Genomic DNA, 57,671 nt, shown 5'->3' with positions numbered 1-57,671 from the left:
GAATTTGGTAATCCAACCAAGTCCTGCTTCAATTGGAGAGGTGGTATCGTCAATATCATTTCCGTACAAACAGAAGCCCATTTCCAGACGTAAGGTGTCCCGTGCTGCTAGTCCAATTGGTTTGATACCAAATGAAGCTCCTGCCTCAAAAACTTTATCCCAAACATGTTTAATATGCTCATTTTTAACATATATTTCAATTCCTCCACTTCCTGTGTAGCCAGTTGCGGAGATAATTACGTCTTGAACTCCTGCAAATTCTCCAATAACGAAGTGATAATATTTAATGTCCCCAAGATTCACAGGTGTAAGTTTTTGCATTGCTTCTATGGCTTTTGGCCCTTGAATTGCTAATAAAGAATACTGGTCAGAAGCATTTTCCATATCCACACCCCAAGTATTGTGTTTACTAATCCAGTCCCAATCTTTTTCGATATTTGAAGCATTAACGACCAGTAAATAATGTTCGTCAGCTATTTTGTAAACAATTAAATCATCTACAATTCCGCCTTCGTTGTTTGGTAAGCAACTGTACTGAGCACGTCCGTCAAATAACGTTGAAGCATCGTTTGAGGTTACTTTTTGAATTAAATCTAAAGCGTGTTTTCCTTTTAGGAAAAATTCTCCCATGTGGCTTACATCAAACACTCCAACACCATTACGAACGGTTTCGTGTTCGATATTTACCCCCTCATACTGAACAGGCATGTTATACCCAGCAAAGGGAACCATCTTAGCTCCTAAAGCAATGTGTACATCGGTTAAAGTTGTACTTTTCATTTTATATTTTTATTAAATTATCGAATAGAATATTTCTTTTCACTCGTTTCATAGCGTTTTCTACACTCGTGGTAAATCTCGATTGCTTCATCTAAATTTCCCCAACCATTGACAGCTACTTTCTTTTTTTCTAAATCTTTGTACACTTGAAAGAAATGTTCAATTTCCATTATCAAGTGTGGATTAACATCTTCTAAGGTGTTTAATTTACTCCAAACTGGATCAGAAACTGGTACACAAATCATTTTTTCATCAGGCCCTTTTTCATCTGCCATATGGAAGACTCCCAATGGTTTAACTTCCATAACACAACCAGGGAAAGTTGGTTCAGAAACCAAAACCAACACATCCAAAGGGTCAGAGTCTAATGCTAAGGTTTCAGGTACAAAACCGTAGTCGGCTGGATACATCATGGAAGAGAAAATCATACGATCATAACGTATTTTTTTCAAATCAAAATCATATTCATATTTGTTTCTACTTCCTTTTGGAATTTCGATTAACACATCGAATGATAGTTTTTCTTGTTTAGACATTTTTTTATTTTATATGTTAATAATTGTTTTCGTTTACTCGGGCGAATTGCAGTTGCATCTCCCCCACCCCAACACCAAGGAGAGGAAATAATTCCAATTACAACTAAAATTGATGTTAATTGAGATTATGCCCTCTCCTCAGAAAGGTTATTCAGAACTTTTTACCCGCAAAAATATATATTTTTTTTAGATTATTTTAAGAATTTACCCTTAAATATTATTTTCTTATTACTTCTACCCATTTGCCTTCAGTTCGAGTATTGTAACGATTGTCGTACATTCCTTCCGCATAGGTTCCAGGTAAATAGTATTTTCCTGCGTAAGAAGCGTTTAACTTCAATTGAATTACTTTTACTTCCTGACCTCGCAATGCAAAATAGAAATTAGCTCTGTCGTCTCTAAAATCAACATAATCAAGATTATTTTGTTCAGTTCCTCCATAGTCCGTAAATCGAGTATTGACAATTTCCCATCCGGATGGAATTAATTGTGTTAAGGCTATATTATTTACATAATCTTGCGTCAAATTTCTAACTTCAATAATTGCTGTAAATTCGGTACTTTGTTGCAATTGGCTAATATCGGTGTTTTGACCTTTAGTTCGGAATGTAGTTGAAATTGCTAATCCGTTTTGCATAGCTAATTCCTCCCCAACAGGGAGTACACCACTGGTAATCAATTTAGCATACAAAGTTTGTTTTGAATTATTTTTTACCTGAACGGTTTGTTTTTCACCTTTGACTGGTAAAGTGATTGATGCCATAGGTTCGTCAGATTTTATATTTTCGGTTTTCCCGTTAAGCACATATGCTGCTGAAAAATCAGAACCACTTTTGTTCACAGCCACGTATTTTGCCATTGCATACAACGAATAGGCGGTGGTTTGCGTACTCAACCAATCTGTCGAAGACAATTTTTCTGCGATTTGGAAAGCCCATTCTGCAGCCTCCTGTTTTTTACCGATAAGTAAGGCTGTTTCTAATGCCATCGCTTTATTGCGAAGTTCCGAACCATAGTAGTAATAGTCTCCATCATTGTCTGTACTCATCGTTTGGAACAGATTTTCAGCCGTTTTCTTCTGTCCCGCTACAGCGTACGCAGAAGCTAACATACGTTTAGTTTTGACTGAAATTTCTTTCATTTCACGTAAACGATTCATTGCACCTATATTTGGATTTCCCGCCAAAGCCAACGTATATAAGCGATATGCTTGGGCAAAATCATTACTATAACGTGGTTCGTGTTTCCATTGACGTACTGCATTGTTTTGGTAAGTCAACCATTTATTTTTACTTCCTGAAGGAAGCACGTATCCTCGTTTTTCAGCCTCAATAAAAAATTGCCCAATATAGGATGTTGCCCAATCATCGGCGTAGTTGCTACCTTTCCAGTACGAAAATCCTCCGTTAGTAAGTTGGTTTTCGTGTAGTTTACTAATTGCAGCAGTTACATTTCGCTTAGTTTCTTCGATTTTTTCAGATGTAAGATTCATAAAATCAGTTAAGAATAACTGAGGAAATGCTCCTGAAGTAATCTGTTCGGCACATCCGTGTGGATAGGAAATCAAATAGTTCAATCGCTGGTGCAAATTAATTCCAGGGAAACTCGAAATTTCCAATACAGCATTGGCTTTATCACCAAACGCCTTCATTGAGAAATTAGCTGTTTTTCCTTCGCTAATCACTTCCTTACTGATGTGATATGTCATTGGATTTGGATTATAAACATCCATTTCCACTTCATAAACTGCTTTTTCGTTACCAGATGAAGCTGTAATCTTAACCCTTCCTATGCCCATAGCTGCTGTGGTTTCTAATTCGAAATAAGCCATTTTTTCAGCTGGTTTTTCAAAGTATAAGGATTGTGAACGATCACTAACCACTTTGAACTGTTCATTAGTTTCAACGGATATAGACACATTTTTGATGTTATTTTCCATTGTAAATACAGTTACAGGTAAGGTAATACGCTCTCCTGGAACGGCTTTGCGAGGCAGTGAACCTAATAACATTAGTGGACTGCGAACTGGTACTTCTTTTTTCTCAGCAAAACCATACGCATTTTTCTCCACATTCGATGCTACAATCATCACACGTGCTGATCCTATGTAATTAGGAATTTGAATATCGTGTGTATTTGTTCCTCCTTTTTTGAGTTTAAAAGGTCCTTTTACGATTACAAAAGGCTTGAATCGGTTAGCTTTCTGAGCTTCAGCTCCTCCTAAATCTTCGTCTCCACCAATACTAAACGCTTGATTAATAGTGCCTCCATAAGCACCAATCACATCGTTATAAACATCCCAAGTTTTCACTCCTAAAGCGGTTTTTGAAAAGAAAGTTTTCCACGGATTTGGGGTTGAGAACCTTGTTAAATTTAATAAACCATCTTCTACAATCATCAAAGAATAAGTCATTGGTTTTCCTGATTTTTCACTTACTTTGATAATCGTTTTTTGTTCTGGACGCAATACTTCAGGCATTTTTATCTCAGGTGTAAGTTGTGTCTCTTTATCAATCACTGAGATTGGTAAAATTCCGTACAGGCGTATAGGCGAATCATTTACAGTGTTAGCATGAGGTTGGAGCAAAGTTACGTAAACATAGACATTTGGCCCCATTTTATCAGTAATAGAAATATCATAGGTTGTTTCGTTTTTGTCCGTTTCTACCCAATATGTTTCCAAAACGTTGCTTCCGTTTTCAACAGAAATCAAGGCTCTTCCTCCCTCATCTGAAGGGAACGAAATAGTAGCTTTTTCGCCAACATTATATTCTTTTTTATTACTTCCTAATGTAAGCATTACAGCCTCATCGCCACTTACATTACGTGATTTTCCACTCCATGAATCCCAATCAAAATAAACAGAAGTTCCAGACTTATGTCCACTGTCTTCATTAGAAAGTAAGACGAAATATCTGCCCCAATCCGAGTCAGGAATTTCTATGTCAAAAGAAGCTTTTCCACTGGCATCAGTCGTTAGTCTAGTAGTTGCATACAGTGAATTACTGCTTGAACTGTTGTAAGTTGAAATATTTTGATTAGAAGCATCCCACCACCAATTCCAACCTACTTTGTAAATAGCAACCGATACGTGTTTGTTACGTAATGGCTGACCTTGTTCAGAGACTACAATTGTTTCGAATGTATGTTTTTTTTCGGTACCATAATATCCGTATTTGTTCACCTCTGGTAAGCCCAATCCAACATAATTGTTGTATGGCGAAAAAGACGCTGTACTAACATCTGTACTGAAATCACCACCACTTTCACTAGCTTGTGTCAATAGATTGACACGCAACATTCCAGGAGCTTCCAAATTCTCCGTTTTAAAGAAGAAACTAGTATTCCCTGTTTCATCAGTTTTTCCTTCGTACACATCAATTTCTTGATTTTCAAACTGGTATGCTTCGTTGTTAAATATATATTCTTCATATCCTTTGAAAAGAGTTTCCATCGGATAGAATTTTGCTTTCATACTCACTTGGGTATTTCCTGCAGGTGTTCCATGTAACCATGATACACGTAAATGAGCGTTGGAACCTCGTGCTGAAATTTGTTGTCCATGCAAACTGTTTTCTATTTTTAATCGGTTAGGTTTAATTGTCTCAATCTTAATTTGTTTGGTATAGCGAGAAGCTCCTGCTGCAATATTTACGCTCCAATTCCCAGTTGGAGCATCTTGTGAGGTGCTTAAACCAAACATGTAGTGATTCGATTCATTGCTATTTTGCATACGTTCAGCAACTACTTTTCCATAAGGGTCTGTAAATGTTAATTTTACAGGTAATTTCTCAGGGTTTTTCTGAGCAAAATCGTTAAGTACAAATCCAACGTAAATACTATCTCCCGGACGCCAAACACCACGCTCTGTATAAACAAATCCATTCAATCCCTTTTGCAAACGCATTCCATCTACATCGTATTTACTAACTGACTGAGGAATAGCATCATCCATTTTAATGTAGGTTGTGCTATTGTCCTTCTTAATAGCTGCAAAGAACGCTCGTGATGACAAATCAAAGTTGGCAATTCCCTTTTTATCGGTTTTCGCTTCATTGATCTTTTGCTGTTGATAATCAAATACTTCTACCAAAGCTCCAGCTACAGGTTCAGTAGTCAAAATGTTATTAACTACGATGGTGTAATTATTATTTTGTCCTTTTTTAGCGATTACTCCCAGATCGGAAGCTAAGATGTTGGTTGTTTTACTTCTATATGTGTAATATGATTCTTCACAAGGATCGTCACTACCTTCCCAATAGTAATAGTCATCATCATAGAAATTATCTTTTTCAAGAGGTTCATCTTCAAAAGAATAATCCAAAGGTTCATCATCTTTGCCACAGCCATAAAGAGCGTAATTCTTTTTCATTCCCAATTCAACACGATAGATGGCTCCTGGTTCAGGCATGATGATTGATGACAAGTCTACAGCATAGGTGTTCCACTCCTTCAGTGGATATAATGCACTTTCAGTCAATTCAATAACTTTTCGAGCTACAGGTTTTCCTACTCTGTAAATGGAATTGCTTGACTGTAAAGAGTTTTCTTGTAGAAATTGAAGTACATTATTTTCGTAGATACGATAGACTGTTACGTGAACTGCTCGTAGATTGATTGCTTGAAAGTTAACTTTCAAATTTTCAGAACTTGGTAAAATTGTACCATTTTTAATAAAACGCAAATCAGGTTTCTGTTGTAAAAAAGAAATATTAGTGGTGTAGTCTGTTCGTAAACGTTTATTATAAACACTTTTAATACCTTGAAAAACAGATAACTTGTAATCGCCTTCAGCAGGAGCGTCTAAAAATACTTTCAGTACATTCCCATTGGTGCTGTATTTTTGTTCCGTTCCTAAAACACTTGAAACCAATCCATTAAAATTTTGGTTTCTTTCCAAAGGTTCTGAAAAATTCACCGAAAACGATTTGTTGGTTTTATCGTCAACAACTATTGATAGTACTTTAAAATTTCCCTTTTCAGGAATCAAATAATCAAAAGGTTCTTTGTTTTCTTCGGCTACTTGGTCGTTACGCCACGACACTACCAAGCGTTGTTCTTTATCCGTACGTGGGATACTGTCAAAAATAATTGGATAACGATTTTCACTCGTCTGTGGTGATACTTTAACTGAAATGCTTTTGTCTCCTACTTTTGCAGTTACTAATTTCTGCACCTCTTCATATGCAAGTGCATCATTGGTAAGCAATTCGGCATTTAAGAAACATAAGTTTTCGTTGTAAGACTGCAAATCTCCTTGTTTAATTTTATATGCCTGTTGAAAAGTTTTAACAGTAAAGTTAAATACTTCTAAATCAGATGATACGTCAAATAATTTTTTCAACTGAAACGAAATTTTGTATTCAGTGTCCTGACTCAGACGTTCTTCTGGGACAAATTCAATGTGTCGGTTATTCAATGCCACAACCTTTCCTTTCACTCTTGGAGAAATATCAAAAAGTTTTAGATTATCAATTTTGTCCAACTTTTCCTGAGAGATAGCCTCATTCAGCGTTACTTTGAAATGGGATTCGGCAGAGACTAATCCATTAGAAAACCCTGTAATGTAATCCTTGTAAATCAATGGATTACTGTTAAAATTTGCACCATCCTTTTTACATCCCAAGGCTGTAAAGAAGATGAATAAGATGATAAAACTATTTTTCATAATGATTATTTTTAAAGGAGCCGTAAAGGTACGAGAAAATATCAAAATCTCAAAGAAAAGTGTTACAAAAAGTTGTATCTTTGCCACCAAAGTTTTATCCTACCCATGTATACAAAAACCGATGCTATTGTTATTTCCTCTATGAAATATACTGACAGTAGTTTGATTGTCAAATGTTTTACAAAGGAATATGGTATGCGTAGTTATCTGCTACAAGGTGTATTATCATCTAAGAAAACAACTTTAAAGATGGCTCTTTTTCAACCTTTTACACAATTGGAGCTGATAGCCTTAAACAAAGATTCTGGAACATTGGGACGCATTAAAGAAGCTAAATTAAAGCGCTTTTACCGTTCGTTACACACCAATGTTTTGAAAAGTTCAGTGGTGATGTTGCTTTCGGAAATAAGTGCTATTGTTTGCAATGTGGAACACAAGGAACCTGAATTTTATCGATTTTTAGAAGAAAAACTTCATTTTTTTGATGAAAATGAATTTTCGGCAAATTTCCATCTAAAATTTTTAGTTGATATGACGTACTATTTAGGTTTTTATCCTAACACTTTCGATGATAATCATCAGTTTTTCAATGTTGAGGAGGGTATTTTTACTACTATTGACCAGAGTAAGTACAGCATTTCGGGCGAAGCTTTAGCTTTGTTCAAACGTATCATTCAAACTTCGTATACCGATTTAGAAAGTGTAAAAACCAATAGAATTATTCGTAATAGTTTGTTAAACAGTTTGTTGAAATATTACGAGTGGCATTTTCCAAATTTTAAAAGAAATAAATCTTTGGAAGTTCTGCAAACGCTATTTTGATCTAACTTTAGGAAGTGCATTCCAAGATAAAATCATCTCTCTCTTTTAGTCAAGATGCTGAAGAGGAACATTTATAGTATTTAAAACAAAAAATCAATAAAAAATATTGTGGTATAAATAAATTAATTGTTATTTTTGCGGGTTTAAAGAAATAACTTAACTAATTATTATGGCATTACAGACATCTATTGATTCACTTGGTGTTGCAAGTGAAACTGCTCTTGTTGAGGAAAAAACGCTTTCCGTTATGGATTTAATTGTTAATGGTGGTACCTCAAGTATTATCATCATTGCTGTACTATTTGCTATGCTTACAGTGGCTTTGTTCATTTATTTTGAACGATTATTTGCCATCAATGCAGCTTCCAAGGTAGATAGGAATTTTATGATGAAAATTAGAGATAGCATTTTAGCAGGGAAGTTAGATGCGGCACGAATGTTTTGTTTGCAGTCAAACTCACCGGTATCTCGCTTGATTGAAAAGGGGATTTCTCGCATTGGTAAGCCTCTTGATGACATCAACAAAGCCATTGAAAATGCAGGAACATTAGAGGTATATAAATTAGAGAAAAATACTGCTATTTTGGCTACTATTGCGGGAGCAGGTCCTATGATTGGATTTTTAGGAACAGTTGTTGGTATGATTTTATCGTTCCATGAGATGGCATCCGCAGGAGGTCAGGCTGAAATGGGGTCATTAGCAAGTGGTATCTACACGGCTATGGCAACTACAGTAGCTGGACTTATAGTGGGAATTATTGCTTATATTGGCTATAACCACTTGGTGGTTCGTACTGACAAAGTGGTTCACCAAATGGAAGCAAACGTGGTAGAGTTTTTAGATTTGTTGAACGAACCTCTATAACATTTTAACATTCGTAAAACAATGAAAATCAGAGGTAGAAACAAGGTAAGTGCAGAATTTAGCATGTCCTCAATGACCGATATTGTGTTTTTGCTGTTAGTGTTTTTTATGATTACGGCTAACAGTCCTAATGCGCTGGATTTGCTATTGCCCAAAGCCAAAGGAAAATCAACAAATACGCAGAATGTTTCTGTGAGTATCAATAAGAAATTAGATTATTTTATTGATAGGAAACCTGTTGCGGTTGAAAATTTAGAAACAGAATTGAGAAATGCTCTTAAAGATGTAGAAAAGCCTACAATCATTTTGAGAGTAGAAGAAAGCGTACCGATAGAGAACGCCGTGACAGTAATGGACATCGCTAACCAAAATCAATATAAGGTTATTTTGGCTGTACGCCCGAAGTAAAGGAAATATGAGTATAGTAGATACAAAACACAAACGTAAATCATTAGTTATCACCATATTTATTATGGCGATTACGGTTTTTTTGTTGTTTTTTACAGGTCTGAAATATTTAGACCCTCCGCCTGAAAATGGGGTAGATGTCATTTTTGGTGTAGATTTGATGGGAAGTGGACAGCGTACACCGCCACCCAGTGCTTCTCGATCTGAGTCCACGCGTGTTGAACAACCTTCACAGCCTCAAGAAACTAAAATCGAAGAGGTAAAAGAAAACTTATTAGCTCAAGAGAATACTGATGAAGAGGTTGTCGCTACTACAAACGAACCTAAGAAAGAAGAAAAGAAAAAAGACGAACCTAAAAAGGAGAAACCTAAAGAGAATCCAAAACCAACTGCATCTGAAACTCCAAAAGAAACCCCTAAGCCTTCAAAAGAAGCTACGGATGCACTGTCAAGTATTCTGGGGGCAGCCAATGCTGGTGGTAATGCTACATCAGGGCAGGGTGACGATAAGGTTGGAGGATACAAAGGTGATCCGAATGGTGATCCATACGCAAACTCTTACTACGGAGCAGGAGGCTCTGGAACTAGCGGTAAGGGTTGGGGGCTTAAAGGTCGTAGCATTCAAGCTGAAGGAAAAGAGATACAAAACTGCAATGAAGAAGGCGTAGTCGTTGTACAAATCGAAGTTGACCAAAATGGGAATGTTGTGAAAGCTACCCCAGGAGCTCGTGGAACAACCAGTAGAGAACCTTGTTTGCTTGAAGCAGCTCGGAAAACAGCTTTCAAGCACAAATGGAATGCCGACAGCAATGCTCCTGCTCGTCAAGTTGGATTTATTGTCGTTAATTTTAAGTTAGGAGAATAACCTTGGACTATCAACAAACACTCAATTGGATGTTCAGTAGACTACCGATGTTTCAACAACAAGGACGTAGCGCTTTGAACCATAAACTTGATAACATTCAAAAATTAGTTACCGAATTAGGACATCCTCAAACGAAATTTAAGACCATACATGTCGCAGGAACCAACGGAAAAGGCTCTTCAAGCCATATGTTGGCATCTGTCCTACAAGAGGCAGGTTATAAAGTGGGGTTATATACTTCTCCTCATTTACGTGATTTTCGGGAGCGAATAAAAATTAATGGCTTTGAAATTCCACAGGAAGAGGTAGTTGAGTTCATTGCTAATTACCGATCTTTTTTCGAAGCTAACAATCTCTCTTTTTTTGAAATGACCGTGGGACTTGCCTTTGATTATTTTGCTAAACAGCAAGTGGATATAGCTGTGATTGAGGTTGGTTTGGGAGGACGTTTTGATTCTACCAATATTATAATTCCTGAAGTGTCATTGATTACAAACATTTCAAAAGATCATACGGATATATTAGGTAATACACTTCCTAAAATAGCTTCTGAAAAGGCTGGAATTATTAAAAGAAATACACCCGTGGTTATCAGCGAATATGATGAGCAAACGGCAGATGTCTTCATTCAAAAAGCAAAAGAAGAAAACGCTCCAATTGTTTTCGCTAATGAAATAAAAACTCATTTAACCACCGATTTGAAAGGGTTTTATCAAAAGAAAAATATTAAAGGGGTTATTGCCGTTTTAGATTTTTTACGCAACCATTTTTGGGATATTTCAGAAGAAAACATCGCTATTGGACTCAAAAGCGTTGTGAAAAATACCAATTTAAAAGGTCGTTGGCAAACACTTGGTGAAAATCCTAAAATTATCTGTGACACAGGGCATAATGAGGCAGGGTTATCCTATGTTCTTGACCAAATTGCAAAGGAAACTTATAAAAACTTACATATTGTTTTAGGGTTTGTAAAAGAAAAAGATGTAGAAACTGTATTGAAAATGTTTCCAAAAACAGCTCATTATTATTTTTGTAAGCCAAATATCCCAAGAGGGTTGGATGTACATCTTTTAAAGGAATTGGCGAACAAAAATAATTTAAAAGGAGATACTTACTCTTCGGTAGAATTGGCACTCACTTTTGCAAAAAAGAATGCTACCCCCGAAGATTTTATTTTCGTAGGAGGCAGTACGTTTGTTGTTGCTGAGGTTGTTTAGTTGGCATCCATTATTTTCGGGTGAACGCCAATAGTAGTAATAATATTTGATTTTTGAGTCTCAGGAAAAACCTAGTACTTAGGCGATATCCTTCGATGAAGGCTTGTTTTATTTCAGTGATAACAAATTGCAGTTTTTCAAATACAATAAATTTCCAGTGATTGTATCTGAATGAAATCCAGATGTTTAACGCTACAAAGAGCAATGCTCCTATAATAGTTATGTACGGATTTAAACTAAAATGAAAATACTGATACAATCCGAATCCGGTAAAACTTCCGTAAAGAATGATGTAATGGATGATATAAATCGACAATGTATTTTGTCCGATACTGCGGATTTTTTCAGACATAATCACATTTCGTAATGCCATGAACACTGTAAATACTAATAAAACATTTCCTAAACGATTGAATATCTCGTTTTTGGCAAGTAATAATGCTAAATCGCTGTTTGTTAGTTGATTCACCCATAAAAGGAATGGAGAAAAGATAAAGGATAGCACCAACCCGAAAAAAGATGTGAAAACAATTGCGTAGCTATAAACATATTTATTATTACGAAAGATACTAAACAAGACGCCCATAAACGCACCAAAGGAAGCGTAACCAAACCAAGGGAAAATCGTAAACACCGATCCGTTCGCTTTTGTGAAATAATTTGCTAGTGCTATCGGTAGAAAATCGTAGTTCATCGCTGAATAGATAGGTGCAAAGACAAAAGAAATTAGTGTGAAACCTAACAAAATTGATGGCATTACGTAAATTTTCTTTCGATAGGAAAACAAATAAATTGAAATTAGAAATAGTAGAGATAACCCAATGCAATGCAATACGTCAATCATATAGGTGTTTGGATATATTTTTCCGTAAACCAATAGACTTCTAATATGTGTTCTGAGTAGATATGCGGTGATAATCAATACAATACCTCTGCGGATTCCTTTAATAACACGTGAGTGATTCCATCCTATTTTTTCGTCTGTTTTTTCTTTAGCTAAGAGGAACATGAAAATAAAACCTGATACGGTGAAAAATACAGGAGCTGTTAATCCTCTAAAAAACAACCATGTAGAATAAAAAATATTTTCTGAGTTTCGAAATTCATTTGCTAACAAGCCATCAACAAAGTGACCTTGTAACATCATGCAAATGGCAAAAGCTCTCATGACATCAATAAAGTACAGTCGGAATACAGGATTTTTCATTTAAGAAATATGTTTTTCATAAAACGGGTGCAAAGCTACAAAAAAATATGAATGATAAACGGTTTTATTTACAAGAAAAAAGGTTGCTATTGAATATAGACAACCTTTTCCATATAAAGAGATGATTAATGATTTCCTTCTGAGAGTTTGTACTCTCAAAGAGATAATTTGTGGTACAAATGTACATATCTATTTTCTTCTAACCAAATTTGTGCCACATGAAATTTTAACATTTTCTGTTCAAAAAAAGCAATTTATGCATGAACGGTCAAAAAATGAACCTGAACTGTTTATTTTTTAAGAAAATATTAACATTATTATCTTAAAAAAATTCAAACAAGCACTCTTTTTTACTGATATAGCATATATTTTTTCACAGAAAAGATGCCATTGAACCTGAACAGTATCATCTTACTATCAGAAATAATTATTTTGAATCGGTTTCTGTCAGTATTGAACCTTATTTTTCTGAAAACATCGTTGCGGGAACATGTTGATCTTCATTTTTTCTTCCCAAAGGAAGTTATTCCATCGTAGCAATTACCAAATCACAGCTAAAATTAAAAAGTACATTTACACTCCAAGGTAAACGGGAACAACTCATTATGAAAATCAATGAAAAGGGTTCTTTTAGAATAAAATAATTTTCAACGCTTTAAAAACTTGTTTTTTTTCAAAATATAAAATACCTTTGTAGAACTAATACATTGGATTTTATGCTTGTAAAAATATACGGAAGTGCTGTTTTTGGAGTAGAAGCAACCACTATTACCATTGAAGTGAATATAGACAAAGGTGTGGGGTACCATTTGGTTGGTTTGCCCGATAATGCCATCAAAGAAAGTAACTACCGTATTGCTGCTGCACTTCAAAATATAGGCTACAAAATTCCAGGAAAGAAAATCACTATAAATATGGCTCCTGCTGATATGCGTAAAGAAGGTTCAGCGTATGATATGAGTTTTGCCATCGGGATTTTGGCAGCTAACGGACAGGTGGAAAGCGATCGCCTTTCGGAGTATATAATTATGGGTGAGTTATCCTTAGACGGGAGTTTACAGCCTATCAAAGGAGCTTTGCCGATAGCCATTCAAGCTAGAAAAGAGAAATTCAAGGGATTCATCCTACCAGTTCAAAATGCGAAGGAAGCCGCTATTGTCAATGATTTGGACGTCTATGGAGTGGAAAATATCAAAGATGTTATTGACTTTTTTAACGGAGAAAAGGAACTTGAAAAAACGGTTGTTAATACTCGTGAGGAATTCTATAAACAGATAGATTCACCGGAGTTCGATTTTGCGGATGTTAAAGGGCAGGAATCAATCAAACGTTGTATGGAAATTGCAGCAGCAGGAGGGCATAATATCATTCTGATAGGGCCTCCAGGATCTGGGAAAACGATGTTAGCAAAGCGTTTACCAAGTATTTTGCCACCAATGACTTTGCACGAAGCTTTGGAAACGACAAAAATACATAGCATTGTGGGGCGGGTTAAAGACAGTGGTTTGATGTATCACCGTCCGTTCCGTAGTCCTCATCATACCATTTCTGATGTGGCGTTAGTCGGTGGAGGGTCATATCCCCAACCCGGTGAAATTTCATTGGCTCACAATGGAGTTTTATTTTTAGATGAGTTGCCCGAGTTTAAGCGTACCGTCTTGGAAGTGATGCGACAGCCTCTGGAAGACCGTGAAGTAACCATTTCAAGAGCTAAATTTACCATAACCTATCCTGCATCTTTTATGTTGGTGGCAAGTATGAATCCAAGTCCCAGTGGTTATTTCAACGATCCCAATGCTCCAATGACCTCAACACCTGCCGAAATGCAACGCTATTTGAGTAAAATTTCAGGACCTTTGTTAGACCGAATTGATATACACATCGAGGTAAACCCTGTGCCGTTTGAAAAATTGTCATCAGAACATAAGTCAGAAAGTAGTAATACTATTCGAGAGCGTGTCATTGCAGCGAGAAATATACAAACTGCTCGATTTAGAGAGTATGAAAACATACACTACAACGCTCAAATGAATACCAAACAGATACGAAAATTCTGCAAATTAGATGAAACTTCACTTTCGATGTTGAAAGATGCAATGAGTCGCTTGAATCTTTCGGCTCGTGCATATGACCGTATTTTGAAAGTAGCACGGACTATAGCCGATTTAGACCAAAGTGAAACTATCAATCAAAACCATATTGGGGAAGCAATCCAATACCGAAGTTTAGATCGTGAAGGTTGGTTGGGATAGTGTTTTGGAAATAAATTACGCTCTTTTGTTGCTGATTATTCCATAAAAAGATTAGTAACTGATTTACATGTATTTTGTTTTGAAAGGAAGAAAAGAATAATAAAAATGTAAGAGATTAAAAATCAATATAAATTACTCTATCTAAGGACAGTTTCTCCAATAAAGAGGTATGTTCAAGTAACTTTAGTTTGGCTTTGATAAAGAGATAGAAAGGATTCGGATTAATAAGGTTAAAATTAATATCATAAAAATGAATAAAGAAAGATTAATTGGACGACTTCCTAAAGTGGGGATTCGTCCAGTGATTGACGGGCGAGAGCAAGGTGTCCGTGAATCATTGGAAGTTCAGTGTATGAAAATGGCTCAAGCAGCAGCCGATTTAATTAGTAAATCTCTGCGATTCCCGAATGGAGAACAGGTGGAGTGTGTTATTGCTGACACAACCATTGGAGGTGTGGCGGAAGCAGCACATTGTGCCGACAAATTCCAACGTGAGGGAGTAGGTGTTTCATTGACCGTTACGCCTTGCTGGTGTTATGGAACTGAAGTCATGGACACTGATCCATTAATTCCAAAGGCGGTTTGGGGTTTTAATGGAACAGAACGTCCAGGAGCTGTCTATTTGGCTGCAGCCTTGGCAGGATACACTCAAAAAGGACTTCCTGCATTTGGAATCTACGGAAGTGAGGTGCAAGATGCTGATGACACCAGTATCCCTGCTGATGTACAAGCGAAAATCTTACGTTTTGTAAAATCAGGTTTGGCCGTAGCTTACATGAAAGGAAAATCATATCTGTCATTAGGTTATTCATCAATGGGAATAGCAGGGTCAATGGTTGATATTCATTTCTTACAAGATTATCTTGGTGTACGCACCGAGTTCGTAGATATGTCTGAAATCCAACGTCGTATCAAAGAAGAAATCTACGACAAAGATGAATATAAAAAAGCTATAGCATGGACTCGTAAACATTGCAAAGAGGGTAAAAATTGGAATAATGCACATAATATTGTCGATGAAAAACAAAAAGATTATGAGTGGGAAACTGTTGTGAAAATGACAATTATTATTCGTGATTTAATGATTGGTAACCCAAAATTACGCGAGTTAGGTTTTGGAGAAGAATCGAATGGGCGTAATGCCTTAATTTCAGGTTTCCAAGGACAACGCCAATGGACTGATTTTATGCCTAATGGCGACTTCCCTGAGGCAATTCTGAATTCATCTTTTGATTGGAACGGCATCCGCCAAGCGTTTGTTGTGGCAACGGAAAATGATTGTTTAAACGGTGTAAGTATGTTATTTGGGCATTTACTTACAGGAACAGCCCAGATTTTCTCAGATGTGAGAACCTATTGGAGTCCGGAAGCCGTAAAACGTATCACAGGAAAAACTCTTGAAGGCAGAGCTAAGAATGGAATTATTCATCTTATCAATTCAGGATCAACTACTTTGGATGCTACTGGACAAATGAAAGACAGCGAAGGCAACCATTTGCTAAAGCCCTATTGGGAAGTTACAGAGCAAGATGTTCAGGCTTGTTTAGACAATACGCTTTGGCCACAAGCTATTCGTGAGTATTTCCGTGGAGGAGGATTCTCGTCTCAGTTTAAAACTGTCGGAGAAATGCCTGTAACAATGTCGCGAATCAATTTAGTGAAAGGTGTTGGGCCTGTGTTGCAAATTGCAGAAGGTTGGACGGTTGAAATTCCTGAGGATATACACAAAACATTAGATGAACGTACCAATCCAACATGGCCAACGACTTGGTTTGTACCGAGATTAGATCCTTCAAAAGATAACTTTAAGGATGTATATTCGGTAATGTCATACTGGGGTGCTAATCATGGAGCTATCAGTTATGGGCATATAGGTGCAGATTTAATTACTTTAGCATCAATGCTTCGCATACCTGTGATGATGCATAATGTGGAGGATAAAGACATCTTCCGACCATCAGCTTGGGCAGCTTTTGGAATGGATAAAGAAGGTTCTGATTACCGAGCTTGTGATACCTATGGAGCTTTGTACGGAATCAAAAAATAATTGATTGATTTTTAATAAAAAAGGCTGTCTGAATGAATTTTCAACAGCCTTTTTGATTTTTTCAGGTTTACTTTTGAATATACGATATTTTAATATTTTTCAAAAATATTGATAATCATGTATTTGTATAACATGCTTCAAATTTCGTTAAGGCTGTAGCTTCGATATACTTTCTTTTCTTACGAGAAGATTCGAAACATCTTCAAAAAAAAGTTAAAAAAGCATGTTTTTTTATATATTTTTCTTATCTTTGTAGCTGATGATATTTTATAAATAAACACAACCAAAACTATTCTTTGCAATGAAAAAAGAAAAAATTGTTCCTTCACATTACGTAGTACCATTCATTATCATTACCAGTCTTTTTGCTTTATGGGGGTTCGCTAACGATATTACCAATCCGATGGTAGCAGCGTTTAAAACTGTAATGGAAATTCCCAATAGAGAAGCTGCTTTGGTTCAATTTGCCTTCTACGGAGGGTATGGAACGATGGCGATTCCTGCAGCTATTTTTGCAAGTAGGTTCAGCTATAAAAAAGGTATATTATTAGGGCTGATTTTGTATACCGTAGGAGCGTTATTGTTTTATCCCGCTGCAAAATATGAGCAATTTAATTATTTTTTAATTTCGCTTTATATACTAACTTTTGGCTTAGCTTTTTTAGAAACCACAGCAAATCCGTACATTCTTTCGATGGGGAGCGAAACCACGGCTACGCGTCGCCTAAATTTAGCTCAAGCATTCAACCCTGTTGGGTCACTATTAGGAATGTTTGTTGCTTCGAATTTTGTTCTTTCTCATTTAGAATCAGATAAAAGAGACGTTGCGGGAAATATAGTTTTCGAGACGCTTTCTGCTTCTGAAAAAGCAATCATACGAACTCAGGATTTAGGAGTTATCAGTAAACCATATATTATATTAGGCTTTGTAGTATTGCTATTCTTTATTATCATCGCCTTATCGAAAATGCCTAAAACGCAGAATGACAATAGATTAGATGTAATGGGGTCGTTTAAGCGATTGTCAAAAAATGTGGCGTATTGCGAAGGTGTGATTGCGCAAGGTTTCTATGTTGCTGTTCAAATTATGTGTTGGACGTTCATCATTCAATATGCTGAAAGCATTGGAATTAACAAATCCACGGCACAGAATTACAACATATTAGCTATGGTGATTTTTCTGTCAAGCCGTTTTGTAACCACTTTTTTGATGAAATATGTTAAACCAAGTGTATTGCTTACAATCTTTGCTATCGGAGGGATGTTGACCACATCTATGGTCATTTTTGTTGGAGGAATGTTCGGACTCTATTGCTTGATTTTAACCTCTGGATTTATGTCATTGATGTTTCCTACTATCTATGGAATTGCTTTGGAGAACACCGGAAAAGACGCAACAATGGGAGCCGCTGGTTTAGTAATGGCGATTGTAGGAGGTGCTTTGATGCCTCCTTTACAAGGAGCGATTATTGATTTAGGAAATGTAGGATCGTTACCAGCAATAAACTTTTCGTTCATATTGCCATTTGTCTGCTTTGTAGTGATTGCTATATATGGCTACCGTGTGTATAAAAAGTTAGCAAAATCTTAAAAAAAATGAAACTATTTATATTGTTGATTTTCAGTTTTTTGAAATAGTTTTTATACTGAAAAATGAAAAAATAACTAAAAATCAGCTATTTATTAAATATTTTATTGTACCTTAGTAGCGAGTTTACGTAAAAATTGTGAAAATAGTAACATAAATCATTAGCTTATGTCAGAACTTAACAATGAACAACTGCCAGATGTAACGAAAACACCTCATAGTACTAATCAAGAGGTTAATGTCACTCACAACAGTGATGCAACGCAACATATATTAAATGAAATCAACCGAGAGAATGCCGAAGATGCCGAGGATTTAGACAATAAGAAGCGGCATGAGATTCCCATGCTCCATTATGAGGCAATGTCGTTAGATGCTCTAAAACAAGAGTTTAAAAAATTGCTTCATACTGAAAAGGTACAGGCAATTAAAAAACATGTCGATGCTATCAAAAATGAATTTGATAAAAAATATGAGGAGTTACTGGAGGAGAAGAAAGAGGAATACGTTGCTGACGGAGGCGAGGAATACGATTTTAAATATGAACATCCGCTACATCGGGAGTTTTATACTCTCATCAACGAATATCGCGACAAGAGAAATCAGTATTATAAGGATTTAGAGGTTGTTCATCAGGAAAATCTAATAAAACGTCGTGAAATTATTGAAGAAATAAAGAACCTAATCAACGTAGAAGAGAATATCAACACTACTTTCAAGCATTTTCAACAACTTCAAGATCGTTGGCGTAAGGCAGGGGCTGTTTCTCATTCCGAGTACAATGATTTGTGGAATAATTATTATCATCATGTTGAGAATTTCTATGATTTTATAGATTTAAGCCGTGATTTGCGTGATATTGATTTTAAACGTAATTTAGAAGAAAAGCAGAAAATTGTAGAAAAGGCGGAAGCTTTAGCTGAAAGTGATGTGGATCCAATAAAAGCTTTTCATGAGCTACAGTTGTTACATAAAGTGTGGAAAGAGGATATTGGCCCTGTGGCTCGTGAATACCGAGAGGAAATTTGGCATCGATTTAGTAATGCCACCAAAGCTGTTCATGAAAAAAGGCAGTACTATTTCGACAATTTAGACAAAATGTATGAGGCTAATGCCGTCAAGAAAAACGAAATAATAGAGAAACTCAAAACTGTTGCAGAACGTAAAATTACCACCCACGGAGCTTGGCAAAAAGGTATTAAAGAGGTTGAGAATTTGCGAGAGCAATTCTTAAACACAGGTAGAGTCCCTAACACGCTTACCGAGGAAATATGGCATAAGTTCAAGGAGGTAGTTCGTGAATTTAACCGTAAGAAAAATAGTTACTATAAAAATCTCAAAAAAGAACAACAAGAAAACCTTGAGAAAAAATTAGCCTTATTGGAAATAGCAAAAAACAACAAAGACAGTCAAGATTGGGAAGCCGTAACGCCAGTTATGAAGAAAATCCAAGAGGATTGGAAAGCTATAGGTAACGTTCCGAAAAAGAATACGGATAAAATTTGGAAAGAATTTCGAAAAGCATGTAACGACTATTTTGATCAATATCATAAAGCTGTAAGAAACAATCAAAACAAAGAGTTTGAAGCTTTAGAAAAGAAAAAAGAGTTCTTGGATAAGATAAAAGAATACCAACTGGGAGATAATCGAGAAAAAGAACTTGAAACTTTACAAGGTTTTGTGGAGCAATGGGATAGCTTTGGGAAAGTGCCACACGCTAAAAAAGGTATTGATTTGAAGTTCCATAAAATCATTGATTCCTTCTACAAAAAGTTAGATTTCGACAAACAAGAGATTGAGTTGATTAAATACAATAACAAATTAGAACGTTTAGCAAACGATGATAATGAGGATTTATTAACCAATGAAATGATGTTTGTCCGTCGAAAAATTGACGAAATCAAGGCTGAAGTGCTTCAATTAGAGAATAATCTTCAATTTTTCAGTAATGTAGATGATAAAAATCCGTTGGTTCGTGATGTAATCAGAAACATTAATCACCAAAAGGAAACTCTTGAAACATGGAAAGCAAAATTGCGAGAACTCAGAACTTTGCAAAATGCACAATCTAAAGAAGAGGAATCAACAGAAGAATAGATAGTTGTTTTCATGATGTTAAGATTGAAAAGAGGCAACTAAAATAGTGTGCCTCTTTTCTAATTATATTCACTATTGACTGTTTTACGTTTTTTTTATTTAATGGATTGAAATATGTTAAAAATTGTTTTTGCAACCAATAACCTCAATAAACTCAACGAAATTCAAGCTTTGATGCCTGATAGTATACAGGTTTTAAGTTTAAAAGATATCAATTTTGATGATGATATCGAAGAAACCGAAAGCACCATCGAAGGAAATGCAGTATTAAAAGCTCAATATATCAAAAAGCACTATGGATATGACGTTTTTGCAGATGATTCAGGGTTAGAAGTGGTTACATTAGACAATCAACCAGGTGTTTTTTCAGCTCGATACGCTGGAAACCATAGGAGTGACACTGATAATATAGCTCTTTTGTTGAAAAATATGCAAGGACAAACTAACCGAAAAGCAAGGTTTAAAACGGTGATAGCCTTGTGTATAGGAACTGAAGTACACACTTTTATTGGCATTGCCGAAGGAGAAATTACCCAAATACCAAAGGGGACGAATGGTTTCGGTTATGACCCTATTTTTAAACCAGAAGGCTATGATCAGACTTTTGCAGAGTTATCAGCTTCTGAAAAGAATGGTATTAGTCACCGAGGAAAAGCGGTTAAACAGTTAGTAGAGTTTTTGTCTTTTGGAAATAAGAAAAGTTAGAACATTCACTTTTTTTTGTGTTTTTGACAAAAATCGTATGATATTCTCACTTTAATCCTAATGAATTGGTGAAATTTCTTCTAAAATGAATACAATCAAGATATTTAGAGTATTTATAACCATTCTCATTTGTTAAGTGAATTTAAGAGTAATTTTCGGTAGTCTAACAAAAAGGCTAAAACAATCAAAGACAAAACATAAAATGTCAATATTCAATATATTTTCGAAAAGACAAAAAGATGATTTACCTCTCAATAAAGTGAAATTTGTGGTGTTCGATACTGAAACTACGGGGTTTAATTTCGCAACGGATAGAATTTTATCTATTGGAGCAATCACGATTTTGGATAATCAAATGTACGTGAAAGAAAGTTTCGAAATTTTTCTGCAACAAGAAAAATCAAACCCCGAAAGTATTCCTATTCATGGAATTATCAAGGAGCATAAGTACAACAAAGTTCCAGAAAAAATGGCTGTCACCATTTTTTCAGACTATGCTAAAGATGCCGTTTTAGTAGGACACCATGTAGGATATGACATTAAAATGATTAATACAGCTCTCGAACGACATCAACTACCAACTCTCAAAAATGAGTTTATCGACACAAACTATCTATTTAAAAAGACCAAAGTAATCAATTATCTTCTTAAAAATGATAAAAATTATAGCTTGGATGAAGTTTGTCAAGAGTTGAACATAACCACTCACGATCGACATAACGCAGCTGGTGATGCTTTCCTAACAGCGATTGCTTTCTTAAAAATACTTCATAAACTCGCTGAATCAAAGAAAATTACAACTCTAAGCAGATTATTAAAATTGTAAAATTTTCTTAGTTTGTCGATTTACGCATTGTTTGACATACGAAAAATCATTACATTTGTCACTTGTATGGAACTTAAAAAACGATAGCTTCCTTATTTAATTCAATAAGATTTAAAGCTTTTTAAGCATATGGGGAATGAAAGAGAGGTCTCAATTATCTTCGTATATAAATGTTTTTTCAGGTAAAAAGTGTATGTATATAGCGGGAAAAGAGATTTGAAAATCAGAAATAATAGGTATTCCCATACGTATTTAGGGTTATGCGACGAATAAAAAAAATAGCGGTTATTGGTTCAGGAGTGATGGGTAGTAGCATTGCATGTCATTTCGCGAATATTGGTGTAAAAGTTTTGCTATTGGACATTGTACCAACACAACTCAACCATATAGAACAAAAAAAAGGATTTTCATTGTCCGACAAAGTGGTGAGAAACCGAATAACGAGTGAAAATCTGGAAAAAATTCTAAAATCAAATCCTTCCCCCATATATCATCCACAGTTTGCTAAACGTATAGAAATCGGAAATTTAGCTGATGATTTACCTAAAATAGCTGATGTTGATTGGATTATTGAGGCTGTGACCGAGAATTTGGAAATCAAAAAATCAGTCTTTGAAAAACTGGAGCAATATCGAAAACAGGGAACACTCATTACTTCAAATACTTCAGGATTGCCTGTCCATTTTTTAAGTGAGGGGCGTAGTGAGGATTTTCGTAAACATTTCGCAATTACGCATTTTTTCAATCCACCTCGCTACTTACAGTTGTTAGAAATCATCCCAAGCGCTGATTGTCAGTCGGATGTGGTTGATTTTTTGTTTTTTTATTCTGATAAATTTTTAGGAAAGACGCCTGTTTTAGCTAAAAATACACCTGCGTTCATAGGTAATAGAATCGGTATTTTTGTTATGATGCATACTTTGCATCAGATCAAATGGTTAAATTTAAAAATTTCGGAAATTGATGCTTTGACGGGAACTATTATTGGACGTCCGAAATCAGCAACTTTTCGAACAGCTGATGTTGTAGGGTTAGATACCTTGGTACATGTAGCAAAAGGAGTTGAAAAGAACTCCACAGACAATCAAGATAAACACCTATTTCAAATTCCTGATTATGTGTTGAACATGTTAAAAAACAATTGGTTAGGAGCTAAATCAGGACAAGGGTTCTACAAAAAAATAGATAAAGAAATTTTTGAGTTGGATTTACGTGCTATGGAGTATGTTCCTTGTCAGCAAGTTGTATTTCCGTTGTTGAATGAAGTTAAAAAAGAGGAGCTGAAAGACCGTTTTTTACTCCTAATTCAGGGGGATGATAATGTGTCGTTGTTCTATAAACGGACTTTTGCGGCATTGTTTGCCTACATCCAAAATCGTATTCCAGAGATTTCAGATACGCTTTATCAGATTGATGATGCTGTTAGAGCAGGTTTTGGTTGGCAAATAGCACCTTTTGAAATTTGGGATGCTATTGGACTTGCCAAAGGAATTGAGTTGATGCAATCAATGGGTTATGAAACAGCCGATTGGATTCAGGATATGTTGCGTAACAATCAGCTATCATTCTACAAGCTAACTAAGGAGGCAACATATTTTTACGATATAAAAACAAAGAAATATCGAAAAAAAGTAGGACAAGAAGGATTTATCATCCTTGATAATTTTCGTTCGGAAACCCTTTGGAAAAATGATGAAGCGAGTATCATTAATTTGGGTGATGGTATTTTGAATTTAGAATTTCATTCTAAAATGAATACCATTGGTGGAGGAATTTTGGAGGGAATCCATCGAGCGATTGATTTTGCTGAAGAGAAATTCCAAGGAATAGTTATTGGAAATCAAGCAGAAAACTTTTCCGTAGGAGCGAATATTGCGATGATCTATGCAATGGCTACAGCAAAAGAATACGAAAAATTGAACCAAACAATAGCCTATTTCCAAAATACAATGATGCGACTCCGTTATTCGTCAATTCCTACGGTAGCTGCAATCCATGGGATGACCTTAGGGGGAGGTTGTGAGTTGAGTCTACATACCGATAAGGTGGTTGTTGCTGCAGAAACCTACATTGGTTTGGTAGAGTTTGGAATAGGGTTAATTCCAGGTGGAGGAGGTTCTAAAGAATTGACAGTCAGGGCTTCAGATGGTTTACGAAAAGGAGATGTGATATTGAATCGTTTGCAGGATTATTTTCAGACTATCGCAATGGCAAAAGTTTCAAAATCAGCTTATGAGGCCTTTGATTGGGATATTTTGCAAAAAGGGAAGGATATAGTAGTGGTTAATCGTTTACGACTTATTGCCGAAGCTAAAAAACATGCTCTGTTACTTGCTGAAGCAGGATACACTCGTCCTATTGAACGTGACGATATTAAAGTGTTTGGAAGACAATCATTGGGAGCTTTCCTGGTAGGTACGGATTCGATGCGAGAAGGAAAATATATAACCGATTATGACAAAAGAATAGCCGATAAATTGGCATATGTAATGTCAGGAGGTGATCTTTCCGAACCTACTCTCGTTTCGGAACAATATTTGTTAGATTTGGAACGTGAAGCATTTTTGTCTCTGTGTACTGAACCACAAACATTAGAACGAATAGCAAAAATTTTAAAATAAAAGATATGATTTACGAAATATGTGCAAGTTCCTTTGAATCAGCAAGGAACGCTCAATTGGCAGGAGCAAATCGCATTGAATTGTGTAGTGAATTAGGAGTAGGAGGAGTTACTCCAAGTTATGGGCTTATTAAAAAAGTTATGGACGAACTTTCTATCGAAAATTGTGTGTTAATTCGTCCAAGAAGTGGAAATTTTACCTATACAGATGAGGAATTTGATGTGATGCTCCGTGATATTACTTTTTGTAGAGAATTGGGCTGTAAAGGTGTGGTTACAGGAGTTTTAAATACAGACAACACCATAGATAAAGAGCGTACACAACAATTGATTGAGGCGGCGGGAGATATTGATTTCATCTATCACCGAGCTTTTGACTGCGTTCCTAATCCAGAAGAAGCCTTACATCTATTAAAAACTTTGGGAGTAAAACGGATTTTAACTTCAGGAGGAAAAAAATCAGCAGTGGAAGGGTTGGACATACTTAAAAAACTTAATCAACAGGCTGAAGGAAAGATTACCATTATGCCAGGAGGAGGAATTAATCCACAAACAATTTTAAAGATTAAAGAAGCAGGATTTAACGAAGTACATTTTTCAGGCACCGTTTTTGAGAAGTCAGCTAACGAAATGCCTTTTTCTTTCAATACGGCAAGTTTTTTAGATGAATCGGTGCGTCCAATTTCAGGAATCGAACAGATAAAAACTATTATGAACGCCTTGAAGTAAACTTCTGTGTTTATTTTTCTGAAAGTTTTACACAATTACAAGTAAAACCTTATATTTTTTACTTTTAAATAATTTATTTTCAGTTATTTATTTGAAAGGAAATTCTTCAACTAAAATTATTTGAAAATGAGAAAAATTTTGATGCTCCTTTGTTCTGTATCCCTGATGGTGAGCTGTAAAACTTCTTTTGAAGTTGGTAGCAAAAAAGAAAAGAAATGGCGATTGGTTTGGGAAGATGATTTTGAAAGAGATGATATTTTTTCCACAGGCGTTTGGTCAAAAATTCCGCGTGGTAAATCTGATTGGAATAACACAATGAGTTTGGACGAATCACTTTTTGAAATAAAAAATGGAAATCTGATACTCATTGGGAAGAAAAACGACATCGCTCCAGATGATTCTTCTAAATTTGTAACAGGAGGTGTTTTTACCAAAAACGGGAAATATTTTGAATACGGAAAGGTAGAAATTCGTTGTAAACTTGAAGCTACACAAGGCTCTTGGCCAGCAATTTGGATGCTTCCAAAGGTAGGAAAATGGCCTTATGGTGGTGAAATTGATATTTTGGAACGATTGAATTTTGATAATTTTGTATATCAAACCGTACATACGCAATACACACAAACGAATAAAGAAAATCCTAAACATTACACTACTTTTCCCATAAAACCAGACGATTACAACACTTATGCAGTAGAAATTCAGCCTAACGAATTGCGTTTTTACGTCAATGACCAATTTACGTTTTCATATCCCCGTATTGAAGGAAATCCAGAACAATTTCCTTTCGGAAAACCTTTTTATTTGTTGATTGATATGCAGTTAGGAGGCTCTTGGGTCGGAGATGTCCCTGATTTTGAAAAACCAATCCGTATGTATGTTGATTGGGTTAGATATTATCAAAAATAATTTGTATAAGGTGAAAATTGAAAATTTTAGGAATGATTTTTGTACTTCTCACGAAATTGGAGAAGAATTTTATTTGAAAATATGTACATAATACTCATTTTATTTATAGTTGTTTATCTTTTATTGGCACGTTATGCTAATCAAGCTCTGAAAACGCTGAAAATTTCTCAAAAGGGTAGGTATGTTTTTGGAGCGATTTCTGTTTTGGTTATTGTAAATGTAGTTTTGCAGTGGCTCTTTCGTACCAAAGCCGTATGGACTATCTTTCAGCAGTACTCAATGGGGGCGTTAATTACTTGGTTTATCATACTTGTTGTGTCATCTTTTATTTTATTTTTGGAAGATATACAACGGATTGGTGTTGCGATATTTCGGTATAAATCAGCGGGTGATAAATCAATTCCATCAAGAAGGAAATTTGTCAGTTTGTTGGCGTTGGGAGTGGCTTCAGTTCCTTTTTTATCAGTGGTTTACGGAGTTACAAAAGGAAAATATAATTACAAAATTTGGAAATACACACTTTATTTTGACGATTTGCCAGAGGCTTTTGATGGGTATCGGATAACTCAAATATCTGACATTCACGCAGGAAGTCTTGATAACAAATCGAAAATACAATACGGAATAGATTTGATTAACCAACAACAGAGTGATGCCATTATGATTACAGGTGATATTGTAAATAATTTGGCTAGTGAGTTGCTTCCTTGGAAAGATATTTTGAAGCAATTAAAGGCTAAAGATGGTGTCTTTTCTGTTTTAGGAAATCACGATTATGGAGATTATTCCTCTTGGGAAACTCCCGAAGCAAAGGCAAAAAACCTTGAAGATTTAAAAGAAATACAACGTGAAATGGGATTCGATTTGATTTTGAACGACCATCGTTATATTGAAAAAAATGGAGAAAGGATTGCCATTTTGGGAGTTGAAAATTGGGGGTACGGACGATTTTCAAAGTATGGCGATTTGGAAAAAGCAATGCAAAACGTTTCAGATGAAGATTTTAAGATTCTTTTAAGTCACGACCCAACGCATTGGGAGTACGAAGTGTTACCTGAAGACAAAAATATTCAATTAACACTCAGCGGACATACGCACGGAATGCAAGTAGGTATTGAAATAGAGGGACTTGTGAAATGGAGTCCTTCAAAATGGACTTACAAATATTGGGCAGGAATGTATGAGGAGGCAGGAAAAAAACTGAATGTTAATCGTGGATTTGGTTATCACGCATTTCCAGGACGTGTAGGAATTTGGCCAGAAATTACCGTAATTGAATTGAGGAAAAAACAATAAATGTTAAACAAAAATAGTTTTTACTTAAGTTATCTTTGTAAAATTAATAATCCTTCACTGAGTTTTGCTTATTATTTTAATACATTATGCGTAAACTTTATATACTTATTTTTATCTTGTCTTTTGTACAACTTTTCGCTCAGAATAAAGATATATTTCAAGGACGTATTGTGATGAATGATTCCATTCCTGTATCTGATGTTCATGTGCAAAATCTTCATAATGAAAAGTTTACAACGACTGATAAGGAAGGTTATTTTACCATATCTGCATCGGAAAGTAATGCTTTGCAATTCACCCATGTAAGTTTACAGACTACACATCGTCTGCTGAAAGCGACGGATTTCGGTACAGTTGTAGTTATCAAAATGCGTACTCTCATTCACGAATTGGAAGGTGTTGAGGTTCAGAAAGCTCCTGATATTACTGCTCAAAGCTTAGGTATTTTGCAACATACTCCGACTCAACGTACTTATAATGAAAAACAACTTTACACCAGTAGAGCAGGAGGATTTGGTTTTATTGCCTTACTTAACAAAATTTCGGGTCGAACCAAGATGTTGCGTAAGGTACTGATGAATGAACAAAATTTAAAAGTAGCAAACTATATCATTGATAATATGAGTGAATTTCTCAAAAAAGAACTTAATTTAGATGAAGAAGAAATACGTTATTTAGCGTATTATTTAATGGAAAATCCAGAATATCATCGAGTAACGCAAAATAAAGAATCGAAGACTTTACAATTTATGTTGATAGATTCATGGCTACAAATACAACAAGAAGCGAACAATGAAAGTGAATAATTTTTTTTTGTGGTTGTGTTTTTGTGTTAGCTTACCTTTAATAGCTCAAAATGATCTTGTTATCAAAGGTAAAGTTATTCATAATAACCAACCTTTACCGGGGGTGCATATCCAAAATGTCGATAAGAAAAAATTTGTAACTACGGATACTGAAGGATTATTTTTAATTCATGGAGAAGTAGGGAACGTACTTAAATTTACCCATGTGGGTAAAAAAGACTTATATCGAAGTGTTAATAAGGAAGATTTAGAAAACGAGTTACTTATTATAGAACTGAAAGAGCAAGTTGTTGAATTAGAAGGGGTTGAAGTTAAAGAAACAACTGTTACAGCAAAAGATTTTTTAGGATATACGCCCAAAAAACGAACTTTAGAAGAGAAACGTAGCTATGCTAATAACAATTTTTGGGCAGGTTCAGGATTCCCTCCCATTAATATTTTAGCTATATTGAATGCCATTTCAGGGAAAAGAAAATATTACAAACAAGCTTTAAAAAATGAGACAAATTTAGCTGTGGCTAACTACATTATTGATAATATGAATAGGTTTTTGAAAAAAGACCTTGGCTTAGATGACGAAAAAATAAGTGTATTGGCATATTACGTAATGGAAAATACTGATATTCATAATCTTGTAAAATCAAAAAATGACAAACAATTAGAGTTTATGTTGACGGACATTTGGGTTACAGATTTATCTGAAAAGTTAAAAAATAAAGGAAAATAGTCTGTTCCTCTTCTTCGAGTTGAATGTAGCATATGTAAAAAATCTATCAGTTTTTATCCCTACTGTTCGATTTTTACTGTTTGAGATGCTTCGGAACAACTTTGAAGTATAAAAATACGACTTCCCTCTGCCCCAAACAAGGTACAACCCTCCTATTTTTAGAATTAGGGCAAAATTTTACCTTGTAAACATACTTTTTAATCTTATTTCTTGTTAAATTAACTAAAAATTAGATACTCCCAAATCTAATATAGTCTATTTAGATTTTTGTTTGCCTTGCCAAATTCAACTTATTTGATTTCCTTACCTCCGACCGTCTGTGTGTACCCACGATTTAAAGTCTGTAATCCTTTAAAAACGAAGATAAATTCTGCAAAAAAAACTACTTTTCTTCAAAAATAGCCTGTAAGCCACAAATTTTTGTGTCATCGCAATCGAACTTTTTATACAAAATCCAATTTTTGGCATTTTACCGAGTTTCAAGTTTGTCTGAAAAACACAAATATTCATATGTTATATCACAATAATCATTCGAGATATTTGTACAAAAGTGTCTAAAAAAGAAAAGAAGCTATCCGAAAAGTCGGACAGCCTCTCTCTTTTTTATATCTCCATACCCTCTTAGAACGAATATCGCATTGAGAAGTTCCAAGTTCGACCGAAACCAAAGCGAACTCGGTTTTTTACATCAATTCCTTTATAAACTTGACTATGTTCAGTTGCGTGAACGCTATCGCTTGACTCGGTAATATAAGTTGCATCAAATATATTATCAACATTGAATCTAAAATTCATAACATGACTTTTAAATAATGGCAACCTGTACGAAACTCCAAAATCAACCAAATTATAACTAGGCAAACGGAGAGCTCCTTTTTCTGCCAAACTTCTATCCGTAAAGGCATATATATCAATATTGGAATACAAACGATCCACATATCGCCAATCCAGATTAACTATAATCCTATCAATAGGGGTAACTTCTGCTCCGAGTACGAATGTAGTTTGAGCTGTTCCTCCAATTTTTGATTTGTCCAACAATAGAGAAGTTCTATCAGATATTGAATTTGTCAAAATGTAAGGCTGACTGTCTTCAGTTCGAAAAGTTTTTGCATCTGCATTTCCATTATAGAACCAATCACCAACTGATAACATGCCACGTACTTTCAGATATTCATTCACAATATAGGAAGCTTCTAACTCAATTCCTTGATGAACCTCACTCAAATTAGAAATATCCGCAAAATAAGACGTCTGATTTATATCAACATCTCTTAGGTTCACGCGTCGTAGGAATCGATCTGTCCAAGTAGTTCGGTAAAAATTTGCTTTAGCATTAAAAAAATCAGTTTTGTAGCCATATCCTAATTCAATACCCAAAACTTTTTCATTCACATTGTCTGGACTTGCATAGTTCAAATCACCTCGATATACTGCATCAAAAATAGGTTGTCGGCTGTAGAAGCCTATGTTTACAAACACGTTATGACGTTCGTCAATATTTTTGTTGATTCCTGCCTTTCCATTGAATCCCAACATTCTTTCGTAATCGGTAGTTCGTGGCATCTCGATAGTTGTTCCAGGAACATGTGTACCTTCCTTCATAAAGTTATCTACGCGTTGATACCCTTTTTCAGAAATGGAACCTTGGACGAACATACAAATATCATCCTCTGCATACTCAAATTGCCCGAAAACTCCTAACCAATAGACTCTACCTATGTTGTTGTATATGATTGAATTCTGTACCGGATCAATACTATTAAAAACATTGTAAATACTTGAATTATTTACGACTGCAGAGACGTTATTCTCACCTATATTTTTGTTTGAATTATCACGAATACTCTTTGCTCCTAAGAAATTCTCAACAATTCCATAGTGATATCCCTGATAGTATCTACCATCAAACCCAACATCCAAGGTAACTGTATCCCAAATTTTTTGTTTATAATTGGTTAAAATTCCAAACCAATCGTGTGAATTTACCCTTGCATAACGAAGCAACACATCATCTGGAGATGTAGCCTCTTGATTGTTTCGAACAATTCTATCAAAGTCGTATAATCCTGTCTCTAAATCTCGGAATGAATTGATTTTCAATCCTCTACTTGCCCCATAATCGCTTGTTCCATAACCACGACCAAAAGAAGCATAAGCAGTAGTATTGACCTCGGCTCTATCTGTTGCTTTCCAATCCCAATTTAAGCTGAACACAGGCTTGTGGAAAACATTTTTCCGGATACTAAATTCCTTACCATCCAAATATCCCCAATCTGCATTGTATCTTCGATTTGGTTTTCCATTTGTACTATATTTCAAGGCATCTGCAATGGAAACTAATGACGAACTCTGATCATGTTGTAAAGGCGATCCTGTAAGCATTAATTGGAATTCGTGTTTTTCTACTGGGTTATACCCCAATGCTAAAAAATAATTGTATCCCTTAAATTGTGTCCCATCTACATATTTAGAGCCTCCTACATTTCCAAAAAGGAAAGAAGATGAAAATCCTTTTTCGTTTTTTCCTGTATTGTACGTCACCGAAGTTTTGTACTCACCTCCATTTGCTACATAGGCATTGACCATTCCTCCCTGCTTCATGAAAGCAGAACGCATCACAATGTTAACGGTTCCTCCCACTGAAGGTATGGCTAATTTGGATGCACCAAGACCTCGTTGTACTTGCATAGCCGTGGTTACGTCGGACAATCCTGTCCAGTTACTCCAATACACACGCCCATTCTCCATGTCATTGACAGGCATTCCATTAATCATTACCGCGATGTTTTCGTTAGAGAAACCTCGAATATTAACACTTGAATCTCCATAACCTCCCTCTCTTACTGTATACGTTGATGGAACTCGCCGAAGAAGCTCCGGAAAATCACGGTTTCCTAAACGGCGTTTGATTTCAATTCTATCAATAGTAGTCGCTGCAGTTGGAGTTTTCCTTTCTTCAGCAATATCAAACATATTATAGTGTGCAGAAACCATAACCCCAGCTAAGGTCTGTCCTTTCTCGTCCCATTGTAGTGCTACCTTTACCTTTCCTCTTTTATTAGTCAAAATTCGATACGAAGATCTTCTGGAAATATACCCCATATAAGAGATCACCAATTCTCCTGACTTTGAAGAAACTGGTAAAATAAACTCTCCTTTGATATCTGTCGCTGTACCTACAAGTTTACCTCGCACAATCACGTTAGCTCCCACCAACGGCTTCTTAGTCTTAGCATCGACTACTTCCCCTCTCACTTCGTATTGCCCATAAGCAACAACTCCCAACAGTAAACATACTATTGTCAACGTCCATTTCTTTATCATATTTATACTCTCTAAAAATTCAAATTTGCCATCCGAACACTACAAAGATAGCTTTTTAATCGAAATATGCAAATGACTTTTGTCCATCAATAGAAAAAAAACAAAGCCTTTGTATTTTATAACAAAATGTTTTTCTGAACGTTTTTGTTAATAAAGGACACCTTTATCTTTTAAATAACAATTTCTAATATCATTTATTTGTTAAACAAAAAGAAAACATGTGATTCTTTCAATCTGTTTTATTTTTATTTTTTTCACTTCATTTCGTTATTTTTTTTCAACAATGAACTGTTAATAACTGAAAAGATAACATTTTGAGCTACTTTTATTACTTTTTACCCCACTTATACCAACACACTTTTTTATTTTATGGAGTATGTACCTCTTCAATAAAATCAACTCGAAACTAAACGGAATTGCAACACAGTTTATAAAAGATTTCTTTTGCAAACTAAATTATAATTGCAAAAACTATTTTTTCTTTCTGTTCAAAACACGATACTCTTCATAGCAATTGCTAATTGCATCCAAAATTTGTAGGTCATTGGCTGACATAATAAACTCATTAGAGTAATTACACGAACGTATAATATTCTCTAATTCAGCTCTATCAACTTGTAGTAATTCGAGTAAAGTTTCTCGATCGTAACGTTGCGAAAGTGCATCACTCAACTTGTTATCATCCTTCAATTTCTGTAACTTCCTAACTTCTTGACCTTTAGAACTAAACAACCTATACAGCATATCAGCAGGATTCATCACAGAACTCAATATACGACCAACCATACTTGCATTGGCTCTACTCTCATATCCAATCTCCAATCCTGAAATACTATACCTTTTATTCTCATTAACAGGCGCATTTTTAGCATCAATATCTAAATAACCTGTTAATTTATAAGGAGTTATAACCACTTCTTCCAAAGCGTACGCCAACTCAGTCATCCCTATTTTAGTATCAGGAAAGCGAATCATATCATTGGTTACCAAAACTTTAATAGATTTATACCCTAAAAAAGATAAATACAAGGTATCGTTAACAGCTGCCTTTATAGAAAAATCACCCTGCTCATTGGTAGTAGTACCTTTAACGTTATTCAAATTCAACACATGTACGTTAGCAATCCCTTTGTTATCTTGAACGCTATACACAGTTCCTTTTACTTCGGTGGATTGAGCTGATAACATCCCTGTAAACAAGGTTATCATTACAAATAAAACTTTTTTCATACGTTTTTTTAATTCAACAAATATATCCTTTTTGGTCATACTAATTATCTGACGGATAAAGATAGTAAACTAAAATAAATTACTATTCAAAAATATTGTTTTTTGTATTTATTTAACATTTATTGCATATCCCATCGTTTTATTCAATTTGTTATATAGGATTAATAAACATTAACCAAATGTACTTGTTTTTAGACAAGATATATAAGTAAATCAAAAGGTTGATTCGCTATTCAAAAAAAAGAAACTTCGACTACATCGCTTTTAAAACGAATATAGTCGAAGCCTAATAAAACAACATAATCAATCTCTCTATGAAAACATATCTTTCACTTTTTCAAAAAACGATTTATCCGTTTTTTCTACTTTTGGTGTGAAATTTTCATTATCTCGCATTTCTCTAAAAAATTCTTTTTGTTTTTCAGTCAAATTTTTAGGTGTCCAAACATTCACGTGAATAATCAAATCACCTGTCCCATAACCATTTAGACTGGGAACCCCTTTGCCTTTCAATCGCAATATCTTTCCAGATTGCACTCCTTCATCCAGCTTAAATCGCACTTTTCCTGTGACCGTTTCAATTTCCTTTGAAGCTCCTAAAACAGCTTCTGGGAAGCTGATATATAGGTCGTAATGTAAGTTTTCACCTTCTCGTTTGAGGGTCTCATGTTCTTGTTCTTCAATCAGTACTAATAAATCCCCTGCAATACTATTTTTCCCCATCGCTTCATTTCCTTTGCCACTGACTTTAAGCTGAACACCATCCATTACACCTGCAGGAATTTTCACACTAATAGTTTCTTCAAATATTTTAAGCCCTTGACTATCAGATTCAGGAGGTCGATTTTCAATAATCTGACCACTTCCTTGACATGACGAACATGGTGCTGAGGTTTGCATCATTCCAAGCATGGTTTGCATTTGGCGAACTACTTGACCTGAACCATTACAAGAGGGACAAGTTTTATAGGTAACTCCCTCAGCCTTCACTTTTCTTTTAACTTTAATTTTTTTCTCAGCTCCCTTAACGATATCTTCTAAGGTAACTTTCAAACGAACTCGCAAGTTTTCACCTCGCAAACGCGTTTGACTTCCACCTCCAAATCCACCAAAACCAGAAAATCCAGAAAAATGACCTCCGAAAATATCCCCGAAATGGCTGAAAATATCCTCCATTGAGGAATGATATCCACCTCCTGCTCCTTCAAAAGCAGCGTGTCCAAAACGGTCGTACTGAGCTCTTTTGGTATCATCACTCAACACTTCATATGCCTCCGCTGCTAACTTGAATTTCTCTTCTGCATCCTTGTCTCCAGGATTTTTATCCGGATGATACTTCAAGGCTTGTTTGCGGTATGCTTTCTTTATTTCAGCGGCATTTGCCGTTTTTTCAACTTCTAATATTTCGTAGTAATCTTTTTTCATTTAATGATAAGTTATTGTCCTACAACTACTTTCGGGTATCTTATAATTTTATCTCCCAATTTATATCCTTTTTCAACCACATCAATAATTTTCCCTTTCATATCTTCGGTCAAAGCTGGAATTTGCGTAATGGCATCGTGAATTTCGCTATCAAAAACATCATTAGGAGCAACCTCTACCTTTTCTAAACCTTTTGATTTTAAGGTGTTTATAAATTTATTATAAATAAGCTCCACTCCTTTCAACATGTTTTTATCCTCTGATTTTGAAATTTCAACCAACGCCCTGTCAAAATCATCAATCACAGGCAACATCGATGACAAAATGTCTTGTCCTGCGGTTTTGAATAACTCAACACGCTCTCGAGTTGTACGTTTTTTATAATTCTCAAACTCAGCAAATAAACGCAAAAATTTATCTTTTTCCTTTGCTAACTCTTCTTCAATGGAACTTTTATCTTCTATATTCTCTATTGCTTCATTCGTAATACCTTCATTTTTAACTTCTTCGTTTGATAAAGGCTCTTCTTGAACGTGTTTTTCTGTACTCATTATCTATTCATTTAATTTTACTACTCCATCATATATAAAAAAGTATGCCAATGACGTCCTATATGTCAATTTGGCATTGTGATATAAAAATTTGATTTTTCTATAACTAAGCTTATCGCAAACTTATAAAAGAAAACGCTTTACTTCCCTACACGGATGAAATAATTTGTACAACATCACCCTAAAAATGAAGCTCTTCCAATCTCTTCTGTAGCTACTAAACTAGTTCAAACAAGCAACATAATTCCCTTCTGTAAAATCCACAGAAATATGCTCTTGCAAACTGGTGGATAGGGAAATACCCTTAAAATCCGCCTTAATAGGGAAATTTTTATGATTACGATTGACCAAAACAGCGGTAGTAAGTCGTTTTAGCGGAACTTCTAAAAAATGTTTAACTCCGTAAATCAAAGTCAGACCAGAGTTCAGTACATCATCGACCAGTACTACCGATTTATTTTTATAATCCTCTGAATCTATAGACGTTGAAATTCCTTCCAAAGGATTTCGTTTATTCATTTTCACTTTGCAAAGCGCTACTTTCAACGAACATATTTCTGAAAGATAAGCGTTTAATTTCTCAGCAAACAGATATCCATTACCTTCAATTCCTGCTAAAATGATTTCCGATTCATTTAAGTGTTTTTCGTAAATTTGATATGCAATACGCCGAATTTTGTTTTCTATATCTTGGTGACTTAGGATTATTGTCATGGTTATATTATTTCTCATTTAGTGGTTGAAACATAATCTTATAATGCAACTTTTTGACTTACAATGGATTCAAAACATAAAATCAATTTACTGATACTGAGCATTCTCGTAAACTGAAAATTCTGAAATTATCTATCCATTTGCTTAAATAATGATGAAAAATCCTCATTAGTAGCTTCAAAAGGCTCTTTGTCCTTAAGAAATATACGAGCAGTTAATGTCCCTTTTAAAATAAATCTATTACTTTCGAAAAGAATACTGCTACCTTCACGCAACCCAACCACAGGAGTATCATTAAGCTTATGAAATTCTTTAATCCGTGTTTCCCGAGTTTCACCCTTGTGTTTACTGTCGGGATCAGGATCAAGATAATGTGGATTCAAATTAAAAGGTACTACTCCCAAAGTATCAAAACTTGGGGGATAAATTATAGGCATATCATTGGTTGTTTGCATCGTTAGTCCTGCAATATTACTACCGGCACTGGTACCAAAGTAGGGTATTCCGCTTTCAATAACCTCTCTTAGCGTTCCCATCAAATCAAACTGATAAAGCCGAGTAACTAATAGGAAAGTGTTGCCTCCGCCTGTGAAAATGGCTTTAGCTTGATGAATTGCTTCTTTGGGATTTTCAAAAGTATGCAATCCCACAATTTTCTTACCTATACTCTCAAATCCTTTTTGAGCAATTTGCGTATATTCATCATATGACACACCACTAGGCTGTGCGTAGGGTACAAACAAAATTTCATCAACATTTGCAAAAAAAACGGCTAACTCTTCCTGCAAATATGACAAGTAGGTACCTCCATAAATAGTTGATGTACTGGCTAATAATATTTTTTTCATAGAATCATTTGAGAAAAACAACGTCGCAAGGTAGCAATAAATCCGGAAATATCAAAATCACACTTGAGAATCATAAAACGCCTTGTAGAATCCATTTTGTTGCAACAAGGATTCGTGCGTACCACTTTCTACCAATTCTCCTTCATTGAGCATAAAAATTTTATCTGCATTTTTAGCCACCGATACTCGATGGCTGACAATAACCACTGTTTTGTTTTTTAATGTGTCGTGTAAATTCTGTAATATTTTTTCCTCCGTTTCTGTGTCCACAGCTGAAAGTGAATCATCTAATAAATAAATTTCTGCATCTTTAAGTAAAGCTCGTGCAATGGAAATCCGTTGTTTTTGTCCCCCACTAAGCGAAACACCACGCTCACCCAAAATAGAATCATACTGATGGGTAAAATCCATTATATTATCGTGTACGACTGCTTCTTGAGTGGCTTTTACGATTTGAGTATCAGTTGCTTGTTTATTAGCAAATAACAAATTATTTTTTATGGTATCGGAAAACAGAAATGATTCTTGTGGCACCACAGCAATGGCTTCTCGCAAACTGTGCAAATTTACCTCTCTAATAGGCTTATTATCTATATAAATTTCTCCTTTCGACACATCATACATCCGAGCAATTAGATCGATGATTGTAGTTTTCCCACTACCTGTTTTTCCAATAATAGCTACAGTTTGTCCTTTAGGAATATCAAATGATACATTTTTCAACGCTTCAATACCTGTATCTGCATATGTAAAGCTCACATTTTCAAAGCGAATATTCCCATTAATTTTTTCAATATTAGGATTATGATTACGAATATCAGGAATTTCTGCCAAAAATTCATTAATTCGTTTTTGCGACGCTTCGGCTTGTTGAACTATCGAACTTACCCACCCTACCGTAGCTACTGGCCACGTGAGCATCATCACATAAATACTAAATTTGGCTATCACTCCAATAGAGGTAATCTCTCCTAAGTAGTACAACCGACCTCCCATAAAAATCACAAAAATCAAACTCAACCCGATCATTAGAATCATAGTAGGAAAGAAAATAGCTTGAATTTTAGCTAATTTGATATTCTTCTGACGTCCTCGTTCCGCTAGGTCGGAAAGTTGCTGATTAACCAAAGGCTCATTATTGTAGGCCTTAATGACGTTTATTCCTGAAAAAGATTCCTGCGAAAATGTTGATAAATCGGAAAGAAACTGCTGAACAACCAAAGTTTCGCGGTTTATTTTCCTACTCATCACATAAATCAAAGCTGAAAGAATCGGTAAAGGAATTAAAGTATAAAGCGTCAATTCCACCGAAGTGTAAAGCATCAACGGAATAACACATGCAAATAAAGTAATGGTTTGAACACTGTACATGATAGCTGGACCAACATACATGCGTACCTTACTTACATCCTCACTGATGCGATTCATCAAATCACCTGTACGATTTCTTTTGTAAAAACTCAATGAAAGCTCTTCATATTTAACAAAAATATCATTTTTTAGATCAAATTCAATATATCGAGATACATTTATGATTAATTGACGCATAAAAAACGTAAGAATAGCCGAAATTATAGTTGCTCCGATAATTATTAAAGCATATTGTATCAAAAGTTGAACAATGTTTCCATTTTTATCCGATGATTTAGCATATTCCTCAATGGCTATAATCGAATTTTGAACATATTCAGGCATAAATAGCGAAAAAATACGTGCTAAAATCGTGATGAATATCCCTAAAATCAGATGGTATCGGTATTTAAAAAAATATTTTCGTACATATCGTAAATGTGTCATTGTTCGTATATTTAGACCGCAAAGGTACGTATTAATTGGCAAATGACAAATTGATTCATTCGGCTACCTCAGCTCAATAAGTATACAAACTTCTCAAAACGATTGATTAAATCTTAATACATAAACTTGGAATAAAAAACACGGCATTTTAGCCGTATCGTTACATTTTATTCTTATAGATAAATGATTAATCTCTTCAAAAAATGTATATATCATTTTGTCGATTCATTTGTTTTTTGATAAATTTAATTACCATAAATCTTCTGCCATAAATCCCAAATTACAATTCCTGCACTTACTGAGATATTGAGTGAATGCTTCGTTCCATATTGAGGAATTTCAATGACCCTATCAGAAGCCGAAACCACTTTTTGCTCCACTCCTTTGACTTCATTTCCAAAGATTAAAGCGTATTTTTGTTCCTTTTGAGGCTGAAACTCATTGAGCATTACAGCATTTTCAGTTTGTTCAATACTGATAACTTTCACATTTTGAGTCTTTAAACTATTCACTACTGAAAGTGTATCTTCGGCATATTCCCAACAGACGCTTTCTGTAGCTCCCAATGCTGTTTTGTGAATTTCTTTATTTGGAGGAGTTGCCGTGATGCCACAAAGGTATATTTTTTCGACCAAAAAAGCATCTGCTGTTCTAAAAACAGAACCTATGTTATTTAGACTCCGAACGTTATCCAAAATAACTATTAATGGAGTTTTTGGAGCTTTTTTAAACGCATCAACATCCAATCGAATCAATTCGCTATTTGCTAATTTTCGCATTTTGTGAATATCCTAATTTTCGAGAATTTACTCCTTACCACATTCTTGTTGCTCAGGCATCTTTCCGCAGAAACCACAAGGTTCTCCCGTTTTGTTTAAATGCGGATTTTGACTGGCACACGTACCTGAAAATTTTCCACCTTTTTTTGCCCATATTTTGATAGCTATTCCTGCTATACAAAGTGCTAAAATTCCTATTGTCAATAAAATAAGTTTCATTTTTATTTCTATTTTTATTTTAAATCATATAACGTATTTACAGCTACCACGCGTTCCATTGTAAATCCCTCAGCAAAATCCACACTAATCAACCGACCTAAATCTCTGGCTCGATAGGTTACGCTATCCAAAAAGTTTTTATCAGAAATCGGGGTATTAGGTTCATTGTTATTTGCATCATAGAATTGAGTTTTATATGCCAAAACCGATGCTAATTTTTTATCCATAAACCCTGAAATGTCAACTACAAAATCTGGTTCAATATTTTTCCATTGAATATAATGATAAACAACCTTGGGTCTCCATGCTTCTTGCGTAACTCCCTCGTGTACAGTTTCTATCTTCCGAAGCCCACTCAAAAAACAAGCATCACTTACCAATTTGCTACCTCTGCCATGGTCTATATGCCGGTCATCAATAGCATTACAAAGTACAATTTCAGGACGATATTTACGCAACATTTTGATAACTTCCAACTGATGAGCTTGATCATTAACAAAAAATCCATCAGCAAATTTTAAATTTTCACGTATCTCCACTCCTAAAATCCTTGCTCCTTCCCTAGCCTCTTGCTTACGGATTTGCGCGTTACCACGTGTACCTAACTCACCTTGTGTAAGGTCTACAATTCCTACTTTCCGACCAAGAGACACTTCTTTAGCAATCGTTCCTGAGCAACCTAATTCTACATCATCGGGATGTGCTCCAAAAGCTAATATATCTAATTTCATCTATGTAATAACTTAATTTTCAATCCAATTGATAATCTCCTGATCATCCGGTTGGGTGCGTGGTGAAATTACTTTTTCTAATTTTCCGTTTGTTCCGATTAAATATTTCTGGAAATTCCATTGTACTTCAGAATCTTGCACTCCGTTTTTACTCTTTTGAGTCAAAAATTGATATATGGGATGAATGTCATCTCCTTTTACTGTAATTTTTTCCATCAAAGGAAAAGTTACGCCGTAATTCACTTTACAAAACTGTGCAATTTCAAAATTTGTACCTGGTTCTTGCGATTTGAAATCATTAGCAGGGAATCCAATAATTATAAAATTCTGGTCTTTATATTTTTTATACAAAGCCTCCAATCCCTCATACTGAGGCGTAAGCCCACATTTGGAAGCTGTATTGACAATCATTATTTTTTTTCCTTTGAGTTTCGAAAAATCAAACTTTTTGCCACTAATATCTTTAACAGTAAATTGATAAATAGTATTTTTTTCCGTTCCTGTTTGTGCTTTTACCAACACAAACATCAATAAAGCTAAAATAGTGAATATTTTTTTCATTTTTACAATTATTTTTTAAATTAAACTTCAATAAGATTTATTATTTATAAATTTTATAAGACTTCCATAAGATAAATAGTTACCATCATGCAAAACCTTCAAAGATTCCTAATCCAAACAAAGCAAAGTCGTATTTAGCGGGATCGTTAGGGTCGAATCGTAGTAAATGACCGTTCAATTCCGTTAAAGCCTTTATATCATTTTGCGGACGCGTAATCAGCCCCAAAGAACGTGCCACATTACCTGAATGTACATCTAACGGGCAGGATAACATCGCAGGGGAAATACGCTTCCAAATACCCAAATCGACCCCTGAATTGTCATTGCGAACCATCCAACGCAGATACATATTGATACGTTTTGCTACGGAACCTTTACGAGGGTCAGGCAAGTGTTTGAGAGAACGATTATATTTTAAATCTTTGAAAAACAAACTTTTAAAATTTGAAATTCCTAACTGTAAATCGTTGTTTTCAACACTATCAGCCAAAGCGTTTTCCAATCCATCATAATGCGTATAAATATGTTTTAAACTGATAATAAATTGCTCGAAATCTTGTCCGTTAAACGTTCTATGGACAAAATTTTGCAGACGCTTCAAATCATTTTGAGTATGCGACATCACAAAATCGTAAGGTGCATTCCCCATTAAGTCCATCATTTTCAATCCGTTATTTATAATAGACTTTCGCAATCCCCACGCAATAACCGAAACTAAAAAACCTGATATTTCTACATCTTCCTTAGCGGAATACCTTTTAGGAATCTGTAAGGGATCGGTCTCAACAAATTCTGGTCGATTATATTTCAGTACTTTCTCGTCTAAAAAATCTTTTAAATCACTAATTATCATATGAATTTACCATCAAGCATTGTTAATTTTCGGTCTGCCATATTCGCTAAATCCTCATTATGTGTAACTATCACAAAAGTCTGATTAAAAGTTTTTCGCAATTCAAAGAACAAGTGATGCAGATTCTCGGCACTTTCCGAATCTAAGTTGCCACTGGGTTCATCAGCAAGTACTACTGCTGGATGATTCATCAAAGCTCTTGCTACCGAAACACGTTGTTGCTCTCCACCTGATAAAGCACTGGGTTTATGATGAATACGGTCTGATAAATTTAAAAATGATAACAGTTCCTTAGCTCTGTTTTCCGCCTCTTTCTTTGCTGTTCCTTTAATAAAAGCGGGAATACACACGTTTTCAAGTGCTGTAAATTCGGGTAGTAGCTGATGAAATTGGAAAATAAACCCAATATGCTCATTACGGAATTTCGACAAGGACTTCGATGATAGTTCATTAACATTTACGTCATTGATTACCAATGAACTATCTTGCTGCTGATTTGCTAAATCAAGTGTACCTAAAATATGTAAAAGCGTAGTTTTCCCAGCTCCTGAAGCTCCAACAATCGAAACAATTTCTCCCTTATGTACGTGAATATCAACTCCTTTGAGTACTTCTAAACCGCTGTATGTTTTATGTATATTAGTTGCTTTTATCATTTATATAGAAAGTGATTTTATAGCTTTAAATTGCTATATTTTTTGAATAAATACGAATTTAATAATTAATTCAGTGATAATTAATTTAAATAATTCGAATATGCTCCAAAACGAAACTTTTGATTTTTTTGGTTAAAGGAATTAAACTGTTTCGTCTGAAATTCGCTGGTTTGCTAAGTCGAGTATTTTCTGTACTTGCTGGTCAAACGTCAAATTGGAATTATCGATTTCAACAGCATCTTTAGCTTTCAACAAAGGAGACTCCTTGCGTGTGGTATCTAAAAAATCTCGATATTGAACGTTTTTTAAAACTTCCTCAAACGATACTTCTTCGTCTTTTTCTAGCAATTCTTTGTAGCGACGCTCAGCTCGAATTTGTTCGGAAGCTGTCATGAAAATCTTCAGCTCTGCATTAGGGAACACTACTGAACCAATGTCCCTTCCGTCCATTACAATGCCTTTCTCTTCTGAAAATTTCCTTTGTAAATCAACTAAATAAGCGCGTACACTCGCTACTTTTGCTACTTCACTCACCAAATTAGCTACTTCAATTGATCGAATTTCTTTCTCTATATTAACATCATTCAAGTAGATTTCAGAAAACTGTAACTCGGGATTATATTTAAACTTAATATCTGAATTTTTTAAAGCCGTCAGTAATTCTTGCTCTTTAAGATAAACTATCTGTTCATCTTGCTGTTTATCAGTGTTTTTTACTGTTTTTTTTTCAACAAATCCTTTTTGCATTGCCAAATAAGTTACAGCTCGGTACATTGCTCCAGTATCCACATAAACATACCCTAATTTCTTGGCAACAACCTTAGCCGTACTACTTTTCCCCGTGGATGAATATCCGTCTATAGCGATAATTATTTTCTGCATTTCCCTTTCTTTTATTGTCGGCAAATATACAATTTTAGTTTCAATATCTTTTATATTAAACGCTATGTTTACCTCAACAATCTTAATTTCAATTTGAGTACAAAAGAACGCTTTTTGTGTGGATTCACTTAGTCGTCTGATAAAAGTACTTCGTAGACTGGAACTGAAAACATCGATTAAAAAAAACATTGAGATTCAGAAACTCTAAATCTCAATATTTCATTTGTTATTTTTGAGCCAAATCTTCCAAAACATTCACGGCTTCTTCCAAATAAATGTCTTTTTGTAAGTTTTCATGCCAACGGTCTCTACGAAGCTTTAAATCTTCGTTTTTACCAATTTTAGCTTCATCACTTGGCAAAGAAGAGAACTTTAAGTTTGATTTATATTCGGAAATAGCTTTGAAACGCTTTGATTCTTCTTCATTTTTTTCCATGAGTTTTTTGTACGCCTCATAGTTTAATGGAAATATATTCTCATCTTGTTGTTGCTTAATCCATTTCGCATTTTCGTCTATCAATTTGAAATTTGGATTTTCTTGTATTCTCTTTTGGCTATTAGCTATTACACGTGCAAACAACTCATCGTTTTTCAGAGGTACGTACTGCTGACTTTTAATTTTATCCCAAACCATAGCATTAGACATATCGCGTTCTCCCACATCAATATACTTGTATTTATCGGGCATAACAATATCGCTTTTCACTCCTTCGAGCTGAGTTGACCCCCCGTTAATACGATAGAATTTTTGAATCGTAATCTTCAAAGCTCCCAAATCGCCGAATGAATTTTGTCGAACATACTGATTCAAATCAGCAAAAGTTTGTACCGTTCCTTTCCCAAAAGTTTGTTTACCCCCCATAACAATAGCACGTTTATAATCTTGCATTGCAGCCGCTAAAATTTCGGATGCTGAAGCTGACAATTCATTAGTCATAATTACCAAGGGACCATCCCATTGCGTACGTGAATCGGTGTCAGCGAGATTATCAACACGCCCTTGGGAAGATTTGACCTGCACCACAGGCCCTGATTTGATAAACAACCCTGCGATATCGACCACTGAACGTAACGAGCCACCACCGTTGTTTCGCAAATCAACAATGATTCCAGCAACACCTTGCTTTTTTAACTTCTCAACCTCAATTGCCATATCGGTTGCGGCATTTTTGGAATTGTAGTTCTCCACATCCATATAAAACTTGGGTAAGTCTATAATTCCATATTTTTTGCCGTTATGATTCACTATCACTGATTTTGCATAGGTTTCTTCCATTTCAACAATGTCCCGAATCACACCCACCGTTTCGATAGTTCCATCCACACGCTTAACAGTCAAACGCACCTCAGTCCCTTTTGGCCCTTTTATGAGTTTAATAGCCTCATCCAAACGCATTCCAACAACATCAACAGGTTCTTCTTTGCCCTGAGCTACTTTGAGAATTAAATCTCCCACTTCCAATGCTTTAGCTTTCCAAACAGGCCCTCCTAGAATGATTGTTGTAACTCGAATACCGTCAATTTTTTTCTGTAATTGAGCTCCAATACCTTCAAATTTTCCTGACATTCCTTGATCAAAACTTTTTTTGATGTCGGGAGCCATATAGTTGGTGTGTGGATCAAAGGTCTCAGCAAAAGCATTCACATATATGGAAAACCATTCTTCTTCGAGCATATCGTCATAAATCGAAAAAATTTCTGTGAGTGTTTTTTCAGCATTCTCCACCGATTCTTTTTTTAATTCCTCAGCAGACTTCACTTTGTAGGTGCTATCTTTCTCCAACTTTGTATTTTCTTCCTTTTCTTTGGTTAAATAATTGGAAATAGCCGAAAAAGTGATGATCTGATTCCATCGATTTTGCATTTCGGTTTTTGTTTTAACATATTGAATTTCTTCAAAATCAGTGCTTATTGTTTTTTTAGAATTAAAATCAATCGGTTTTTTAAATATCTGCTTTGCAATTTCTTGCGATTCTTTCATTCGTTGCATCAAACGGCTGTATGTGAGATTAAAAAATGAAATATCGCCTCGTTTCAAATCATCATCCAAACGAGTTTCGTATTTTTTAAACTCGTTGATATCCGATTGTAGAAAATAACGTTTTTGGCTATCCAATTGCTCAATATAGCTTTTGTACATTTTTTTAGAAAACTCGTCGTTGATTTGCATAGGACTGAAATGTCCATTACTAAGCACGTACTGTACAATCTCCAACAATAGTTTGTCTTTGTCAGGATTTTCAAACTTTTTTGCAAAACTACAGGATGCAAAGGATATGAAAAATAAAAGTAAAGATGCTGAAATTTTTTTCATTACTACAGGTTTTCTATATTAATTAATTCTCTGTGAAAGGGCAAAATAAGTGCCAAAATATACTTGTAACTTGGCAAACTTACATAAAAAAAATGATTTATGACGTATTATCAAAAAGGTTTATCAGTTTTATCCTATTAACTATCTACATACCAACCAATTAAACCTCAAGTTGAATTTATTCACGATTTTAAAAATCAGGTCGTGTATGTGATGATAGAGAAAAAACGTAGAAAACTAAGTCCCTACTTTTCTTCAAAAACTACTTCGAAAATTTTATTCCAATTTTTTCCTGTTATAAAAAACGTTTTTCTATTATGGTGATAAGCAATCCCATTTAACACATCTAATTCAGGTATTTGTTCCACTTTTTCTTTCAACCCACGCATATCCACAATACCTTCAATAGCCCCATTCTGGGGATTGATAATCATTATTCCATCTTTCTGGTAGGTATTGGCGTAAATTTTCCCGTTCACCCATTCCAACTCGTTTGCATTTGAAAATAAGGATTTATCAGTAGAAATTTGTATAAAATCTTCCTCTTGATACGTATTCGGATTTAATATCCAAATTTTCTCCGTACCATCACTTTTATAGATTTTTTTTCCATCGTAGCACAAACCCCAACCCTCTTTACTTTTCCCGTAGGCAAATGTTTGCTGCTGATTCAAATCCAAATCATAGACAATACCTAAGTTTTCTTGCCATGTCAGTTGCAAAATTTTATTATCAAAAACAGTAACTCCTTCCCCAAAGTACTGAGACGCTAAATTGATTTTTTTATACTCTTGTCCTGTAAAAACATTCCACTTTCGTAGAGTTGATTTACCATATTGCCCCGTACTTTCTATAAGAGTATCTCCCACAAATTCAAGCCCTTGGGTATAAGCAGTTTTATCATGATCGTATTGATTTATAATTCTGTAAGTGTAGAGTTTGGGGGCTTTATCTGCCAAAATTGTCAATTCTTTTTGGAACGTATATTCTTTCCCACTCTCTGTTACCACCTCAATTTCAATAATTTGCTTACCTAATTTTATATTTTTTAAAAGATAAGATCCTTCCATGGACGTAAGCTCCTCTCCATTGATTTTATAACTTACCGAAGCCACCGCTTCTCCAAAATCATTATCAGAAACAGAGAGTTGAACGGTATCGTTTAGATGATATTCCTTTTTTTGTGGTTGAACTTTGAGATTGTAATTGCGTGTTTTTTGTGATCCCAAACCATTGCATGAGAAAAACGAACAAACTATTGTAAAAAAAACAATTACATTTTTTATCATAAGATTTTATCGTTTAGATTGAAAAAAATAGGTGATTGTACCGCTTTGCATTTTTCTGTCCAAATAGACATTAAATCGTGCTTGACGAGCATACGCCAGAGCATTCTCAACTAAGCAACCATTAGTGGTAGTTGAATGCTCTCGATTTATGGAAGCTGTTACTACTTTGCCTTCTTCATTGACCTTTATGTCAACAACGACCTTGCCTTCTTCCTCACACGTAAATACAGGATTAGGCAAATCGCCCCTGACTTCTCTATCGACTAAAGCATACTTTATTAAAGTGTTTTTATTGACAACTTCTTCTCTTTTGACGCCTTGCTGGTTTTGTTCTATCCCGACATCTGTTGTAACTACAACATCGGAAATTTTATCCGTTAGCAATGACTCACTAGCCTCTTTCATTTCGCGTTCTGCTAAAATTTCATCTAAGGTTTTGAAAGGCTCATCAGCGTGTTTTAAAGCTCTATCTGCTTCATTATAAGTTTTTATAGTAATCCTTGTTTGTTCCGTTATGCCTTGTTCAGCCTTGCTTTCTTCGGGAGGAATATCAAATTCAGCAACTTCTGGAGTAAAATTCATTTCCAACATAATTTCAGCTTCCTTAGCTTTAAGCTGAACACGCAACATTAAGACCAAAATACATATTATGAAAGAAAGCGTAATGATTACAGATTTTTCTATAGGCGAGAGCATGTCAATAAACCTCCTGACCTCTCGCAAGAAAGTTTGCCAATCCCCTCTTCTACTTTTTTTCTTTGAACGCGGTCTTGAATTATGTATTTTAGGGTTTGTATCTGTTACAATAGGAATTTGAGAAGTGTCTACCTTAGGTTTAGATTCCTCAGAAACATCCTCTTTGGGTTTCGGTAATTGAGGTGTAGTAACATCAGACTTTCGAGGTTGAACCGATGGTTTTTTATTATATTTTCTCTTTTTTTTCTTCATTATCTATCGGATTCTTAAACAAATCCAATGACAAAGATACTGAATATAATTAAATTGGAATAACTTTCAATAAAAAAGAAGCTGTCATAAAAGTATTTTTTTTTCTCTTGCAATTGATTTAGATTCTGTTGAGCAATATTCTCGTGTTGAAATTAGAAAATCTGTACTTGCAAGATTTATGTCTACAATTGAACAAGAGCTCAACAAACTAAAATAACAAAACAACAAATTACTTTTTGGACAGCTTCTTTAAACTATTTAATTATTTATTAATAGCCGGATCTTTCATTCCTTCTTCTATCATATTATAGAATTGATCAAGTTTAGGAAGTACTACGATGCGTGTTCTACGGTTTTGAGCTTTTCCTTCTTTGGTGTCATTAGTTGTAACTGGTATGTATTCGCTACGTCCTGCTGCCGTCATACGCTCTGGACTTACACCAAAATCTTTTTGTAATATACGAACGATTGCAGTTGCACGAAGTACGCTCAAATCCCAATTATCTTTAATAACTGTATTAGCTTTATACGGTACATTGTCAGTATGTCCTTCAACCATAAACTCAAAATCAGGCTTATTTTTCACAACCAAAGCCACTTTACCTAACACCTCTTTAGCACGGTTAGTAACTGCATAGCTTCCGCTGCTGAACAGCAACTTATCAGAAATATTTACAAAAACAACTCCTTTTTCAACTTTCACTTCAATATCTTGGTCGTCTAAGTTACCAATGGCTCCCTTTAAACTTTGCACTAAGGCTAAGTTGATAGAATCACGACGAGTTACTGCATCTCTTAAGTTTCTGATTGTCAAATCTTTCTCACGAAGACTTTCCAATGATTTTTCAAGATTTTCAGCTCCTTTTTGGGTTAAGGTTGTCAAATTACCCATATTATTAATCAATTGCTGATTGTTTTCACGCAACAAATCATTTTCATTTTTTAGGCTTGACACTTGATACTGCAATTTTTCATAATCTTTCAAACAAGCATTCAATTTGACAGTTGCCGTGTTTAGTAATTCATCTGTTTGTTTGTACTTTTGTTCTAGCTCTGCATATTTCTTGTTCGATACGCACGAAACTGTTACCAAACTCACTAATGAAATAGCTACAAAAATCTTTCTCATTATATTTAATTTTAAAGGTTTATATAAAGGCAAAAATACTATTTTAATTTGTTAAAAGTTCTTTTATTTTTAATAAAATATTCCCAAACAATAGATTCTACTTCATAATATAACAGAAAATCAGTTCCTTTTCTTTTGTTTTTAAATTTAAAAAAATATCTGTAAAAACTCATATGAGCCTTGAAAATTGCCCATGTAAAGCTTATTTTTCCTTGGAAAAGAAAACGTCCTCCTGCAATTCCATCCAACAACATTCGTAAAAATAAAATTCGATATTTTCTCTTCTGTGGCAAATTTTTAAGTAGCATGAACAATCCATTCCTGAAATTCAAATAGGTCTTTTTAGGATTATCGGTGGGCAGGGTAGCCGCACCTACGTGAAAAACCTTACTCTGTGGGGTATAAACAACCCGTTTTCCAAATCTATGTATCCGCCAACAAAGGTCTATTTCTTCTTGATGAGCAAAGAAATCCTCATCGAATCCATTCATCTGTTTAAAAACATCTGAACGAATAAAAAAACAGGCTCCCGATGCCCAAAACACATCCATTTCAGTATCATACTGTCCTAAATCCTGCTCTACAACATCAAAAATACGTCCCCTACAAAAAGGAAAACCATATTTATCAATAAAACCACCCGCAGCTCCAGCGTATTCAAAGTGGTTTTTATCCTTATAATCTAATATTTTGGGCTGTACAACCCCTATTTCAGGATTTTTGAACAATTTTTCAATCGGAATCAACCAATTTTCAGTTACTTCAATATCTGAATTTAATAAACAATATACATCTGCTTCAATCTGCTGTAACCCTTGATTGTACCCTCGAGCATAGCCCTCGTTAGTAGGTAAACTAACAATATGAACATCCGAAAACGTATTTTTAACGTATTCCACAGAGGTATCTGTCGAGGCATTGTCAACCAAATAAAGAGATGCTTGAGGCGAATATTTTACCAATGAAGGTAAAAACTTTTCCAAAAGATGCTTTCCATTCCAATTTAGAACTACAACAGCTATTTTCATTTTTTATGTTTGTGCGACTTAGCAGAACTTAAATAAAGGCGAAAGTTCGAAAATATCAAGAAAACCAATATGAAATTAAACTTATGTTTTTAATCTCAGAACAATAATCAAAAGATTGCACTTCTACTTAACAATATATTGAAATTCAGAATACTGCCCCACACGAAAAGCTCCTAACGGATTTTTCTTCGGATTGGTTTCATGTGTTACATTTCCTAAAATACGAGCAGGAATGTTATTGGATGGAGGTCCTGCTCCCCTACCTTGGTCGTTAATGGCTACGTCCGCCAAAAAGTCTATGATTTGTTTATATTCATATGATATACGATATAAAGAGACATAAATTTGATCACCTTTTTTCAACTCCTCTTGGAAACCATTGGTTGTGAAAAAGAACTTTTGATCAGCGATGAATTTATCATCCAGAGTATATCTATCTTCTTTCTGTTTGTGTTTCATTCGCACCAAATAAGCATTTTCTTCATTAGCAAATCCATTAAAGAAGAATCGAGCTTCGGTTTTATTTCCAAAAATTCCTCCGTTGTCATTTTGTTGTGTTCGTGAGGGATCAACAATAGCTGTTTCCTTCATACGAGCTTTAGCTACGTATTTTTCCCCTTCATACTCAATATGCAAGATATAATCCCGCCCCAAAACAGGAGTAATTCCGTCTGGAAAGGCGTAAATAGTTCCTCCTAGATGGTTGGATACTGTTGGGTATTCTGTCGGTGGAAAAATATTTGCAAATTGCTGATGACTAATCTCTTGCAAAATATATTCTTCACTATGGTAAGTAGTAATTTTAACAGCTGCTCCAGTGGCTTTTGGTGAAGGAAGATTGCTGTAATAATCGGTTGTGTAACTCAAATGCACTACGGGAATGGCTTGAGTATCTCCTTTCTTCCAATCAATATAGGCATCTACCACCAATTGAGGTTTTTCATTATCTATGTCTAAAGTAATGACTTCTTCACACGAACTCAGTGCGAACGAAAGCATACATATTATGGTATAAATTTTTCTCATTTTAAAAAGTAAAGTTATAGGTTACACTTGGAATAATCCCAAAAATCGACAACTTGACAGCTTCATTCAAATGAGTATCTGAATTTTCACGAAAGGAAATAGAAACAGCGTTTTTTCGGTTATAAAGGTTATAAATTCCAAAATTCCATTCGCTTTTCCAGCGCTTATGTTGTTTTTGAGGCGTGTAAGTTGCTGAAATATCTAATCGGTGATAGGTTGGTAAACGATATTCATTGCGTTTGCTATAGTTTGGAACAATCATATTAAGATATTGATATGTTCCCACTGGGAAATTAGCAGGGAGTCCTGTTTGTAGATTAAAAACAGTCCCAAAAGTCCATTTCGGACTCAAAGCATAGGTTGCCGTAATAGACAAATCATGAGGTTTGTCATACGGTGTACTATACCATTCTCCGTTGTTAATTCCTGTTTCTTGAGGTGTGCGACCTGGGGTTTGTTGCTCGGATTTAGACAAGGTGTAGGCTATCCATCCTGTTAATTTTCCCGTATTTTTACGCAACAACAACTCCAAACCATAAGCACGACTACGCCCACTCAACACAATTTGTTCAATAGCTTTGTTGGCAATCAAATCAGCTCCATCAATATAATCCAACCTATTTTGGGTAGTTTTGTAATAGGTTTCAGCCTCAAAACTATACCTGTCTTCAGCAAAGTTAGTAGCAAATCCGACAGCAAACTGATCGCTAACTTGTGGCTTTAAATATTGGTCACTTGGCGTCCAAACATCTAATGGGCTTGGTGATGAAGTGTTTGAAATGAGATGCAAATATTGAGCATTTCTACCATAACTTGCTTTAAACGAACGATTATCATTCAGAGCATACGATAAAGTCAAACGTGGCTCAAGGTGACTGAACAAATCTATTATCTTATTATTAGGGTAATAATCAGTACCGATAGGAACTCCTTTTTGATATACACCTCGATTAGGATTGAACGTAACTGGTTGATCGTTAGCATAACGGTTTATTTCTCGACTTCCCAAATGGTAGAAGGAATTTAATCGAAGTCCGTAAGACAAATTCAACGAAGAGGTTATACTATGTTCTGCATCAATGTAGAATCCATTTTCAAAGGCATATTTATTAGGTAGATATTGCTCTTTGATATTCGAGTCGGGAGAACTTGGGGATAATTTTCCTTGTATAAAAACGTAGTACAAACCTTGAATTCCATAGGAAAGTTTGAATTTTTCAGATATATAATTTTTAAAATCATATTTCAAATTGAAGTTTTTGATACCTGAATCCCACTGAAATCCAATGTAATTAAACATAAAACCGTAATAATAATCACTAAAAATCAACGATAAATTAGAGAAAAGCTTGTCGTTGAACAAATGATTCCAGCGTAAATTAAACAAAGCATTACCATAGACATTTCTCAAATTATCGCTCAAATCAAAAAAATCACGACCGAAATAACCGGATAAATAGAGTGTATTGTTATCATTCAGTTTATAGGACAATTTTGTGTTTAGATCGTAGAAATAAGCCGAATTTTTATTATCTGTAAACTTCAAAAACAAATGAGCATACGAAGCGCGTCCGCCTATGAGAAAAGAACTCTTTTCCTTAACGATAGGGCCTTCAGCTAACAACCTTGAGGACAAAATCCCCAGACCACCTGTCATTCCGAAATCATTCCGATTTCCATCTTTTTGGTAAATATCTAAAACCGAAGAAGTTCTACCTCCATAACGCGCTGGAATTCCTCCTTTGTAAAGTTTCATATCACGAACTGCATCGGCATTGAACACACTTAAAAAACCAAACAAATGTGATGAATTAAAAATGGTAGCCTCATCCAAAAGTACTAAATTTTGGTCAGCTCCACCACCCCGCACATTGAAGCCTGATGACACCTCTCCTGCGTTACTCACTCCAGGCATCTGTAACAAAGTTTTTATAATATCTACTTCACCGATGAGTACGGGTAGCTTTTTAATAGTCGAAATAGGGATGGAAACTGTACTCATCTCAGGTTTTCGGATATCCACCTTTGAGGAAGTGTTGGCAAATACCTCTACTCCATCCAATTCAATTGCTTCGGCAGATAATTTGTAATCCTTACGGATATTTTTATCCAATACCAATTCCTCCGTAATGGTCATAAATCCCATAGACTCAATAGATATGGTATATTTTCCTTCGGGAAGTGTAATGGAAAAAAAACCATACTCGTTGGAAGTTGTTCCGGTACCTAATTCTTTGATAATACAATTAACTCCCAACAACAACTCTCCATTTGAGGCATCAACAAAATGCCCACTAAAAGTATATTTTTTCTGAGCATATACCGAAGTAGTTAAGAATATGCCTAAAAAAAATAACAAAAAAAAATTCCTTGTCATGCTAAAATATGAATATTTGGACAAAGGTACATTTTTTATTTAATTTTCATATCAGTTTTATAGGAATTTTAGGTTTAACACAAAAAATTATCAACTTTTGATTTATTTATTTAAAGTATTTTTAACCTTCAAAGTTGAAAAAACATAAAGTTTACGCAATTTGTTTTAAAACAAGTAGAAATATAAAATGAACTCTATATTTCTATAATTCAATTTGTAATATGTGTTTAACCTAAGAGAACTCAAGTTTTCGATGTAGATTAGAGTTTATACCGAATTGAAAAAACAATCGTTCGAGGCATCACGTGGGTAGTTTGCATCACCACATAATAATTTGATATACTGCTATTTATTTTAGTCTTTGTACCCAAAACGTTATTTCCTGCTAAATGAAACCCCCACGGACTTTTGGATCTCTGATAGTCCAACGATATATTTAAATACTGAAAATCGGCTAATTGATTTGAATTAAGTTGCTCATTTCTAAAATAAGCATACTGGAATTCCGTCGAAAAATCATTTGTAAATCGGTAACTTCCAGTAGTAAGCCAATAATCGGATACGAGTTTTGTTGAAGAAACTCCCCGATGTGCATTCCAATTTTTTGTATAAGAAACATTCAGGTTCATTTTCTTGTAAACAACTCTTGTATAAGCCTTTACACTATGATTCTCTCGACGATTTTCTGTGATAATACGATTCATTTTCTGTACATAATCGTTCCATGAACCAGCGTAAGTCAGTCCCCACTGCATACCTAAAATTTTTCTTTCCAGCGTAGTCATAAAACTCCACGAAGTTTCAGGTTTATGAGTCAAAAACCAAGTCGAAAAACGATTAATATCTTCAAAAATATACTCACTACCTATGGTTTTCGTTTTTCTACTAAATGACAAATGAGCTGATAATATCATTCGTTTGAAAAAACTGTTTCGCCTATAATTCAATGAAAATGAATGAAATAATTCATTATCCAACATTGGATTTCCTTTCGTAATGGCATTATAGGACAGTAACGAAAATTTTTCTGATAACATTTCTTCTTTAGGAAATATATTTCGTTTGGCATAATGAAATTTAATTTCTTCTGAATTACTAAACTCATAGGTAGTTTCAAAAGCAGGTTCAAAAGCCAACAAATCAGACGTTCTTTTATTGACTAATTGATTGTTTTTAAGCCTATAATATCGTAAAAATGTAGAAATTTTTGAAACCAATTTATTAATTTTAAAACGATATTCCAACCCTAAAAAAGCATCTGACAAGGTGTAATCATACATATTTCCAAAACCTACCGAAACAAAGTTATTAGAACTTCCATCAGTAAGTAATTGTTTCTCATTTCCATTTAACAAACTCATTTCCAGATTGCTACCTACATTGGTATATAAATGATTCAAATCATTAATCGTCCAATAGTGTTTAAAAATAGCATCTATTTGATGTTTCTTGGTCTGTTTGGTTTGTACCAAATGATATTCTGTATCGGTTAGCAATGGCAACAAAGACGGTAAAGAAGTTAACTGATTCGTAATCCACTGATTATTAGGAGAAATTTTGTCATAACTATGATTTATGACAAAGGTAGTCGTTTCCTTACGGTTATAAACCTTATGCCATTCCACATATTGCTTAAACGAAACATTATCAGTATCGGTCAATGAATTTACATTTCGGGTTCTGAGAGGCGATTTGGAAACTAAATCATTAGAAATGTGATTATTATTAGCATCAAACTGAGCATTATAAAACCATTTTTCATCAGACGAAGGAGAATAATCCACCTTGATGTTCCCCATTCCCAACAGATTCTGTTGCTCGTTAGTAAGCTGTTGCCATTCCAAAAGAGGTGTCTGATTGGTAAGATACTCAATAGAAGTATCTTTTTTGTAATCAGTTAGCAATTTTGAAAATATACTAAACCCAGACAAATAGAGTTTGGAGGTAGACATATACCCAAAATTGAACGCTAAAAACTGAGCGTTATGGCGGTACATATTTTGGTTATTTTTACTGTACGTAGAAAGATTTACTGATACCCCTCGTTGCTTAGTGAAACGACTGCGTCCTCCTTGAAAACGCATCAAATCTTGGAAAGAAAACGCCGATTTTCCAAAATCGTTAACATCGCCTATGAGGTTCAAATTCAATTCGGGATGGTAATAGAACAAGGCGGTATGTGCTAAGTGGTGACTATCATTTCCCGCCCCAGCTTCGAGGTCACCAAAAACGAATTTCTTTTTGTCTTCTTTCAGTAAAACATTCATTGCCAACTCATTAGAACTTGATACATTTTTCAAAAAACTGACCTCGTTAAAATTGTCAATTACTTCAATTTTGTCCAACGCATCGGCAGGAATATTTTCAACAGCCAATTTTGAACTCCCTCCGAAAAAGGAACGTCCCTCTACTAACATTTGAGTTACTTGTTTGCCCTGTACCTTGATTATGCCAACATCGTCCACCTCCACACCTGGGAGTTTTTCCAGTACTTCCTTCATTTTGCGTTCGTTACCCAACACAAAAGCATCAACTTTATAAACGGTCGTATCTTTTTTAACAGTGATAGGAAGCCTCTCAGCAGAAATGACTACTTCGGTAAGTTCAATTCCTGTACTTTTGAGTACAAAATGATGTTCCGAACGTTCGCTCGTTGCCGTAATCGTAATATTTTGAGGATTATATCCCAAATAGGACACTGAAATCACATATTCGACATCACGAAGCAAGTTGAATTTGTACCTCCCCTGTTTGTCGGTCGTAGCAAACAATATTCGACCTCCTTTTTGGGCAGGACGTGCCAATAAGTTTGCATTTTCCAACGGAGCAAGGCTATCTCTGACCGTTCCTTCAAACAAGCTTTCTTGGGAATAACCTGAAAAATAACACAATATAAGCAGAAAGAAAAATAAACGCATTCAAAAAGGGAAGTTTATTTCAATTTTTCAAGAAACTCATTAACTTCTTTATTTACAAAGACTTTATATTCTTCAGGAGTAAAAGTTTTATCTATTTTTGGGAATTTCAATTGGGGAGCAGATTTTAGGGGTATGATTTTCTCGACTACCAAACTGCTTGTCGCTCCCTTCGTTCTCGCAACAAGTACCAACCCAGGAAGTCCAAAAAAATCTTCAGGGCCGTATTTGACAGGAAAATCAGGACAAAACCACGCTTCCATTTCCTGTTCCTCATCTCCCAAGGCTTCTATCAGGTGAGGTCGTTTGGTAAAAGCACGATAACACACATAACCATTTATAGTAACCGAATCATCGGTAATTGTCCATTGATGATGATTCAAATCATATTTCACAAACACGCCTTCTCTTTCTGCAACAACCTGATTTCCTTTGTAATAGAATCTTTCGACCTTAGGAAGTTGTATTCCTTCAGGGAGCATTTGCTCATAAAATGAATACACCGCTTTGTCCCCTGCAACTAACAGCTGAAATCTGTGGCTTTGTTTTGCTTTTAATTTGCTCTCAACATTATTTTTGATTATAGGATCTTTGATGTTTTTGAGATTATCGATATTGACTTCCGTTTTATAAATCACTTGGTAATTCTGAGAAAAAGCGGAAAGACTTATGATAAAAAACAACAGAGATAATAGATTTCGGTTCATAATTTCATTTTTTTTTTGCGATTCCTTTCTTTTTAGATATTCACATGATTTTTAAAATAGATATCTCATCATAAAAGTACCTAATTTTCAAAATAATTATCAATTTTCACTTGCTAATTGAATACGGTTTTTCTCCTGCAATACCACTATCTGACGGCATATGGGTCATATGGAAATCAATACGTCCATTGGATTTGAAAAACTCAAAAGGAATGTAAGGTTTATCCCAAGGTTTTCCATTTAATACGACATGGTCAATATATTTGTTTTCCAAAGAGTTTTTAACACCATTGATGATGAGCTTTTTACCATTTGGAAGTTGTACTGTTACTTTCTCAAAAACTGGACTTCCGATAATATACTCATCAGTGGCAGGAGTCACAGGATAGAATCCT

The 57,671-nt window shown here is 34.9% G+C and carries 45 protein-coding genes (2 of these 45 running past the window's edge); 17 read left to right on the top strand and 28 right to left on the bottom strand.

All coding sequences use genetic code 11. The features are described from left to right. From gcvT to CCAND38_RS00695, 3 genes are all read right to left on the bottom strand, one after another. Positions 1-780 carry the 5' portion of a glycine cleavage system aminomethyltransferase GcvT gene (gene gcvT / locus CCAND38_RS00705; protein ID WP_042342986.1) on the bottom strand. Its footprint begins 303 nt before the window's first position, so only the first 780 of its 1,083 coding nucleotides appear in the window; the start codon lies at positions 778-780; its stop codon lies beyond the left edge, outside the window. Positions 781-797: 17 nt separating this feature from the next. After that, the gene (locus CCAND38_RS00700) at positions 798-1,316 is read right to left on the bottom strand and encodes an inorganic diphosphatase (RefSeq protein WP_042007953.1); all 519 of its coding nucleotides are present in this window, start codon (positions 1,314-1,316) and stop codon (positions 798-800) included. A gap of 217 nt (positions 1,317-1,533) precedes the next feature. Further along, positions 1,534-6,984: an alpha-2-macroglobulin family protein gene (locus tag CCAND38_RS00695; protein WP_042343035.1), complete on the bottom strand. Its 5,451-nt coding sequence runs from the start codon at positions 6,982-6,984 to the stop codon at positions 1,534-1,536. Between the two features lie 105 nt (positions 6,985-7,089). On the opposite strand from CCAND38_RS00695, the gene recO reads away from it, so the two are divergent. The 5 genes from recO (at position 7,090) to CCAND38_RS00670 (ending at position 11,161) form a co-directional block, all read left to right on the top strand. Continuing rightward, positions 7,090-7,806, top strand: coding sequence for a DNA repair protein RecO (recO, locus tag CCAND38_RS00690; RefSeq protein ID WP_042342984.1), 717 nt, complete (start codon positions 7,090-7,092; stop codon positions 7,804-7,806). 166 nt (positions 7,807-7,972) lie between these two features. Next, on the top strand, positions 7,973-8,671 hold the full coding sequence (locus CCAND38_RS00685) for a MotA/TolQ/ExbB proton channel family protein (RefSeq protein WP_042342983.1): 699 nt from the start codon (positions 7,973-7,975) through the stop codon (positions 8,669-8,671). A gap of 21 nt (positions 8,672-8,692) precedes the next feature. Next, complete coding sequence (locus CCAND38_RS00680; protein ID WP_042342980.1) at positions 8,693-9,079, top strand: ExbD/TolR family protein; 387 nt, start codon at positions 8,693-8,695, stop codon at positions 9,077-9,079. Positions 9,080-9,086: 7 nt separating this feature from the next. Next, positions 9,087-9,944 carry a hypothetical protein gene (locus CCAND38_RS00675; protein ID WP_042342978.1) on the top strand — a complete coding sequence of 286 codons (858 nt, stop codon included), beginning with the start codon at positions 9,087-9,089 and terminating at the stop codon, positions 9,942-9,944. A gap of 2 nt (positions 9,945-9,946) precedes the next feature. Continuing rightward, a complete protein-coding gene (locus CCAND38_RS00670) occupies positions 9,947-11,161 on the top strand; it encodes a bifunctional folylpolyglutamate synthase/dihydrofolate synthase (protein ID WP_042342976.1) in 1,215 nt (404 codons plus the stop codon). A 10-nt stretch (positions 11,162-11,171) separates the two neighbouring features. Here CCAND38_RS00670 and CCAND38_RS00665 read toward each other — a convergent pair whose 3' ends face one another. Further along, the gene (locus CCAND38_RS00665) at positions 11,172-12,368 is read right to left on the bottom strand and encodes a heparan-alpha-glucosaminide N-acetyltransferase domain-containing protein (protein WP_042342974.1); all 1,197 of its coding nucleotides are present in this window, start codon (positions 12,366-12,368) and stop codon (positions 11,172-11,174) included. Positions 12,369-13,084: 716 nt separating this feature from the next. Between CCAND38_RS00665 and CCAND38_RS00655 the strand changes: the two genes are divergently transcribed. The 12 genes from CCAND38_RS00655 (at position 13,085) to CCAND38_RS00600 (ending at position 28,970) form a co-directional block, all read left to right on the top strand. Beyond that, the gene (locus tag CCAND38_RS00655) at positions 13,085-14,620 is read left to right on the top strand and encodes a YifB family Mg chelatase-like AAA ATPase (RefSeq protein WP_042007971.1); all 1,536 of its coding nucleotides are present in this window, start codon (positions 13,085-13,087) and stop codon (positions 14,618-14,620) included. Positions 14,621-14,870: 250 nt separating this feature from the next. Then, positions 14,871-16,667 (top strand): L-fucose isomerase, encoded by a 1,797-nt coding sequence (locus CCAND38_RS00650; RefSeq protein WP_156129740.1) that lies wholly within the window; start codon positions 14,871-14,873, stop codon positions 16,665-16,667. A 301-nt stretch (positions 16,668-16,968) separates the two neighbouring features. After that, complete coding sequence (gene fucP / locus CCAND38_RS00645; RefSeq protein WP_042342970.1) at positions 16,969-18,258, top strand: L-fucose:H+ symporter permease; 1,290 nt, start codon at positions 16,969-16,971, stop codon at positions 18,256-18,258. A 342-nt stretch (positions 18,259-18,600) separates the two neighbouring features. Continuing rightward, positions 18,601-20,352 (top strand): DUF349 domain-containing protein, encoded by a 1,752-nt coding sequence (locus CCAND38_RS00640; RefSeq protein WP_156129742.1) that lies wholly within the window; start codon positions 18,601-18,603, stop codon positions 20,350-20,352. Positions 20,353-20,466: 114 nt separating this feature from the next. After that, complete coding sequence (locus CCAND38_RS00635; protein ID WP_042007976.1) at positions 20,467-21,057, top strand: non-canonical purine NTP diphosphatase; 591 nt, start codon at positions 20,467-20,469, stop codon at positions 21,055-21,057. 202 nt (positions 21,058-21,259) lie between these two features. Beyond that, positions 21,260-21,883: a 3'-5' exonuclease gene (locus CCAND38_RS00630; protein ID WP_042008091.1), complete on the top strand. Its 624-nt coding sequence runs from the start codon at positions 21,260-21,262 to the stop codon at positions 21,881-21,883. Between the two features lie 260 nt (positions 21,884-22,143). After that, positions 22,144-24,504: a 3-hydroxyacyl-CoA dehydrogenase/enoyl-CoA hydratase family protein gene (locus CCAND38_RS00625; RefSeq protein WP_042342968.1), complete on the top strand. Its 2,361-nt coding sequence runs from the start codon at positions 22,144-22,146 to the stop codon at positions 24,502-24,504. Positions 24,505-24,509: 5 nt separating this feature from the next. Beyond that, on the top strand, positions 24,510-25,232 hold the full coding sequence (locus CCAND38_RS00620) for a copper homeostasis protein CutC (protein ID WP_042342966.1): 723 nt from the start codon (positions 24,510-24,512) through the stop codon (positions 25,230-25,232). Between the two features lie 126 nt (positions 25,233-25,358). After that, positions 25,359-26,141 (top strand): glycoside hydrolase family 16 protein, encoded by a 783-nt coding sequence (locus CCAND38_RS00615; protein WP_042342965.1) that lies wholly within the window; start codon positions 25,359-25,361, stop codon positions 26,139-26,141. An 81-nt stretch (positions 26,142-26,222) separates the two neighbouring features. Further along, positions 26,223-27,437, top strand: coding sequence for a metallophosphoesterase (locus CCAND38_RS00610; protein ID WP_042342963.1), 1,215 nt, complete (start codon positions 26,223-26,225; stop codon positions 27,435-27,437). A gap of 86 nt (positions 27,438-27,523) precedes the next feature. After that, positions 27,524-28,243 carry a hypothetical protein gene (locus CCAND38_RS00605; RefSeq protein WP_042342960.1) on the top strand — a complete coding sequence of 240 codons (720 nt, stop codon included), beginning with the start codon at positions 27,524-27,526 and terminating at the stop codon, positions 28,241-28,243. Then, positions 28,230-28,970, top strand: coding sequence for a carboxypeptidase-like regulatory domain-containing protein (locus tag CCAND38_RS00600; RefSeq protein WP_052458046.1), 741 nt, complete (start codon positions 28,230-28,232; stop codon positions 28,968-28,970). Before CCAND38_RS00605 ends, CCAND38_RS00600 begins: the two co-directional genes overlap by 14 nt. Positions 28,971-29,591: 621 nt before the next feature. Here CCAND38_RS00600 and CCAND38_RS00595 read toward each other — a convergent pair. From CCAND38_RS00595 to CCAND38_RS00480, 24 genes are all read right to left on the bottom strand, one after another. Beyond that, entirely contained in the window at positions 29,592-32,297 is a 2,706-nt protein-coding gene (locus tag CCAND38_RS00595; protein WP_052458044.1) for a TonB-dependent receptor, read from the bottom strand. Positions 32,298-32,768: 471 nt separating this feature from the next. Continuing rightward, entirely contained in the window at positions 32,769-33,527 is a 759-nt protein-coding gene (locus CCAND38_RS00590; RefSeq protein WP_042008098.1) for a carboxypeptidase-like regulatory domain-containing protein, read from the bottom strand. Positions 33,528-33,839: 312 nt separating this feature from the next. Further along, a complete protein-coding gene (gene dnaJ / locus CCAND38_RS00585; protein ID WP_042007989.1) occupies positions 33,840-34,952 on the bottom strand; it encodes a molecular chaperone DnaJ in 1,113 nt (370 codons plus the stop codon). Between the two features lie 11 nt (positions 34,953-34,963). Beyond that, on the bottom strand, positions 34,964-35,503 hold the full coding sequence (locus CCAND38_RS00580) for a nucleotide exchange factor GrpE (protein WP_042007991.1): 540 nt from the start codon (positions 35,501-35,503) through the stop codon (positions 34,964-34,966). A 222-nt stretch (positions 35,504-35,725) separates the two neighbouring features. Then, on the bottom strand, positions 35,726-36,217 hold the full coding sequence (locus tag CCAND38_RS00575) for a phosphoribosyltransferase family protein (protein WP_042008100.1): 492 nt from the start codon (positions 36,215-36,217) through the stop codon (positions 35,726-35,728). A 128-nt stretch (positions 36,218-36,345) separates the two neighbouring features. Next, the gene (gene pepE, locus CCAND38_RS00570) at positions 36,346-37,065 is read right to left on the bottom strand and encodes a dipeptidase PepE (RefSeq protein WP_042007993.1); all 720 of its coding nucleotides are present in this window, start codon (positions 37,063-37,065) and stop codon (positions 36,346-36,348) included. Positions 37,066-37,122: 57 nt separating this feature from the next. Continuing rightward, positions 37,123-38,862, bottom strand: coding sequence for an ABC transporter ATP-binding protein (locus tag CCAND38_RS00565; RefSeq protein ID WP_042342958.1), 1,740 nt, complete (start codon positions 38,860-38,862; stop codon positions 37,123-37,125). Between the two features lie 245 nt (positions 38,863-39,107). Continuing rightward, positions 39,108-39,641: an RNA methyltransferase gene (locus CCAND38_RS00560; protein WP_042342956.1), complete on the bottom strand. Its 534-nt coding sequence runs from the start codon at positions 39,639-39,641 to the stop codon at positions 39,108-39,110. 27 nt (positions 39,642-39,668) lie between these two features. After that, positions 39,669-39,860, bottom strand: coding sequence for a hypothetical protein (locus CCAND38_RS00555; RefSeq protein ID WP_042007999.1), 192 nt, complete (start codon positions 39,858-39,860; stop codon positions 39,669-39,671). Between the two features lie 14 nt (positions 39,861-39,874). Then, entirely contained in the window at positions 39,875-40,591 is a 717-nt protein-coding gene (bshB1, locus tag CCAND38_RS00550) for a bacillithiol biosynthesis deacetylase BshB1 (RefSeq protein ID WP_042342954.1), read from the bottom strand. Between the two features lie 12 nt (positions 40,592-40,603). Beyond that, entirely contained in the window at positions 40,604-41,152 is a 549-nt protein-coding gene (locus tag CCAND38_RS00545) for a glutathione peroxidase (RefSeq protein WP_042008003.1), read from the bottom strand. 85 nt (positions 41,153-41,237) lie between these two features. Continuing rightward, positions 41,238-42,005 (bottom strand): TIGR02757 family protein, encoded by a 768-nt coding sequence (locus tag CCAND38_RS00540; protein ID WP_042008005.1) that lies wholly within the window; start codon positions 42,003-42,005, stop codon positions 41,238-41,240. Then, the gene (locus CCAND38_RS00535) at positions 42,002-42,661 is read right to left on the bottom strand and encodes an ABC transporter ATP-binding protein (RefSeq protein WP_042008007.1); all 660 of its coding nucleotides are present in this window, start codon (positions 42,659-42,661) and stop codon (positions 42,002-42,004) included. The genes CCAND38_RS00540 and CCAND38_RS00535 overlap by 4 nt, the downstream gene beginning before the upstream one ends. A 141-nt stretch (positions 42,662-42,802) precedes the next feature. Further along, positions 42,803-43,543, bottom strand: a complete 741-nt coding sequence (gene cmk, locus CCAND38_RS00530) for a (d)CMP kinase (RefSeq protein WP_042343025.1) — start codon at positions 43,541-43,543, stop codon at positions 42,803-42,805. A gap of 226 nt (positions 43,544-43,769) precedes the next feature. After that, complete coding sequence (locus tag CCAND38_RS00525; protein WP_042342951.1) at positions 43,770-45,857, bottom strand: carboxy terminal-processing peptidase; 2,088 nt, start codon at positions 45,855-45,857, stop codon at positions 43,770-43,772. A 245-nt stretch (positions 45,858-46,102) separates the two neighbouring features. Continuing rightward, a complete protein-coding gene (locus CCAND38_RS00520; protein ID WP_064504528.1) occupies positions 46,103-47,146 on the bottom strand; it encodes a glutaminyl-peptide cyclotransferase in 1,044 nt (347 codons plus the stop codon). A gap of 6 nt (positions 47,147-47,152) precedes the next feature. Then, the gene (locus CCAND38_RS00515) at positions 47,153-48,094 is read right to left on the bottom strand and encodes an energy transducer TonB family protein (protein WP_052458043.1); all 942 of its coding nucleotides are present in this window, start codon (positions 48,092-48,094) and stop codon (positions 47,153-47,155) included. Between the two features lie 262 nt (positions 48,095-48,356). Further along, on the bottom strand, positions 48,357-49,223 hold the full coding sequence (locus CCAND38_RS00510; RefSeq protein ID WP_042008015.1) for an OmpA/MotB family protein: 867 nt from the start codon (positions 49,221-49,223) through the stop codon (positions 48,357-48,359). A gap of 38 nt (positions 49,224-49,261) precedes the next feature. Then, the gene (locus tag CCAND38_RS00505; RefSeq protein WP_042342947.1) at positions 49,262-50,251 is read right to left on the bottom strand and encodes a glycosyltransferase family 2 protein; all 990 of its coding nucleotides are present in this window, start codon (positions 50,249-50,251) and stop codon (positions 49,262-49,264) included. 123 nt (positions 50,252-50,374) lie between these two features. Continuing rightward, positions 50,375-51,277 carry a DUF4249 family protein gene (locus tag CCAND38_RS00500; protein ID WP_042342941.1) on the bottom strand — a complete coding sequence of 301 codons (903 nt, stop codon included), beginning with the start codon at positions 51,275-51,277 and terminating at the stop codon, positions 50,375-50,377. A 1-nt stretch (position 51,278) separates the two neighbouring features. Next, on the bottom strand, positions 51,279-53,654 hold the full coding sequence (locus CCAND38_RS00495) for a TonB-dependent receptor (protein WP_042342939.1): 2,376 nt from the start codon (positions 53,652-53,654) through the stop codon (positions 51,279-51,281). 260 nt (positions 53,655-53,914) lie between these two features. Further along, entirely contained in the window at positions 53,915-56,572 is a 2,658-nt protein-coding gene (locus CCAND38_RS00490) for a carboxypeptidase-like regulatory domain-containing protein (protein ID WP_042342937.1), read from the bottom strand. Positions 56,573-56,586: 14 nt separating this feature from the next. Next, positions 56,587-57,276 carry a GLPGLI family protein gene (locus tag CCAND38_RS00485; RefSeq protein ID WP_082024922.1) on the bottom strand — a complete coding sequence of 230 codons (690 nt, stop codon included), beginning with the start codon at positions 57,274-57,276 and terminating at the stop codon, positions 56,587-56,589. Positions 57,277-57,382: 106 nt separating this feature from the next. After that, positions 57,383-57,671, bottom strand: the 3' end of a protein-coding gene (locus tag CCAND38_RS00480) for a GH92 family glycosyl hydrolase (protein ID WP_082024921.1). The gene runs 2,006 nt beyond the window's last position; 289 of the gene's 2,295 nt are visible here — the last part of the coding sequence; the start codon falls outside the window, past its right edge — the gene reads right to left on this strand; its stop codon occupies positions 57,383-57,385.

The organism is Capnocytophaga canis, from assembly GCF_000827555.1.
Lineage (GTDB): Bacteria > Bacteroidota > Bacteroidia > Flavobacteriales > Flavobacteriaceae > Capnocytophaga > Capnocytophaga canis.
This window is presented reverse-complemented; position numbering and strand designations above follow the sequence as displayed.

Coding starts and splice junctions, on each gene's coding strand:
- dnaJ (WP_042007989.1), bottom strand. CDS start 34,952: ATGAAAAAAGATTACTACGAAATATTAGAAGTTGAAAAAACGGCAAAT.
- CCAND38_RS00545 (WP_042008003.1), bottom strand. CDS start 41,152: ATGAAAAAAATATTCACTATTTTAGCTTTATTGATGTTTGTGTTGGTA.
- cmk (WP_042343025.1), bottom strand. CDS start 43,543: ATGCAGAAAATAATTATCGCTATAGACGGATATTCATCCACGGGGAAA.
- recO (WP_042342984.1), top strand. CDS start 7,090: ATGTATACAAAAACCGATGCTATTGTTATTTCCTCTATGAAATATACT.
- CCAND38_RS00485 (WP_082024922.1), bottom strand. CDS start 57,276: ATGAACCGAAATCTATTATCTCTGTTGTTTTTTATCATAAGTCTTTCC.
- CCAND38_RS00500 (WP_042342941.1), bottom strand. CDS start 51,277: ATGAGAAAAATTTATACCATAATATGTATGCTTTCGTTCGCACTGAGT.
- CCAND38_RS00505 (WP_042342947.1), bottom strand. CDS start 50,251: ATGAAAATAGCTGTTGTAGTTCTAAATTGGAATGGAAAGCATCTTTTG.
- pepE (WP_042007993.1), bottom strand. CDS start 37,065: ATGAAAAAAATATTATTAGCCAGTACATCAACTATTTATGGAGGTACC.
- CCAND38_RS00680 (WP_042342980.1), top strand. CDS start 8,693: ATGAAAATCAGAGGTAGAAACAAGGTAAGTGCAGAATTTAGCATGTCC.
- CCAND38_RS00575 (WP_042008100.1), bottom strand. CDS start 36,217: ATGACAATAATCCTAAGTCACCAAGATATAGAAAACAAAATTCGGCGT.
- CCAND38_RS00555 (WP_042007999.1), bottom strand. CDS start 39,860: ATGAAACTTATTTTATTGACAATAGGAATTTTAGCACTTTGTATAGCA.
- CCAND38_RS00560 (WP_042342956.1), bottom strand. CDS start 39,641: ATGCGAAAATTAGCAAATAGCGAATTGATTCGATTGGATGTTGATGCG.
- CCAND38_RS00665 (WP_042342974.1), bottom strand. CDS start 12,368: ATGAAAAATCCTGTATTCCGACTGTACTTTATTGATGTCATGAGAGCT.
- fucP (WP_042342970.1), top strand. CDS start 16,969: ATGAAAAAAGAAAAAATTGTTCCTTCACATTACGTAGTACCATTCATT.
- CCAND38_RS00700 (WP_042007953.1), bottom strand. CDS start 1,316: ATGTCTAAACAAGAAAAACTATCATTCGATGTGTTAATCGAAATTCCA.
- CCAND38_RS00515 (WP_052458043.1), bottom strand. CDS start 48,094: ATGAAGAAAAAAAAGAGAAAATATAATAAAAAACCATCGGTTCAACCT.
- CCAND38_RS00535 (WP_042008007.1), bottom strand. CDS start 42,661: ATGATAAAAGCAACTAATATACATAAAACATACAGCGGTTTAGAAGTA.
- CCAND38_RS00640 (WP_156129742.1), top strand. CDS start 18,601: ATGCTCCATTATGAGGCAATGTCGTTAGATGCTCTAAAACAAGAGTTT.
- CCAND38_RS00635 (WP_042007976.1), top strand. CDS start 20,467: ATGTTAAAAATTGTTTTTGCAACCAATAACCTCAATAAACTCAACGAA.
- CCAND38_RS00565 (WP_042342958.1), bottom strand. CDS start 38,862: ATGACACATTTACGATATGTACGAAAATATTTTTTTAAATACCGATAC.
- CCAND38_RS00675 (WP_042342978.1), top strand. CDS start 9,087: ATGAGTATAGTAGATACAAAACACAAACGTAAATCATTAGTTATCACC.
- CCAND38_RS00490 (WP_042342937.1), bottom strand. CDS start 56,572: ATGCGTTTATTTTTCTTTCTGCTTATATTGTGTTATTTTTCAGGTTAT.
- CCAND38_RS00525 (WP_042342951.1), bottom strand. CDS start 45,857: ATGAAAAAAATTTCAGCATCTTTACTTTTATTTTTCATATCCTTTGCA.
- CCAND38_RS00650 (WP_156129740.1), top strand. CDS start 14,871: ATGAATAAAGAAAGATTAATTGGACGACTTCCTAAAGTGGGGATTCGT.
- bshB1 (WP_042342954.1), bottom strand. CDS start 40,591: ATGAAATTAGATATATTAGCTTTTGGAGCACATCCCGATGATGTAGAA.
- CCAND38_RS00695 (WP_042343035.1), bottom strand. CDS start 6,984: ATGAAAAATAGTTTTATCATCTTATTCATCTTCTTTACAGCCTTGGGA.
- CCAND38_RS00610 (WP_042342963.1), top strand. CDS start 26,223: ATGTACATAATACTCATTTTATTTATAGTTGTTTATCTTTTATTGGCA.
- CCAND38_RS00620 (WP_042342966.1), top strand. CDS start 24,510: ATGATTTACGAAATATGTGCAAGTTCCTTTGAATCAGCAAGGAACGCT.
- CCAND38_RS00510 (WP_042008015.1), bottom strand. CDS start 49,223: ATGAGAAAGATTTTTGTAGCTATTTCATTAGTGAGTTTGGTAACAGTT.
- CCAND38_RS00625 (WP_042342968.1), top strand. CDS start 22,144: ATGCGACGAATAAAAAAAATAGCGGTTATTGGTTCAGGAGTGATGGGT.
- CCAND38_RS00540 (WP_042008005.1), bottom strand. CDS start 42,005: ATGATAATTAGTGATTTAAAAGATTTTTTAGACGAGAAAGTACTGAAA.
- CCAND38_RS00520 (WP_064504528.1), bottom strand. CDS start 47,146: ATGATAAAAAATGTAATTGTTTTTTTTACAATAGTTTGTTCGTTTTTC.
- CCAND38_RS00630 (WP_042008091.1), top strand. CDS start 21,260: ATGTCAATATTCAATATATTTTCGAAAAGACAAAAAGATGATTTACCT.
- CCAND38_RS00615 (WP_042342965.1), top strand. CDS start 25,359: ATGAGAAAAATTTTGATGCTCCTTTGTTCTGTATCCCTGATGGTGAGC.
- CCAND38_RS00595 (WP_052458044.1), bottom strand. CDS start 32,297: ATGATAAAGAAATGGACGTTGACAATAGTATGTTTACTGTTGGGAGTT.
- CCAND38_RS00495 (WP_042342939.1), bottom strand. CDS start 53,654: ATGACAAGGAATTTTTTTTTGTTATTTTTTTTAGGCATATTCTTAACT.
- CCAND38_RS00655 (WP_042007971.1), top strand. CDS start 13,085: ATGCTTGTAAAAATATACGGAAGTGCTGTTTTTGGAGTAGAAGCAACC.
- CCAND38_RS00580 (WP_042007991.1), bottom strand. CDS start 35,503: ATGAGTACAGAAAAACACGTTCAAGAAGAGCCTTTATCAAACGAAGAA.
- CCAND38_RS00590 (WP_042008098.1), bottom strand. CDS start 33,527: ATGAAAAAAGTTTTATTTGTAATGATAACCTTGTTTACAGGGATGTTA.
- CCAND38_RS00605 (WP_042342960.1), top strand. CDS start 27,524: ATGCGTAAACTTTATATACTTATTTTTATCTTGTCTTTTGTACAACTT.
- CCAND38_RS00600 (WP_052458046.1), top strand. CDS start 28,230: ATGAAAGTGAATAATTTTTTTTTGTGGTTGTGTTTTTGTGTTAGCTTA.